This is a genomic window from Deltaproteobacteria bacterium (assembly GCA_016235345.1).
Taxonomy (GTDB): domain Bacteria; phylum Desulfobacterota; class Desulfobacteria; order Desulfobacterales; family Desulfatibacillaceae; genus JACRLG01.
The window spans coordinates 1-57671 of sequence record JACRLG010000036.1 but is presented as its reverse complement, the minus strand read 5'-3'; the positions used below and the strand labels follow the sequence as shown (position 1 = coordinate 57671).

48 protein-coding genes (1 of these 48 running past the window's edge) are annotated in these 57671 nt (G+C 57.6%); 23 read left to right on the top strand and 25 right to left on the bottom strand.

Annotated features, from left to right (window positions below; translation table 11 throughout):
* Positions 1-1143, top strand: the 3' portion of a protein-coding gene (locus HZB23_16865) for an NADH-quinone oxidoreductase subunit M (protein MBI5846330.1). The gene continues 447 nt to the left of window position 1, outside the view; only the last 1143 of its 1590 coding nucleotides appear in the window; the start codon falls outside the window, past its left edge; its stop codon occupies positions 1141-1143.
* Between the two features lies 1 nt (position 1144).
* Positions 1145-2629 (top strand): NADH-quinone oxidoreductase subunit N, encoded by a 1485-nt coding sequence (locus HZB23_16860; GenBank protein MBI5846329.1) that lies wholly within the window; start codon positions 1145-1147, stop codon positions 2627-2629.
* A 78-nt stretch (positions 2630-2707) separates the two neighbouring features.
* Here HZB23_16860 and msrA read toward each other — a convergent pair whose 3' ends face one another.
* The 10 genes from msrA to HZB23_16810 all read right to left on the bottom strand — a co-directional run bounded on the left by msrA (position 2708) and on the right by HZB23_16810 (position 12450).
* A complete protein-coding gene (gene msrA, locus HZB23_16855; protein ID MBI5846328.1) occupies positions 2708-3628 on the bottom strand; it encodes a peptide-methionine (S)-S-oxide reductase MsrA in 921 nt (306 codons plus the stop codon).
* Complete coding sequence (locus tag HZB23_16850; protein MBI5846327.1) at positions 3615-6029, bottom strand: PAS domain S-box protein; 2415 nt, start codon at positions 6027-6029, stop codon at positions 3615-3617. Before HZB23_16850 ends, msrA begins: the two co-directional genes overlap by 14 nt.
* A gap of 864 nt (positions 6030-6893) precedes the next feature.
* Positions 6894-7904, bottom strand: a complete 1011-nt coding sequence (gene ruvB / locus HZB23_16845; protein ID MBI5846326.1) for a Holliday junction branch migration DNA helicase RuvB — start codon at positions 7902-7904, stop codon at positions 6894-6896.
* Between the two features lie 16 nt (positions 7905-7920).
* Positions 7921-8145, bottom strand: a complete 225-nt coding sequence (locus HZB23_16840) for a type II toxin-antitoxin system HicB family antitoxin (GenBank protein MBI5846325.1) — start codon at positions 8143-8145, stop codon at positions 7921-7923.
* Complete coding sequence (locus tag HZB23_16835) at positions 8145-8396, bottom strand: type II toxin-antitoxin system HicA family toxin (protein ID MBI5846324.1); 252 nt, start codon at positions 8394-8396, stop codon at positions 8145-8147. The genes HZB23_16840 and HZB23_16835 overlap by 1 nt, the downstream gene beginning before the upstream one ends.
* A 14-nt stretch (positions 8397-8410) precedes the next feature.
* Positions 8411-9493, bottom strand: a complete 1083-nt coding sequence (locus HZB23_16830; protein MBI5846323.1) for a 4Fe-4S binding protein — start codon at positions 9491-9493, stop codon at positions 8411-8413.
* A gap of 41 nt (positions 9494-9534) precedes the next feature.
* The gene (locus HZB23_16825) at positions 9535-10215 is read right to left on the bottom strand and encodes a tetratricopeptide repeat protein (GenBank protein ID MBI5846322.1); all 681 of its coding nucleotides are present in this window, start codon (positions 10213-10215) and stop codon (positions 9535-9537) included.
* Between the two features lie 81 nt (positions 10216-10296).
* The gene (locus HZB23_16820) at positions 10297-11307 is read right to left on the bottom strand and encodes an adenosine kinase (protein MBI5846321.1); all 1011 of its coding nucleotides are present in this window, start codon (positions 11305-11307) and stop codon (positions 10297-10299) included.
* Between the two features lie 55 nt (positions 11308-11362).
* Positions 11363-11818: an SH3 domain-containing protein gene (locus HZB23_16815; protein ID MBI5846320.1), complete on the bottom strand. Its 456-nt coding sequence runs from the start codon at positions 11816-11818 to the stop codon at positions 11363-11365.
* Positions 11818-12450: an MBL fold metallo-hydrolase gene (locus tag HZB23_16810; GenBank protein ID MBI5846319.1), complete on the bottom strand. Its 633-nt coding sequence runs from the start codon at positions 12448-12450 to the stop codon at positions 11818-11820. Before HZB23_16810 ends, HZB23_16815 begins: the two co-directional genes overlap by 1 nt.
* A 233-nt stretch (positions 12451-12683) precedes the next feature.
* Between HZB23_16810 and HZB23_16805 the strand changes: the two genes are divergently transcribed.
* From HZB23_16805 to HZB23_16740, 14 genes are all read left to right on the top strand, one after another.
* Positions 12684-13838 carry an MFS transporter gene (locus HZB23_16805; protein ID MBI5846318.1) on the top strand — a complete coding sequence of 385 codons (1155 nt, stop codon included), beginning with the start codon at positions 12684-12686 and terminating at the stop codon, positions 13836-13838.
* Positions 13835-14434 (top strand): dephospho-CoA kinase, encoded by a 600-nt coding sequence (locus HZB23_16800; GenBank protein MBI5846317.1) that lies wholly within the window; start codon positions 13835-13837, stop codon positions 14432-14434. The genes HZB23_16805 and HZB23_16800 overlap by 4 nt, the downstream gene beginning before the upstream one ends.
* Positions 14435-14596: 162 nt before the next feature.
* Positions 14597-16105 (top strand): transglutaminase domain-containing protein, encoded by a 1509-nt coding sequence (locus HZB23_16795; protein MBI5846316.1) that lies wholly within the window; start codon positions 14597-14599, stop codon positions 16103-16105.
* A gap of 323 nt (positions 16106-16428) precedes the next feature.
* The gene (locus HZB23_16790) at positions 16429-17172 is read left to right on the top strand and encodes an ABC transporter ATP-binding protein (protein ID MBI5846315.1); all 744 of its coding nucleotides are present in this window, start codon (positions 16429-16431) and stop codon (positions 17170-17172) included.
* A complete protein-coding gene (locus HZB23_16785) occupies positions 17169-18872 on the top strand; it encodes a hypothetical protein (protein MBI5846314.1) in 1704 nt (567 codons plus the stop codon). The genes HZB23_16790 and HZB23_16785 overlap by 4 nt, the downstream gene beginning before the upstream one ends.
* Positions 18873-19179: 307 nt before the next feature.
* Complete coding sequence (locus HZB23_16780; GenBank protein MBI5846313.1) at positions 19180-19449, top strand: HU family DNA-binding protein; 270 nt, start codon at positions 19180-19182, stop codon at positions 19447-19449.
* A gap of 188 nt (positions 19450-19637) precedes the next feature.
* Positions 19638-20057 (top strand): hypothetical protein, encoded by a 420-nt coding sequence (locus tag HZB23_16775; protein MBI5846312.1) that lies wholly within the window; start codon positions 19638-19640, stop codon positions 20055-20057.
* Between the two features lie 63 nt (positions 20058-20120).
* On the top strand, positions 20121-21128 hold the full coding sequence (locus HZB23_16770) for a ribonuclease Z (GenBank protein MBI5846311.1): 1008 nt from the start codon (positions 20121-20123) through the stop codon (positions 21126-21128).
* 266 nt (positions 21129-21394) lie between these two features.
* On the top strand, positions 21395-22705 hold the full coding sequence (locus HZB23_16765; GenBank protein MBI5846310.1) for a porin: 1311 nt from the start codon (positions 21395-21397) through the stop codon (positions 22703-22705).
* A 547-nt stretch (positions 22706-23252) separates the two neighbouring features.
* Entirely contained in the window at positions 23253-24590 is a 1338-nt protein-coding gene (locus HZB23_16760) for a hypothetical protein (GenBank protein MBI5846309.1), read from the top strand.
* A 262-nt stretch (positions 24591-24852) separates the two neighbouring features.
* The gene (ispG, locus tag HZB23_16755) at positions 24853-25938 is read left to right on the top strand and encodes a flavodoxin-dependent (E)-4-hydroxy-3-methylbut-2-enyl-diphosphate synthase (protein MBI5846308.1); all 1086 of its coding nucleotides are present in this window, start codon (positions 24853-24855) and stop codon (positions 25936-25938) included.
* Positions 25938-27455: a proline--tRNA ligase gene (locus HZB23_16750; GenBank protein MBI5846307.1), complete on the top strand. Its 1518-nt coding sequence runs from the start codon at positions 25938-25940 to the stop codon at positions 27453-27455. Before ispG ends, HZB23_16750 begins: the two co-directional genes overlap by 1 nt.
* 4 nt (positions 27456-27459) lie before the next feature.
* Positions 27460-29613, top strand: coding sequence for a bifunctional (p)ppGpp synthetase/guanosine-3',5'-bis(diphosphate) 3'-pyrophosphohydrolase (locus tag HZB23_16745; protein ID MBI5846306.1), 2154 nt, complete (start codon positions 27460-27462; stop codon positions 29611-29613).
* A gap of 299 nt (positions 29614-29912) precedes the next feature.
* Entirely contained in the window at positions 29913-30908 is a 996-nt protein-coding gene (locus tag HZB23_16740; GenBank protein ID MBI5846305.1) for an SDR family oxidoreductase, read from the top strand.
* Between the two features lie 207 nt (positions 30909-31115).
* Here the strand turns inward: HZB23_16740 and HZB23_16735 are convergent, their stop codons facing one another.
* Genes HZB23_16735 through HZB23_16725 form a run of 3 tightly spaced genes read right to left on the bottom strand, consistent with a single transcriptional unit; the run spans position 31116 to position 38112 of the window.
* On the bottom strand, positions 31116-33668 hold the full coding sequence (locus HZB23_16735) for a tetratricopeptide repeat protein (GenBank protein MBI5846304.1): 2553 nt from the start codon (positions 33666-33668) through the stop codon (positions 31116-31118).
* Complete coding sequence (locus HZB23_16730; protein MBI5846303.1) at positions 33665-36007, bottom strand: tetratricopeptide repeat protein; 2343 nt, start codon at positions 36005-36007, stop codon at positions 33665-33667. The genes HZB23_16735 and HZB23_16730 overlap by 4 nt, the downstream gene beginning before the upstream one ends.
* 14 nt (positions 36008-36021) lie before the next feature.
* Entirely contained in the window at positions 36022-38112 is a 2091-nt protein-coding gene (locus HZB23_16725; protein MBI5846302.1) for a tetratricopeptide repeat protein, read from the bottom strand.
* A 521-nt stretch (positions 38113-38633) separates the two neighbouring features.
* Here HZB23_16725 and HZB23_16720 point away from each other — a divergent pair.
* Entirely contained in the window at positions 38634-38852 is a 219-nt protein-coding gene (locus HZB23_16720) for a 50S ribosomal protein L28 (protein ID MBI5846301.1), read from the top strand.
* Positions 38853-39097: 245 nt separating this feature from the next.
* Here the strand turns inward: HZB23_16720 and HZB23_16715 are convergent, their stop codons facing one another.
* From HZB23_16715 to HZB23_16705, 3 genes are all read right to left on the bottom strand, one after another.
* On the bottom strand, positions 39098-41305 hold the full coding sequence (locus tag HZB23_16715; GenBank protein MBI5846300.1) for a zinc-ribbon domain-containing protein: 2208 nt from the start codon (positions 41303-41305) through the stop codon (positions 39098-39100).
* Positions 41306-41320: 15 nt separating this feature from the next.
* On the bottom strand, positions 41321-41839 hold the full coding sequence (hpt, locus tag HZB23_16710) for a hypoxanthine phosphoribosyltransferase (protein ID MBI5846299.1): 519 nt from the start codon (positions 41837-41839) through the stop codon (positions 41321-41323).
* Positions 41840-42090: 251 nt separating this feature from the next.
* Positions 42091-43311 carry a 4Fe-4S binding protein gene (locus tag HZB23_16705; GenBank protein MBI5846298.1) on the bottom strand — a complete coding sequence of 407 codons (1221 nt, stop codon included), beginning with the start codon at positions 43309-43311 and terminating at the stop codon, positions 42091-42093.
* A 182-nt stretch (positions 43312-43493) separates the two neighbouring features.
* On the opposite strand from HZB23_16705, the gene HZB23_16700 reads away from it, so the two are divergent.
* Both HZB23_16700 and HZB23_16695 read left to right on the top strand, forming a co-directional pair.
* The gene (locus HZB23_16700) at positions 43494-44114 is read left to right on the top strand and encodes a metallophosphoesterase family protein (GenBank protein MBI5846297.1); all 621 of its coding nucleotides are present in this window, start codon (positions 43494-43496) and stop codon (positions 44112-44114) included.
* 3 nt (positions 44115-44117) lie between these two features.
* Entirely contained in the window at positions 44118-44894 is a 777-nt protein-coding gene (locus HZB23_16695; GenBank protein MBI5846296.1) for a glycosyltransferase, read from the top strand.
* A 178-nt stretch (positions 44895-45072) separates the two neighbouring features.
* Here the strand turns inward: HZB23_16695 and HZB23_16690 are convergent, their stop codons facing one another.
* On the bottom strand, positions 45073-46176 hold the full coding sequence (locus HZB23_16690) for a glycosyltransferase family 4 protein (GenBank protein ID MBI5846295.1): 1104 nt from the start codon (positions 46174-46176) through the stop codon (positions 45073-45075).
* A 34-nt stretch (positions 46177-46210) separates the two neighbouring features.
* Entirely contained in the window at positions 46211-47869 is a 1659-nt protein-coding gene (locus HZB23_16685; GenBank protein ID MBI5846294.1) for a fumarate hydratase, read from the bottom strand.
* Between the two features lie 260 nt (positions 47870-48129).
* Between HZB23_16685 and HZB23_16680 the strand changes: the two genes are divergently transcribed.
* The 4 genes from HZB23_16680 to HZB23_16665 all read left to right on the top strand — a co-directional run bounded on the left by HZB23_16680 (position 48130) and on the right by HZB23_16665 (position 51054).
* Complete coding sequence (locus tag HZB23_16680) at positions 48130-49506, top strand: TrpB-like pyridoxal phosphate-dependent enzyme (GenBank protein MBI5846293.1); 1377 nt, start codon at positions 48130-48132, stop codon at positions 49504-49506.
* Between the two features lie 276 nt (positions 49507-49782).
* Entirely contained in the window at positions 49783-50055 is a 273-nt protein-coding gene (locus tag HZB23_16675) for a hypothetical protein (GenBank protein MBI5846292.1), read from the top strand.
* 11 nt (positions 50056-50066) lie between these two features.
* A complete protein-coding gene (locus HZB23_16670) occupies positions 50067-50687 on the top strand; it encodes an MBL fold metallo-hydrolase (protein ID MBI5846291.1) in 621 nt (206 codons plus the stop codon).
* Positions 50688-50715: 28 nt separating this feature from the next.
* Positions 50716-51054, top strand: coding sequence for a hypothetical protein (locus tag HZB23_16665; GenBank protein ID MBI5846290.1), 339 nt, complete (start codon positions 50716-50718; stop codon positions 51052-51054).
* Between the two features lie 271 nt (positions 51055-51325).
* Here the strand turns inward: HZB23_16665 and HZB23_16660 are convergent, their stop codons facing one another.
* From HZB23_16660 to rpsU, 7 genes are all read right to left on the bottom strand, one after another.
* Positions 51326-52042, bottom strand: a complete 717-nt coding sequence (locus HZB23_16660; protein MBI5846289.1) for a class I SAM-dependent methyltransferase — start codon at positions 52040-52042, stop codon at positions 51326-51328.
* Positions 52023-53279, bottom strand: a complete 1257-nt coding sequence (locus tag HZB23_16655; GenBank protein MBI5846288.1) for a glycosyltransferase family 4 protein — start codon at positions 53277-53279, stop codon at positions 52023-52025. The genes HZB23_16660 and HZB23_16655 overlap by 20 nt, the downstream gene beginning before the upstream one ends.
* 41 nt (positions 53280-53320) lie before the next feature.
* The gene (hemB, locus tag HZB23_16650) at positions 53321-54295 is read right to left on the bottom strand and encodes a porphobilinogen synthase (GenBank protein ID MBI5846287.1); all 975 of its coding nucleotides are present in this window, start codon (positions 54293-54295) and stop codon (positions 53321-53323) included.
* Positions 54296-54459: 164 nt separating this feature from the next.
* Positions 54460-55212, bottom strand: a complete 753-nt coding sequence (locus HZB23_16645) for a hypothetical protein (GenBank protein ID MBI5846286.1) — start codon at positions 55210-55212, stop codon at positions 54460-54462.
* Positions 55213-55311: 99 nt separating this feature from the next.
* The gene (locus HZB23_16640; GenBank protein ID MBI5846285.1) at positions 55312-55701 is read right to left on the bottom strand and encodes a hypothetical protein; all 390 of its coding nucleotides are present in this window, start codon (positions 55699-55701) and stop codon (positions 55312-55314) included.
* 24 nt (positions 55702-55725) lie between these two features.
* Entirely contained in the window at positions 55726-57039 is a 1314-nt protein-coding gene (locus tag HZB23_16635) for a bifunctional folylpolyglutamate synthase/dihydrofolate synthase (GenBank protein MBI5846284.1), read from the bottom strand.
* Positions 57040-57187: 148 nt separating this feature from the next.
* The gene (gene rpsU, locus HZB23_16630; protein MBI5846283.1) at positions 57188-57340 is read right to left on the bottom strand and encodes a 30S ribosomal protein S21; all 153 of its coding nucleotides are present in this window, start codon (positions 57338-57340) and stop codon (positions 57188-57190) included.
* Positions 57341-57671: the final 331 nt, after the last annotated feature.

The window sequence follows — 57671 nt, the reverse complement described above, 5'->3', positions numbered from 1 at the left end:
ATCCCCATGTTCCTTATAATAGGAGTCTGGGGCGGCGAAAGAAGGATTTACGCCACCATAAAGTTCTTCATATACACGATGGTGGGCTCGGTCCTGATGCTTGCGGCCATCCTGTACCTGGTATGGTTCTGCTACCGCGCCACGGGCGGAGAGGTTCTCACCTTCGACCTTCTGACCCTGTACAATTCGTCTCCCGGTCTGGCCCTTACGGTTCAGATGTGGCTCTTTGCGGCCTTCGCCTTTTCGTTCGCCATCAAGGTGCCCATGTTCCCGCTCCATACATGGCTGCCCGACGCCCACGTGGAAGCGCCCACAGCCGGTTCCGTCATACTTGCCGGCGTTCTGCTGAAGATGGGGACATACGGCTTCGTCCGGTTCGCCATGCCGCTCTTTCCTGAGGCTGCGGTGGCCGCGACCCCATTCATGAGCACCCTGGCCGTCATCGGAATCATCTACGGCGCGCTTGTCGCAATGGTTCAGCCGGACATAAAGAAACTCGTGGCCTACTCTTCGGTCAGCCACCTTGGCTACGTGATGCTTGGGCTTTTCGCCCTCACAGCCCAGGGTGTTTCGGGCGGCATCTACCAGATGCTCAACCACGGCCTTTCCACGGGCGCACTCTTCCTTTTGGTAGGCATCATCTACGAGCGCCGTCACACGAGGCTGATATCCGAATTCGGCGGGCTCACCAAGATAATGCCGGTTTACGCGGTCGTTTTCATGATCGTGACGCTTTCGTCAGTGGGCCTGCCCCTTACCAACGGTTTTGTGGGCGAGTTTTTGATCCTGATCGGAACCTTCCTGGGCCAGAACCCCTACGCCAAGCTCTTCGCGCTTTTGGGCTCCCTTGGCGTGGTTCTTGGGGCAGTTTACATGCTGTGGATGTTCCAGCGCGTGATGTTCGGCCCTGTCACCAACGAGAAAAACCGGTCCATGCCTGATCTCAACCGCAGGGAACTGGCCTATCTGATGCCCCTGGTCGTCTTCATCATGATTATGGGAATCTATCCCAAACCCTTCCTTTCACGCATGGAAACAAGTGTGCAACATTTTCTCAAGCGGTTTGAATCGGTCCAGCAGGCAAGGTACGACAATGTCTCCCTTGTCGCAAAAACCGATCTGGCGGTAAAGGAGGTGCGGTAACATGGATATCCTCCTCAAACCCATTGCGCCGCACATGATAGTGATCCTTGCCGGGTGCCTCGTGCTTCTGATCAGGGCTTACGGTAAAAAAGCCCCGATAATGCTTTCCGGGGCCTTGACCCTCGTGGGCCTTGTGGCCGCCCTTGTGGCCGCCGTGGTGCTCAGGCCCGAATCAGCAACCCCCGCATTTTCGGGCATGGTGGTGCAGGACTCGTTTTCCCTGCTGGTAATCCTTCTGGTGCTCTTATCCGCAATACTTTGCGTGATGCTGTCCTTTGATTACACGCAAAGAATCGGGATAGCCCAGGGTGAATTTTACGCGCTGTTCCTTTTCGCAGTATCGGGCATGATGTTTCTGGGCTCAGCCACCGATCTCGTCACCGTGTTTCTGGGTGTCGAGATAATGTCCATTTCCGTTTACGTTCTCGTGGGTTTCAACCGCCATCGCATGGAATCCACCGAGGCCGCCATAAAGTATCTGATTCTCGGCGCTTTTGCATCAGGCTTTCTGCTCTACGGAATTTCCATGATATACGGGGCAACCGGAACCACCGGCATCAGCCAGATCGCGGAGTTCTACAAGTCGCACGGCCCCAGCCAGTCCGGCCCCTTTTTCATGATCGGACTTGGGCTTCTCATAATCGGTTTCGGATTCAAAATTGGTGCAGCGCCTTTTCACATGTGGGTTCCCGACGTCTACCACGGCGCGCCCACCTCCATCACGGCCTTCATGGCCACCGGCGTTAAGGCCGCAGGCGTTGCGGTTTTCCTGCGGGTTCTCATGTTCGCCTTTCCGGACAGCGCCGAAAACTGGGTACCCCTCATCCAGATCATCGCAATGGCCACCATGACCGTTGGAAACTTCGCGGCCCTGGTCCAGACCAACATGAAGCGGATGCTGGCGTATTCGTCCATCGCCCACGCTGGTTACATTCTGGTGGGCATCGTGGCCACCTACGGCATAGGCTTTGAAGGCAAGGCCGTGACCTCGGTTTTCTTCTATCTTCTGGCCTATACCGTGATGAATATCGGCGCCTTCGGCGTGATGATTCTTCTTGGAAAGGGCAACGAGGAGTACGAGAGCATTGAAGATTACAAGGGGCTTGCCCAAAGAAGGCCCTGGGCCGCATTTCTTCTGGCTTTGTTCCTGCTCTCCCTTGCCGGAATTCCGCCCACCGCTGGTTTTGCCGGAAAATTCTACATCTTCACATCCGCCATGCGCGGGGGCTTCATCGCCCTGGTCGTGATCGGCGTTCTAAACTCGGCGCTTTCGGCTTACTATTACCTGCGGCCCCTGATCATAATGTACATGAGCGACCCGGCTGAACAGATCGAGGAAGCCACGGCGCGCCGTCCCGCGCTTGCCGTCGCCCTGGGCCTGACCGCGATCCTCACCCTTGAGCTGGGCATGGGCCTTTTGGCCTATCTCGTTGGAGGCGGGTCGTATTTTGAGATGATTTCGAGAGCCATTGCCAAGGTCATGTAAACTTCGCTTTAAGCGACAAAAAGGCCGCCCCGAACGGGGCGGCCTTTTTTTTACCTTTACGTCTATTTTTATACACCGCTAAAATCCGTGGCGGTTTTTTCGCTTTAGAAGATATCTCTGGTGGTATTCCTCCGCCCTGAAAAACGGGCCCGCAGGTAAAATCTCCGTCACCACCGGTCGGGAATTCAGGCCGGAATGTCCGATCTCCTCGCGGCTTTTCCTGGCCCGGTCCAACTGCGCCTGCCCGGTAGCGAAAATCGCGCTCCTGTACTGGGTTCCTGCGTCAGGTCCCTGGCGGTTCAAGCTGGTGGGGTCGTGAATGGCCCAGAATTTTTTTAACAGAGCCTCCTCGCCGACAGCTTCAGTATCGAAATCAACCCTTACTGCCTCGGCGTGGCCGGTTTTTCCGGTACAGACATCCTCGTAGGTTGGATTCACAACGTGTCCGCCGATGTAGCCACTGGCAACCCCCACCACCCCGGCCATTTTTGCGAAGGCCTCCTCAACCGCCCAGAAACAGCCAGCTGCAAATACGATGCTCGGACTTCCCCCGAAAAGCCAGGCGTAATGGCCGTAATTCCCGGCTTCGAGAGCGTCTTTGGAAATAAAACGGAACGCGGCTGAGTTCATGCAATAGCGTTGTCCCAAAGGCTTGGGGCCGTCGTTGAATACATGGCCCAGATGGATATCGCTCAGTGCGGCCCTCACCTCGGTCCTCATCATTCCGTGGGTGAAGTCGGTTTTGAGCACAAGGGCCTCCTTGAAAACCGGCTTCGTGAAACTCGGCCAGCCTGTGCCGGAATCGAACTTGTCGGAAGACGAAAACAAAACCTGGCCCGACACCACATCAACGTAGATGCCTTCTTCGTGATTGTTCCAAAAGGCGTTGTCAAAAGGCGGCTCGGTGCCGTCTTTCCTCAAAATCCCGAATTGTTCGGCGCTGAGGATTTTTAGAAGGTATTCATCGGAATATATCTGAATTCGTTCAGGTTTTTTCATGGTCCGCCTCTATGGCCCGACGAATCATTTGGGAAAGGGAGTCTCTTGAAAAGGGCTTTTGCAGAAAGTGCATATTCTCATCCAAAACACCGTGCTGGGCAATTACATTTGCGGTATAGCCGGACATGAAAAGGCATTTGAGCCCTGGCCGTCTTTTCAAAAGCGCATGGTAAAGGTCCTTGCCGTTCATTTCAGGCATTATGACGTCGGTGACAAGAAGCCCTATGACGCCCTCGTGTTCATCGGACAATTTAAGGGCGCGCGTAGGCCCGTCTGCGGCAAGCACCGTGTAGCCAAGTTTCTGGATTGTCATTTTGGCAATTTTGAGCAGGGGGGGCTCGTCTTCAACCAGAAGAATGGTTTCAGCCCCGGTCCTGGCGGCCTGAGTCGAGAAAGATTCGGGCATGGAAGCGCCGACACGGGAAAATTTCGGGAAAAAAATCTGGAAGGTCGAGCCCCAGCCCTTCTCGGAATAAACATATATGAAGCCGTTGTTCTGCTTCACTATTCCGTAAACCGTGGAAAGCCCCAGTCCGGTGCCGGCTCCCATTTCCTTTGTGGTGAAAAAGGGCTCGAACAGGCGCTCCACTGTTTCCCTGTCCATGCCGCAGCCATCGTCGCCAACGGTCAGGCACACGAAATCGCCGGGTATGGCCCCTGCGTGGTCTTTGCAGAAATTTTCATCGAGGCTTACGTTGGCGGTTTCGATGGAAAGGCGGCCCTCGCCGTCAACGGCGTCCTTGGCGTTCACTGCAAGATTCACAAGAATCTGGTCGATCTGGGCCGGGTCCATTTTGACAGCCCAGAGATCAGGAGCAGGATTCCATATCAGGCGCATGTCCTCACCGATTATCCTTGAGAGCATCTTAAGAAGGCCTTCGATGGTTTCGTTCAGGTCAAGAACGCTGGGAGCGATAACCTGCTTTCTGGCAAAGGCCAGCAACTGCCGGGTGAGATCGGCGGAACGCGTGGCTGCCTGACGGATTTCTTCCAGGTCGTCATAAAGGGGGTTTGAAGGCAAGATGCCTTCCAGGGCCATCTCGGCATGGCCCATTATAACGGAAAGCATGTTGTTGAAATCGTGAGCAACCCCACCGGCAAGCCTGCCCACGGCTTCCATCTTCGCCGCCTGCCTCAGTTGGGCGGTGAGCTTCTCCTGGGCCTCCTGGGCCGCAATCCTTTCGGTGATGTCCCGGCCCACCCCCACGAATCCCATGGGGCTTCCGTTTAAGTCCCTTACCATTGTCATGGTGACTTCAGCGGGTATTATGGAGCCGTCTTTCCGAAAAAAGTCGAGGGTCATTGTGCGCGAAATTACAAGGTCTTTTTGCGCAAGCCTTTCCGGCGTCAGTTCTTCGGCCAAAACCTGAAAAAAAGCCTCGGCGGACGATTGAGGGAAATGGCTCTCAATGGGCATGGTCTGGAATTCCTCCAGGGTGAACCCCCGGGTTTTTACCGCTGCCGGGTTTATGTAGATAACCCTGAAATCCATGTCCATCAGCCATACGATGTCATTCATATTGTTGGTGATGATGCGGTAGCGCTCCTCGCTCTCGGCAAGAGCCTGTTCCGTTTTTTTTCGTTCGGTGATGTCGGCGATGCTGGAAAGCACGCAGATTTCATTGTTGATGCGAAGCATTTGGGCCGAAAAAAGGCCGGTCATGAGTTCCCCGTTCTTTCTCTTGAACGGGAATTCGACGCTGGTGACCTTTTTACCGGCTGCAAGGTCTGCCACCACCTTGAGCCGGTCATCAATCTTAACCCAAAGGTTCAGTTCGTTTGTGCTGCGGCCTATACATTCGGGCATGGTGTAGCCGGTAACGTCGCAAAACGCCTCGTTCACGTCGATGATCTTGCCGTCGGACGCGCGGGTTATGGTTATTGCGTAGGGCGATGTGTGAAAGGCCGATGCGAATTTTTGCTCGCTTTCGGCAAGCACGGCCTGGGAATTTTTCTGATCGGTGATGTCCTGGATGGTTCCCTGCAAAACCTGTAGAAAGCCGCCCTGAAAATGGCACTGTCCGATGTCCGAGACCCAGCGGATTTCCCCGGAGGGATGATATATCCTGTATTCCATTCCGTATGGCCGGTCAGGGTTGGCCAGGGCTGTTTCGTACCGGCCTGTTACCATTGACAGGTCATCGGCATGAATGAAGCCGATCCAGGATGCCTGGCCGTTTGAAAACTCCTGGGCGGGCAGGCCCGTGAGGCCCTCGGCCCGGCCTTCGAACATCAGGGCATGATAGGAGTGAGGCATGAACTGGTAGGCGATGCCCTGAAAATTGGAAAGAAAGGCGTGCTGGCGGCTTTCGTGGGACTCGATGTCGGAATAAAGCCTGCGGGAAACCATCATGAAAAACGCTATTGTGAAGGCTATTACGATCATCTGATAGAGCAGCATATGTGAAACATCAAGGTTGGAAGATCTGAAGAAGTCATTATTTGCTGGTCCCGGCAAATTGACAGTCGTAAAAATTCTGAAGCAGGAATGAATCAATAAAATAATATACATGATCGACACAGGCTTGGTGGAATATGATATTTTATTGAATTTGCTGGACAATATATATATGGCCTCTAAAGAGAAGATTAATATAGTTATCGTAATTAAAATATTTCTGTATTTTAAATTTGGATATGATATTGCGAAATATGACATGCCGATTGTAAAAATAATAATAATAATAAAATTATGAACATGTTTTCTTTGTAAGCCAATATATTTCTCCAAACCTACAATTATAAGAAAAAAGCCAGTTATTGCAAAATCGTTGCTGATAACAATCGATATGAAATCTGGTATTATTCCGCGTGAAACGAGCAGCATGGACGATATAACCTGGAATACGTAGTCTATCGCCAGGAAAGAAAGTCCGTCGTATCGCTTTCTGTTCTCGCGCCAAAGATAGACCATGAATACCATTGTCAGAAAATTGGTTGCAACGATGCAGGCGATGACGGTTTTCATGTCAAGCATGGTGCGCCTCAGGCGTTTTTTGCTGGTAATGGATGGGTATACGGAAAAAATTTCAGGGGCTTGAAAACTGAACAAGGCTAACGGACAATCAAGATACGGTAGGCTGATTCCCGATTGAGTGAAAAAGATGCCCGGTTCACGGGGGGGCGAAGCGGATGACGCATGTAAACTTGTGGCGTCATCGATAATCAATATTATCTGAAGAGACGTCTTATTGCAATATATATCACATTTTGTGTCGCGGGTGATGAGGGCCGGGATTTTGCCGGACGGGTGAAGGCTTGCCCGTCAAAGCCCGAAGTGGCGGAAGGCGGAAAGGGAGGCCCGGCGGCCAGCCGAGGTGCGCATTAGAAAACCGATCTTCAGAAGAAAGGGCTCCACCACGTCCACCAGGGTGTCGCTTTCCTCCTGGAGGGTTGCGGCTATGGCCTCGATGCCCACCGGGCCGCCGCTGTAGTAGTCCATTATGGTGCGAAGATACTTGCGGTCGAGGCTTGTCAGGCCCGCCTCGTCCACGCCTTCCAGGGCCAGGGACTCCTCCACGGCGGTTTTGGTGAGCTGCCCGTCGCAGCGCACCTGGGCGTAGTCCCGCACGCGCTTTAAAAGGCGGTTGGCTATCCTTGGGGTTCCCCGCGAGCGCCTTGCAAGCACCAGGGCCGCGTCCGGGCCTATCGGGCAGGAGAGAATGCCGGCGCTCCGGGTGATTATGGAGACGAGCTGTTCCTCGGTGTAGAAATCGAGGCTTCGGAAAATGCCGAACCGGTCGCGCATGGGCGATGATAGAAGGCCGACGCGGGTGGTGGCCCCCACCAGAACGAATTTCTTGAGCCTGAACCTGTGGCTTCGGGCGTGGATGCCCTTGTCGAAGATGAAATCCACGGAATAGTCCTCCATGGCCGGATAAAGAAGCTCCTCCACGGCCTTGGGGGTGCGGTGGATTTCGTCCACGAAGAATACGTCGCGGTCTTCCAGGTGGGTGAGGATGCCCAGAAGGTCGCCTCCCTTTTCAAGGGCCGGGCCGGAGGTGACCGTGAGCCGCGCGCCCATTTCGTTTGCGATTATGTGGGCGAGCGTCGTCTTGCCTAAGCCTGGGGGGCCGTGAAGAAGGATGTGGTCCAGGGGCTCGTTCCGGGCAAGGGCGGCCTGGATGGCTATTTTGAGCGTATCCACCGCCTCCTGCTGGCCCACGTATTCCGAAAGGCTGGAAGGCCGCAGAGACAGAAACGCGGTCTCCTCGTCTTCGGGACGGGCTTCGGGGCAGGTGACGGGCTCGTCTGTAACTGTCCAGTCCGGGGTCATTGGGGTTCCGTGTGTTTCAAGCGTTTACCGTCTCGTAAATCACCGGGCGGAACCGGGCGGCAGGAATGACTCTGCCTTCAGCCTTGGCGGTGTCGAGCCACAGCGCCCTCGCTTTTTCGAGTTCCTGCAAGGCATCCATGGCGGTTTTCCCGAAAGCGGAACAGGCTTCGAGATCAGGAATGTCCGCTATATAGCCCCCGTCCTCTTCGGAATAAAAAATGTTGATGTGATAGTCCCGCATCATTCATCCTCCAGTCTGAGACTGTGCCGTTCCACAAGCTTGAGGAATTGGCGTACTTGGTAAGGCTTGGCTTCACCATTGACGTTTTGAATGTTGACCAGTTCCGGAAGATCGTTGCGGCTGAAAATATGGTGACTTCCATCAGTGCGTGCAATAGTGAATCCAAATCCAGTAACCAGGTTGACCATGTCATCGAAACGGATATTCTTTGAACCGCCCAGAATTTTTTTTAGAATTTTGCGCCGGTTCATTGTTTATCCCTTGCTCACTTCCCCTGCATTTTAAGGGGCATGACCGAGGTGCCGCGCTCGGCGGCGATCTGCATCATAAGGTCGCGCACACCCGCAGGGGGCGTGCGGAGGGCTTCCTGATCGACCGGTTTGAGGGTGATTGCCCCGGTGGGGCAGGTGGTGACGCACAGGCCGCAGCCTATGCAGCGGTCGCGGTTCACAAGCGCCACGTCGTCTTTCATGGTGATGGCCGCGATCTGGCAGCGGGAAAGGCAGGTTTCGCAGCCGGTGCAGGTTTCCGGGTCAACTTCCGCATAGTGGTTGGTGAGCACCATCTCGGCGGGCTTGGGAAGCCTGTTCAAGGTGCGCAGCACGCCGCAGCAGCAGCCGCAGCAGTTGCACATGCCGCCCGGATTGATGACGTTGAAGGGCTGGTTGACAAGGCCCCCCTTTTCGGCGGTGTCGAGGATTTTTAGGCCCTCTTCAAGGTCGATGAAGCGGGCCAGGCCGTTTTCCACGAAGTAGTCGGCGTGGCTGCCGAAGACCATGCACACCTCGCGGGGCTTGTCGCAGGTGTGGCCCACAAGGTCCTGCTGCTTGCGGCAGATGCACTGGGCCACCGCGAGCTTTTTCTGGCTTTTGAGGATTTCCCGTGCGTCGTCGTGGGAGGCCACCGGAAAGCTGACATCCAGCGACTGGTTCACCGGTATGGTGCGCATGGGGATGGTGACGGTGTCGGTGAGGGAAAAGCCCTCGTCGAAATAGCGCTCCACCAGGGCCGCGAATTTTTCGTCCATGGTCTTCAACTGGAACTCGTAAATGCCAACAACGAAGGCGGAGGCCGCGTAGAAGACCTTGTCGTTCTTGCGGAGCCTGAAAATGAGGCCCTTTGCGGCCATGTCGGCCAGCATCTCCGCCGTTTGGGCTGGGTCCCTGCCCGTGCGGGAGGCCACCGAGGACGCCTCCTCCGGAAGAAGCGAGAGGTCCAGGAACATTTCCGCCTGGGAGGGGGAAAAAAGGTGCTTCAATATTTCGATCTCGACTCCGCTTTTGGTGGCGGGAAAGCCCACCGAATACTGGTCGAGCTGCTTTTGAAGTTCGCGGAAAACGTCGGACATGTCTGCCTCCGGGGCGGGGGGATTCCGCCTTTAAATCAGGGTCATCTCAGCTTCGCTTCACGCGCTTCCTGGGCATAGGGTGAGGTTGGGAACTTTTTCAGGAAGTCCTCGTAGGCCTTGCGGCTGTTTTTGGCGTCCTTCATTGCTGCGTATATCCGGCCAAGGGAAAGGGCCGCGTCCTCCTGGACCGGGCTTTGGTCGTCCTTGGCAAGCGTCGAAAAGATGTCGAGAGCTTTCTGGTATTCCTTGTGACCCTCGTGGGCGTAGGCAAGGCCGCTTTGTATGATGCTACTGGTCATGGGGTCCTGCCCCACCCGGCCCGACGCCTTCTGAAAAGCCTCTATGGCCTTGTCGTACTTGCCCTCGCGTAGGTAGAGCCTGCCCAGAAGCCCGGCGGCAAGGTCGGCTGCTGAACTGCGCGGGTACTTGGTCATCACCTCGCTAACTGCGGTCTGGGCCGCCGTTACGCCCTTGCCCGTTTCCAGCGCCGAGGTGTAGCTTTCCCTGGCGTTGGCCAGCATGATGAAAGCCTGGTTTTCCTGGCGCTTCATGTAGAACCTGACACCGGCCAGCACCACCACCAGGGTGATAACCGTAATGAGCGCGGCCCAGAGCTGTTTTTCGTGGGTGCGCACGAATTCCACTGTGCGGGCGGTGAAGGTGATGAACTCGTCAGGCTTTTTCAGGAGGTCTTTTCTGCTTACCTTTTGTTTTACTGCCACTGTCCGGTCCTTTCAGATCAACGTGGAATAGTCATCCAAGGGATGTGCGTACAATAAATCGTGCCTCAATCAGACAGGCGCTTATATGACATGGGTTTCGGTGTCGTAAAGTTCGGGCAAAAGGCTTCTTATGCGCTTCCAGCCCTCGTCGGGGATGTGTGCGCCCACAACCTGGCAGACCTCGTGCCCGCAGGCTGAGCCAAGCTCGCCGCACTTGGCCAGATCGAGCCCCAAGGCCATGCCGTAAAGGAAGCCTGCGGCCCAAAGGTCGCCGGCTCCGGTGGTGTCCAGGGCCGTGCCGTCCCCACGGGCCTTCACAACCACCACCCGGCCTTCGGCCTTTATCATGGATCCGCGCGGCCCCATCTTCAGAGCCGCCACTGCGGCCTTCTCCGCCAGTTTTTCCAGTGCTTCCGCCTCGTCCCTAAGGCCCGTGTAGGCTTCCGCCTCGTCCTCGTTGGCGATAAGAATGTCAACGAAATCGGACACCAGGCCCGTCACGTAATCGCGGTTTTCCATAACCACGTTGTGGCTGGCAAGGTCTAAGGAAATCTTCGCCCCGGCGTCCTTGGCCGCAACCAGGGTGCGCTCCAAAAGCTTTCTGTTGAATACGAGGTAGCCCTCAACGTGGACGATGGACGCCCCGTTGAAAACGCCGCTTTCAACCTCCTCTGGAGCCGTTTCCGCCGATGCCCCAAGGTAGGTGAGCATGGACCGCTGGGCGTCCGGGGTTATTATGGACAGGACCCTCCCGGTGGGCTTTTCGGATGAAAAAAGCGCGGGCTCCACGGCGTGGCTGGAAAGGGAGCGCCGGAAAAGCTCGCCGAAATCGTCGTCGCCGCATTTTCCCACGAAACGCGCGCTGCCGCCCAACCTGCCAACCCCCAGCACGGTGTTGCAGGCGCTGCCGCCCGGAACCACCTTGTGGCCGCCCGAAAGCTGGGAAAAGAGCGACTCGATCCTTTCATGCTCCACAAGCTGCATCCCGCCCCGGACCGCCCCTGACCGCGTTATGAAATGGTCGTCCTCCTGGGCCAGGATGTCCACAAGGGCCGAGCCTATGCCCACTATGAGATTTTTTTTGTTTTTCATTTAGCCGGAATCGTTGGTTGATGGGTTATTGAAAATAAAAGAACCGGATTTTCCCTTACCACAAGAGGGATTGGTGTATCCAGCCGGTTTCGCCCTCGCCGTGGCGCACCTTGACCCACTCGCCCTTTCGCAGAAGCTCCTTGAAGGCCGTCCCCTTTTCGCTTTTGAAGAGGACCCGGCTTCCGGCTTCGGGCAAAAGCCTTGCCAGCACGTTGTCTTTGGCCACCGCCACGGTCTTGTTGACCGTGAGAAGCGTCCGGGATATCCAGCCCTGGTCGCCCTCGAAATCCTTCACCCGGCACCATGCGCCCTGGCGCTCCAGAACCACGAAGGGGTGATAAAGCTCCACCTGCCAGGCGATATCGAACGAATCCCCGGGGCCGGTGCGCACGTTGGCCGCCCTCACCCCCACGGACATGCGCTCCGAAAGGTCGGCTGCAAGAGCCCCCGGAAGGATGAAAAGGGCCGTCGCCAAAAGGGCTGCGGCGAAGATTCTTTTTCGGAGTTTCATCAAAAAGAGCCCGCGAGAAATTCCACCCGGATTTCGCCCTTCAGGGCCGCCGCGAACTTTTCGGCGTCGTCCTTCGTGCCCACTATGGCCCCGTAGTGCATGGGAACGGCCACTGCGGGCTTTATTCGCCGTGCGGCCTCTGCAGCTTCCTCAAAGGTCATGACATAGGTGCCAGACACCGGCAGAAGGGCGATGTCGCATCGCACGTCTGCCATTTCGGGGATGAGGTCCGTGTCGCCCGCGTGATAGACCGTGACGCCGTCAACCGTGACCAGAAAGCCCAGCCACTGGTTGCTCTTGGGGTGGAAGGGTTTTCCGATGTTGTAGGCCGCTGTGGCCGTGACCGTTATCCCGTGGACCTGTATGGTGTCGCCGGGCTTCATGGTCCTGACGCCGCCCGTAAGTTTTGCCGCCGCCATCGGCTCGGTGATGATAACCGTATCCGGGCCCGCGAACTTTGCGACATCCTCCGGCGAGCAGTGATCGAAATGCTCGTGGCTGATGAGGATGATATCGGCCTTTTCCGGGTTGGCCGCTCCGTAAGGGTCGAAGACTATGGTCTTTCCGGCTGCTTTGAGGAGAAAACCGTCGTGGCCCAGCCAGCGAAGGTTTTTGAGCACGGTTTCCAGCATGGCGTGTCCCCCTTTTAGGTAATGGCTGCTTTTATGGAAGGCAGGGCATGACCGCGAGTTTGAATCATATCCCGCCCCCGGTTTCCCGTCAAGACCTGTGGGTTCCTGTCGGCAACGTTGCATTTTGGGGCGTTAAGGGTTAACTTGAAAAAGGCCGCCGGTAAACCGGGCATCGCCTGAAAAATTTCATCCCGGCGCGACCTGCTCCCCGTCCCCTTTCATAAGAGCGTCCCATGATCCTTTCCCCAAGGCGGGTATTAAGCATCCATTACCTGCTGTATTTTGCGGGGATGGCCATCATCCTGCCTTATTTGAACCTCTATTTCGACGAAATCGGGCTTTCCGGGGACCAGATAGGCGTCATTTCGGCGGTGCGCTCGCTGACCGCAGGGCTGATCCCCCTCATCTGGGGGGCGCTTGCGGACAGGCTGCGCAACCGCCGCACGCTTTTCGTGGCCGCCGCCTGCGGCAACGCGTTTTTTTTCGTTTTCTATCTTGGGCTCACCTCCTTTATACCCCTCCTTGCAGTAACCTTCGTGAACTGCATTTTCTACACCCCCATAATCGCCTTTCTGGAAGCCTTTTCAATGGAGGTCCTCGGAAGCCGGAACAGGGAGTACGGGAGGCTTCGGGCCTGGGGATCGGCCAGTTTCATCGCGGTGGCCCTTTTGATGGGCCGGGTTCTGGAAGGAAGGGACATGGCCCTGGTCCTGCCCGTGCTTCTGGCGATTGGGGTTCTGACCGCGCTTTTTTCGCCCCTTGTTCCAAAGGGCGGGTCATCGGAAAGGCCCTTGTCCCTCAGGGACGGGCTTGGATATTTTCTCCGCACAAGGGTCATGGTGTTCCAGTTCTGCGCCTTTCTGATGCTGATGAGCCACGGGGCCTACTATGCCTTTTTTTCCATCCACCTGGAAAAACTCGGCTTTTCCAGGGACTTTATTGGGCTTGCCTGGGCCTTGGCATCCCTTGCGGAAATAGTGGTGATGGTTTTTTCCGCCCGGATTTTCGGACGCATCAGCCCAAGACGCCTGCTCCCCCTGGCCCTTGCCGCTGCGGCCTTGAGGTGGGGAATCCTGGCCCATGCCGTCTCGGCCTGGGAAATTCTGGGCTCCCAGCTTCTTCACGCAATAACCTACGCGGCCTTTCACGTGGGGTGCATACTTTACACAGAGGAGCTCATTCCGGCCCGGGCCCGCACCCTGGCCCAGTCGGTGAACAACTCCGTGAGCTACGGACTTGGCATGACCGCAGGTTTTTTGATGTCCGGCTTCCTTTTCAACCGCGTGGGCGGCGCGGGGGCTTTCTGGGCGTCATCGGCGGCGGCTGTGATCGGTTCCCTTGTTTTTTTTGTGTACAACGCATTTGAAACCGGGAGAAAATTCTCATGATAGTGGGCGTCACAGGCTCCATAGGCACGGGAAAAAGCACGGTGTCGGCCATGTTCGCGGAACTGGGCGCGCATCTTATAGATTACGACCGGCTTGCAAGGGACGTGGTGGAGCCCGGAAGGCCGGCGTACCAGGCCATAGCGGAGGCCTTCGGCCCAACGGTGGTGACGCCCGACAGGAGCCTCGACCGCACGAAAATCGGCGACATGGTCTTTGCGAGCGAGGCGCTCCGGCAAAAGCTGAACGCCATAGTTCATCCTGCGGTCTTTGAAGAGGACCTCCGCCTTACGAAAGAGATTTTACAAACCGACCCCGGCGCAATTATAATCAAGGAAATTCCCCTTCTCACCCAGATAGGGATAGACCCCAAGGCCCTGGTGGACAAGGTGGTGGTGGTGAGCGCAAGCCCCGAAGTCCAGGTCTTGCGGGTGATGGGAAGGGGCTTTTCCGAGGATCAGGCAAGGGCCAGGGTGGCGGCCCAGGTTCCTGTTTCCGAAACCGAGAAATGCGGAGATTTCATTATCCGCAACAACGGGGCCTTGGAAGAGACCAGAAAGCAGGTGGAGGAGGTTTTCAGAAGTCTCATCGCGTCTTAACAGCCTGTCTAAAAACGAGAATTACTGTGTCGTGCATCAAAGCCAATTCCGTCACGTACATTAAGTACGCTTACTCATTGGCTTTTCGAACTCCTTGCACTTCTCGTTTTTATCCAGGCTTCGTGTCGAGCATTTTTCAACGGACTGTTAAAGGGGTGTTTCATGCGGGCAGGCGGCTCACTTTCCGGACAACCGGTTTTTCGTGTACTTTTTTTGCTGTCGCTTCTGGCGACCGCCCTGCTTTTTTCGGTCAAGATGGGCTGGATAATGAAGCCGCCCGAAGTCCCCAGGGACGAGGCCGTGGCTCAGGCGGAAAAAATGGCCGGAACCATGACCTGGATGAACATCTTCCAGAAGGGCAAAAAGATCGGCTACGCAAGGCGACAGTTCGCCAAGAGGCCCGAAGGCGGCTACACGGCGGGCGAGCTGGTTTTCATGAAACTTTCGTCCATGGGCCTTGTCCAGGAAATTACCGTCTCCACCACCGGCGTTTTGAACCCTGACCTTACCCTTAAAAAATTCACCTTCAACCTTCAGTCTCCAGGGCTCGCCTTTTCGGCCAGGGGCGAAATGAAGGGCAACACCCTTTTTCTCACCACCGGCAAGGAACCCGACTTACGCACCATGACCATACCCCTTAAAGAGCGGCCCTACCTGGGCGCGGGCCTCATGCAGGCCGCCTCTCTGGCCTATCTCGCCCCCGGCCAGACAAGGACCTTCCCGGTCTTCGACCCGGCCACCATGAGCGAGCAGTCGGCAAGGGTTACGGTCAGAAAGATCGAAAACATCACCATACTTGGCGAAAAGGTGAGGGCTCGCAAGGTAAAGGTGGAATTCGGCGGAAACGCTCAGACCGCCTGGGTGGGCAAGGACGGCGAGGTCCTTGTGGAAGAGGGGCTTTTGGGCATCCGCATGGAAAAGGCCACAGTGGAGCAGGTTTTCGCCGGAGGCTTCGACGAGGGCTCAAGCTCCGACCTTGTGGAGATATCTTCCATCAACCCCGGCGGAATCATCAAAGACCCGGAAAAGGCGGTGTCCCTGAAACTCGAAGTGACCGCCCCGGCCCAGGCACTTTCCAACATCGAAACCGAAAACCAGGAGCTTTCAGGAGTTGTCCTCACCATCACCCGGCAGTCCCTGCCCGCAGACTATACCAGGGCCGACTCGCCCCGTGCGACCTTTGAAAACGGGGCCACCTACCTGGAATCGGATTCGTTCATTAGCGCAGGCGACCGCAGAATACGCGGGCAGGCCGAAAAAATCGCCTCCAGGGACGAACCCGCCCTTGTAAGGGCGCAGAAGGTGATCGCCTGGGTTCACGAAAACCTGGAAAAACGCCCGGTGTTCTCCATCCCCAGCGCTGTGGAGATTCTGGAAACCAGGGCCGGGGACTGCAACGAGCACTCGGTTCTGACCGCCGCCCTGGCCCGCGCCCTCAAAGTTCCCACCCGGGTGGAGGTGGGGGTGGTCTACCAGAGAGGGCGCTTCTATTACCACGCATGGAACAGCTTTTACATCCGGGGCCGCTGGATTTCCGCCGATGCGGTTTTCGGGCAGTTTCCGGTGGACGTGACCCATGTCTCATTCTCGCGGGGCCAGGCGGCCCGGCAGGGGGACATGATAGGGCTTCTGGGCCAGCTCGGCCTTAAGCTGGTGGAACAACGATACTAGCGGCCGTCCACAGGCGCGATCCGCTGTGTTGCGCTTCGAGGCGCGGTCCGCCACGTACCTTCAGTACGCTTGCTCCCGCGCCCCTCGCGCGCCTTGCGGCTCATCGCCTGTGACCGGCCTTTGCGCGGCGGGGAGAAAAGAGAAAAGCCGATTGGGCGGATATCTTAGGCGGCGGGGAGAAAAGAGAAAAGCATAAGTTTATCAGGAAATTGCATAACCTCCAGAAAAGGCAATTTTGGCGTAGGTTGGGTGGTTCTGCCCGCAGGGCAGGTTCACCCGGCACTTCTGAAATGAGCCGCCATTAACGAAAGCCGGATTTTGTCATGATCGAGCTATCACGACTAACCAAGAGGTACGGGAACATAGTCGCCGTCAACGATCTTTCCTTAAAGGTCAACCAGGGCGAAATCTTCGGTTTCATAGGCCCCAACGGCGCGGGCAAGACAACCACCATCAAGATGATGGGCGGGCTCATCGCCCCCACTTCGGGGACAGTGAAGGTGGCCGGGGCCGACATGGCCCGCGACCCGGAAAAAGCCAAGCGCATCATAGGCTTCATACCGGACCGGCCCTTTCTATATGAGAAGCTCACCGGCATGGAGTTTCTCCGTTTCACCGCAGACCTTTACGGCGCGGGCGACAACGGCTTCGTGGACCGGGCCGTGAGGCTCCTTTCGGTCTTTTCCCTCACCGAATGGGGAAACGAACTCATCGAATCCTACTCCCACGGAATGAAGCAAAGGCTCATCATGTGCGCGGCCCTGGTCCACGAACCCAGGGTATTGGTTGTGGACGAGCCTATGGTGGGGCTGGACCCGCGCGGGATAAGGCTCGTGAAGGACCTTTTGAAGGGGCTCTCGGAAAGGGGCGTCACCATCTTCCTTTCCACACACACCCTGGAGGTTGCCCAGAACCTGTGCCACAGGATAGGGGTGATCCACAGGGGCCGGATGATAGCCATGGGAACCACCACCGATCTCAAGCGGGAAGCCGGGGTCGGGGAACAGGACCTTGAAGCGGTCTTCCTTCGCCTTACCGAGGAACACGCGGAAGGAGCGGCCACGTGAGAAACAAGGTGGCCTACCTTTTGCGGCCAAGGTGGATTTCCTTGAAGCGGGCCGCCTTTTCCAAGGCCGACCCTGCCCAGAGGAACAAGGTGATCCTCTTCGGCCTTCTGGGGCTCGGTTTCTGGCTGGGCATCTTCGCCCTGGTGTTCAAGGTGCTCACCTATTTCAACTCCGTGGGCGAGGAGGATTTCGGGCGGCTTCTGGCCACCAAGCTCCTGGCCATGGTTTTTCCCACCTTTTTCGCGTTGGTGATGTTTTCCGGCGTGGTGACCACCCTTTCCAAGCTCTACCTTTCCCGCGACCTTTATCTGGTTCACTCCTTTCCTGCGTCCCACGACAAGATTTTCCTGGCCCGCTGGATAGAGTCGGTGGCCGATTCGTCCTGGATGATCCTGGTCTACGCCCTGCCGGTTTTCGCGGCCTACGGCGTGGTTTACCACATGGGGCCTCTCTATTACCTCAACATCGCCTTTGTGATGACGCCCTTTTGCGTCACGGCCTGCGCGGTTTCGGCCCTGGTGGTGCTCCTGGCCGCAGTGGTGCTTCCGGCCAACAGGTTCCGGGGGATACTGGTCTTTTTCGGGATAGGGATATTTCTCCTCATTTATCTGGGCCTTCGGCTGGTACGGCCCGAAAGGCTCGTGGACCCCGAAATTTCGGCATCCCTGGTCACATACATGGCCGCCATGAAGACCCCTTCCAGCGCCTGGCTTCCCCCTTCATGGGCTTATGAATCCATGAGGGCTGCGCTCGAAGGAAGGCTTTCCTCGGTGGTGTTTCACAACGCCCTGGCCTTTTCGTTCGCAGCCCTATGCACCTTCATAGTGGTGGCGGTGGCCTCCGCCGTCTATTTTCCGGGCATGAGCCGGGCCCAGCACAGCCGGGTGCGCAATCCCGGCCCCTTAAACCCGGAGCGCTGGCGGAAAAGGCGTCTGGCGTTTTTTTCGGGAATATCCAGGGCCTTTTTCGTCAAGGAATGGAAGACCTTTTTCCGGGACACCACCCAGTGGCCGCAGCTTTTTCTCATGGCGGCCCTGATAGGCATTTATCTTTACAATTTCAAGGTCCTGCCCCTGGAAAAGGCCCCCATCAAGACCGTCTACCTTCAGAACATCCTGGCCTTTCTCAACATGGGGCTCGCCACCTTCGTCCTCACCGCCCTTGCCGCCCGGTTCGTGTATCCGGCGGTGAGCATGGAGCGGGAGGCCTTCTGGATAGTGAAGGCCGCGCCCGTGAAAATGGGCAGGGTGCTCTGGATCAAGTTTTTCATCTACTATCCGCCCATGCTCATCCTTTCCGAGGTCCTGGTGGTGTCCACAAATATGCTCTTAAAGGTCACCCCTTTCATGATGATTGTTTCAACGGCCACCGTCTTTTTCATGGTGCCGGGAATAATAGCCTTGGGGATAGGGCTTGGGGCCGCCTACCCCGACTTCACTGCGGAAAACCCGGTCCAGTCGGTGACCGGTTTCGGCGGGCTATTGTTCATGATTCTTTCGGCGGCCTTCATTGGGGCCGTCATCGTGATCGAGGCCGGGCCGGTCTATCTGGTGGCCAGGGCCGGTTTCAAGGGGATGGCCGTGACGTCGGCTGAATGGCTCTGGCTCTGGGGTTCGTTCATTGCCGCCGCTGTTTTATGCGTTATCGTCACTGTGTGGCCCATGCGTTTCGGGGCGCGCCGCCTTTCGCCCCTGCCGTGACAGACTGTGTTTTCCGTTTGCTCCACGTGAAACCGTGCCCAACCTGTTGTATTGCGCCCGTTTTTGGGCCTTGCGGGCTTTTTTTGTTTCCCTTGGGGAGGCGTCCGGGGTTTTTTCAAAGGGTTTTGAGGGCCGATTGAAGACCATGTGAAGTTTATCACCAATCTTTAAAATTTATGGTTTTTCAGTTGCATTGATTCAACCGGAGTGGTATTGAAATAAAAACTCAAGCAAGGTTGCAAAGGGCGGGCGTTCGAAGTTCCAGGCTTTTATGGCGCAAACTTTCATCATAAGGAAAGGGGAGGACATGAACAAGGCTGATCTCGTAAATGAAGTGGCCAAGGTCGTTGAGAAGAAAAAGGACGCCCAGGCGGCTGTGGATTGCATGGTTGCCGCCATCACCGAGGCGCTCAAGAAGAACGACACGGTGACCCTGGTCGGATTCGGAACCTTCAAGGTTGACAAGCGCGCCGCCCGCAAAGGCCGCAATCCCCAGACCGGCGCCCCCCTCGAAATCGCCGCGAAGAACATTCCCAAGTTCACTCCGGGCAAGGCCCTCAAGGATGCCGTGAACTGATCTTCGCGCAAGATAATCCGATACGATACACGGCCCTTCCGCAACTGGGAAGGGCCGTGGCTGTCTTTTAAGGCCGCTTCGGGGATGCAAACGGGCGGACCGCAGATTTTTTTCGCGCTGTTGCGCAATTTTGATTGCAATTGGCCCCAGGCCGCAATATAAAAGAATTTTTCAAAGGAGGCGGTGTCATGGGGAAGGTATTTCGACAGTCCAGCCGGGAGAGCAAGATTTTATCCCGAATCGAGTCAAACAGGGAGTACCAGCGCCGTCAGGCCCAGCAGCAGATACCGCAGTGCCTTGACCCGCTGGCCAACGCCCTTGCGCAGAAGCTTGTGGAAAGCCACCTTGTTGAGACAGTGAGCAAGAACAGCCTTGAGGAGGAATTCAGATCCATTCTGGACACCCTTGCCAGGGCCGATGATTTCGACATAGATTACCAGATAGCCCCCATGCGGCGGCTTGTTTCCAACCCCAACGTAATAAGCCTCTATCTCACGGCCTGGGTGGTGGAAAAGCTTTTGAAGCACAAGGACGTGGTGGACATCTACGGTGACGATCTGGACATCTACACCTGCATTCAGCAGCAGGTGGCCCGTTTTCTGCCGTAAGAGCCCGTCCTCGCCGACCCGCATCCAAAGACAATCGAAAAATTCAACTGGTCCCGGCCTTTCATGCGACCTTCCTTTGCACCGAGGCTGGTTTCCGAAAGCCCCTTCGGCGATCCCGCCCTTTTCGCGCCCTTTGCCCTGGAACACCGGGCCCTGTTGTTCGACGCAGGCGACACCGGCCCGCTTTCCCCACGGGATGTCCTCAAAATCAGCCACGTTTTCGTGTCCCACGCCCACATGGACCATTTCATGGGCTTCGACCGGCTGCTTTTGCTGGGCCTTGGCCGGGAAAAGGACCTTTGCGTGTTCGGCCCCGCCGGTTTCCTGAAAAACGTGGAGGGCAAGCTCTCAGGCTATCTCTGGAACCTCGCGCACCGCTTCACCAACTCCTTTTCCATCACGGCCTCCGAAGTCACTGAAGATTCTATCAAAACCCGCACATTTCGCCTTGCGGACGCCTTCGCGCCGGGTCCGGCGGTCATCCGGCCCTTTGACGGCGTGCTTGTCTCGGAGCCGTCCCTTACGGTCAGAGCAGCCGTGCTGGATCACGGCACCCCCTGCCTCGGTTTCGCGCTTCGGGAGCGCTTTCACGTAAACATTCTGAGCACGGGGCTTGACAGGCTCGGCCTCGCGCCGGGCCCCTGGCTTTCCGGGTTCAAGGAGGCCCTTTTTTCCGAAGCCGACCCGGAAACTCCTGTTGCGGCCACGTCAGCAGGGGGCGGGGAGAAGGTACTGCCCCTGGGTTTTCTCACCGAAAATATTGTCCGAAAAAGTCCGGGCCAGTCCCTGGGCTACATAACCGATGTCGTCGGGCACGAGGAAAACGAAAAAAAAATTCTTTCCCTGGTCAAAGGAGTTGACCACCTTTTTGTCGAGGCGGCCTTTCTTGATGAAGATTCAGAAAGCGCTGCTGAAAAATTTCACCTGACTGCTGGCCAGGCAGGGCGCATTGCGAGAAAGGCCGGTGTCAAGCGTCTTGACGTGTTCCATTTTTCGCCGAGGTACTCGGATGATCCGGGAAAACTCAAAAATGAGGCCATGAGGGCCTTTGAGGGCGGGGGTGAAAGTTGACATCGCCAATTAAATGTATAAGATGGCTGGCATGAAATAAAAAATTGCTTGACTTTAACCGTCGGGCAGTAATATAGAAGTACTAATAGGATTATGGCGGTCTATTTTTTTGGGGTGAGGTCTGCCCCTGAAAATAACGCCGAAAAGGTGTTTGGGGCATGCGCCCCGAGCAAAAGCGCCCTTGAGGAGGGGCGCTTTTGGAAGTTTCCTTGAGGAGGGAAACTTCCGGGAGACAAGAGGACAACAAGAACTAGGAGGATTTACAGATGAAGAAACTTATGTTGTTGGCAGTGGTTGCGGCCCTGGTGGTCGCGATAGCTGCCCCTGCCTTCGCCGTTACGACGGAGTTCAAGGGCGCCTATCGGATTCGCGGTTTCTATGATTCCTCACGCCTGCTGGATGATGCACAGGCAAATTCCCACGCTTGGATGAACATGCGGCTTAGGCTCATGACCACCTTCGTGATCAACGAGAACATGCAGATTGTCACCCGCTTCGACGCCCTTGACAACAAGCGTTGGTCCGCAGGCGAAGACAACTCCGGCGACATCGATTTCGAGCGCGCCTACATGAAGATCAAGACCCAGTACGGCCTTTTCGAAGCCGGACGCATGCAGGCCCGCATGTTCGGAACCTCCTTCCAGGATTCCGAAATCGATGCTGACCGCATCAAGTACACCATGAAGTACAGCGATTTCATCCTTGGCGCGGTTTTCGAGAAGATCGCGGAAGCTGACAGCCTCACCTTCCCGTTCCCCGATTACAGCGATACCGACGCAGCCACCTACTACCTGTTCGGCGTTTACAAGACCGAGCCCCTCACTGCAGGTCTTCTGGTCGGCTACACCAACTCCAAGGCTGCTTCCGACTATGTAGGCGTTGGCAGCACGCCCTATGATTCCAACTTCTGGACCATCGATCCTTATTTCACCTACAAGTTCGACGCCTTCTCCGTGCAGGGCGAAGCCATGTTCCGCACCGGAAACGCCATGGAATATGACCGCAAGCAGTATGCAGCCCTCAATGCCGGCCTCAAAGACATTGATTGGGATGCGTGGTCCTACAACCTGGAAGGCACCTATGCATACGGCCCCATGAGCTTCCAGCTTGGTTACGCATGGATGCAGGGCCAGGGCTCTAACGCCAACGACACCAAGGTGAAGACTCTTGGCACCCTGGGCACTGATTGGGACAAGCTGTGGATTCTCACCGCTGGCGCCACCAAAAATAACGGCGACCTGGCCACCGGCCTGGGCGGCGCGGGCAACATCAACGCGGGCGTAGGCGCAAACGGCGCAAAGATTTTCTACGTGGGCGTCGGCTACAAGCCCTTTGACAATCTTGCACTCAACTTCGTGTACGGCAACGCCAAGGCCGAAGCTCCCGTTGACAGCACCTGGAGCAAGGATTACGGTTCCGAGTATGACTTCAACCTGGTCTACTCCATCAACCCCAACCTCCAGTACACCTTCATCGCTGCTTACCTGGATTCCGGCGATTTCTGGCAGTTCGGCGATTCCAAGATGAAGCTTGAGAACAACTACTCCCTGTTCAACGAAATCGAGATGTCCTTCTAGACAACCGGTTTGTTTGCACAGGTTGTAGTAATTGGCTGATCAAGGCCCCCGGAGAAAAATCCGGGGGCCTTTTTTATATACGATATTAATAGGGAGCGTCGGCCCTGCAGAAAGAAACCAGGTAGCCGCATATTTTTAATTTTGGCCTTGTATGGAAAAGCGGGCGCGGCGTGTTAAAAAATATACAAAAATGTCATTTATAGGGTTAAAATCTACAAAAACATGCATAAGCAGGAAAGATTTTGTATCAAGAGTGGCAGTAACATGCTGTGTTAAAAAGCTATCCTTATTTTGGTATGCATCTTGCTAAATAATATCGCAGATTGTGGTTCGAAATTATCGGGGAAAGCGCCGACTGGCGCGTTGGGGCCGCAGTGGTCAGGGTTAAGGTGTGAGCTTGCTTCTCATTGGCCTTGTCTGCGGCATGGGGTGCCTGGGGGTGAAGCCCCGGATTGGAAGCGCTCTTGAGGAGGAGCGCCATGGAGGTTTCCTTGAGGCTGGCAGCTTGGGGAGACATGAAGTCAACAGGAACGAGGAGAACCAGCAGATGAAGAAGTTGATTTTTTTGGCAGTGGCGGCGGCCCTGGTGGTCGCAATGGCAGCTCCGGCCTTCGCCGTTACGGCGGAGTTCCAGGGCGCTTACCGTATACGGGGTTTCTATGATTCCTCGCGCCTTCTGGACGACGCGCAGGCAAACTCCCACGCTTGGATGGACATGCGCTTGAGGCTCCAGACCACCTTCGTGGTCAACGAGAACATGCAGCTTGTCACCCGTTTCGACGCCCTCGACAACAAGCGCTGGTCCGCAGGCGAGGACAACTCCGGCGACATCGATTTCGAGCGCGCCTACATGGTGGTGAAGACCGGCTACGGCACCTTCGAGGCTGGGCGCATGGGGGGCCGCATGTTCGGCACCCTTTTTCAGGACGGTGAAATTGACGCCGACTGCATTAAATACAGCAAAAGCTATAAGGATTTCACCTTCTTGGCGATTTTCGAAAAGGTCGGCGAGGTTGACAGCACTACCTTCCCCGTTCCCGACTACAGCGATTCCGATGCCGCCATTTACTACCTTGGCGGCATTTACAACACCGAAGCGTTAAACGGCGGACTGCTCTTGAGCTACACCAACTCCAAGACGGCGTCCGACGCCACCCTGGACCCCAACCCTTATGATTCCTCTTTCTGGGATATCAACCCCTATGTGACCGGCAAATGGAACGCCTTCACCTTTACGGGTGAAGCTGTATTCCGCACCGGAAACGCCATGGAATATGACCGCAAGCAGTATGCGGCACAGAACGCCGGTCTGAATGATGTTGATTGGGATGCCTGGGCCTACAACCTGGAAGGCGGCTATGTTTACGGCCCCTTGAGCTTCCAGCTCGGCTACGCATGGATGCAGGGCCAGGGCTCCAACGCCAATGACACCAAGGTGAAATCCCTGGCCACCCTTGGCGGAGATTGGGACAAGCTGTGGATTCTGACCTCCACCGAAAACGACGGTATTGCTGGTGGCCTGGCCGGCGTCGGTAACCTCAACTGCACTGAACGCAAAATCAAGGGAGCAAATGGCGCGCCCTGTGTAGTTGGCCACAATGGAGCGAAGATTTTCTACGCGGGCGTCGGCTACAAGCCTTTTGACAATCTTGCCTTGAACTTCGTGTACGGCAACGCCAAGGCCGAAGCTCCTGTTGACAGCACCTGGAGCAAGGATTACGGCTCCGAGTATGATTTCACGGTAAACTACGCAATAAACCCCAACCTGAACTATATGTTCATCGCAGCTTATCTCGCTTCCGGCGATTTCTGGCAGTTCGGCGATTCCAAGATGAAGCTCGAGAACAACTACTCCCTGTTCAACGAAATCAAGATGTCCTTCTAAATCAAGGAGTTCGGTAGGTCTCGTAACAGGCTGTAATTGAGCGTTGTTAAGGCCTCCGGGGGAAACCCCGGAGGCCTTTTTTTATTCAGAGGCTCCCGATTATTCAAATAGCGCAAGAATAATCATAAAAGCGCGTTTATGCCTGTACGGAGCTTGCGGACTTTCAGGGACTTTGGTACATTTTAAAAGTTTGTATAGCTATCCGGCTGGCGCGAACTTCCGGGAAGGACGGCGGGCGCTCTAAACATGGGGGCTTGAGGCAATGCCAGGCATCGATCGCAGAAAAACCCGCACCGTGTTCATGGGAAAGACGCCCATCGGCGGGGATTCGCCCATAGCGGTGCAGTCCATGACCAACACGGACACCCGCGACGCTTTCGCCACCCTGGATCAGGTGCGCCAGCTTGCATCCGCCGGTTGCGAGATAGTGCGGGTGGCCGTGCCGGATGAAGATGCGGTCGCGGCCCTGAGGGAAATTTCTGCTCATTCGCCGGTACCCATAGTGGCCGATATCCACTTCGATCACCGCCTGGCAATCGCGGCTGCTGAAACAGGCGTGGCCGGGCTTCGCATCAATCCGGGAAACATCGGGGGCCAGGCCAAGGTGGCCGAGGTCATCGCCGCAGCCAAAGCCAACGGACTGTGCGTCCGCATCGGGGTCAACGCTGGGAGCCTTGAAAAAAAACTGGTGGACCGCCACGGCGGCCCCACGCCTCTGGCCATGGCCGAAAGCGCCTTGATACACGCGGACTTCGTGGGGGCCATGGGTTTCGACAATTTCAAGGTATCCTTGAAGGCATCGGATATTCTAAAGACCATCGAGGCCCACCGGATTTTCGCCCGAAAATCCGACGCCCCCCTTCACGTGGGCATAACCGAGGCAGGAACCATGTTTTCGGGCGCGGTGAAAAGCGCGGTGGGCCTGGGAATCCTCTTTTTCGAGGGGCTTGGCGACACCGTGCGGGTGTCCCTGGCTGGCGACCCTCTGCCGGAAGTCCGCACCGCCTACACCATCTTAAAGGCTCTGGGCCTGCGGAGGCGCGGCCCGGACATCATCGCCTGCCCCACCTGCGGGCGCACGGAAATGGACGCATCGGGCCTTGCCGAGCGAGTGGAGCAGGCGGTTTCGGGTTTCCGCGCCCCCTTGTCCATCGCAGTGATGGGCTGCGTGGTTAACGGCCCCGGAGAGGCCAGGGAGGCCGACGTGGGCGTCGCTGGCGGCAGGGGAACCGGGATTTTGTTCAGAAAAGGCAAGGTGCTGAAAAAGTTCGCGGAATCCGAATTGTTCGATCGACTCATGGCCGAGATAAGGGCCATGGAAGAAGATTACCTGGAAAGGAATGCATGATGGCCAAGGCGGCGAAAACAGCCATAACCCCAACGCGCAGCGAAGATTACGCCCTCTGGTATCAGGAGGTGGTGAAGGCCGCTGACCTCGCGGAAACGAGCCCTGTTCGAGGGTGCATGATAATAAAGCCCTGGGGCTACACCCTTTGGGAAAACATGGTGGCGGTTCTGGACGCCAGGTTCAAGGCCACCGGCGTGAAAAACGCCTATTTTCCGCTCTTCATCCCCCTGCGTTTTCTGGAGCAGGAGGCCGAGCACGTTGAGGGCTTTGCAAAGGAATGCGCGGTTGTCACCCATCACCGCCTGGAAAAAGGCCCGGACGGCGGCCTTGTGCCGGCCGGCCCCCTTACCGAGCCCCTGGTGGTGCGCCCCACCTCCGAGACCATAATCGGCGAGGCTTTCTCACGCTGGGTGGGCTCCTACCGAGACCTGCCGGTCCTTATCAACCAGTGGGCCAACGTGGTGCGCTGGGAAATGCGTACGCGGATTTTTCTGCGCACCAGCGAATTTTTATGGCAGGAGGGCCACACCGCCCACGCATCCGAAGATGAGGCGCGGGAGCGCACCCTGATGATGCTTGGCGTTTATTCCGATTTTGTCGAAAACTGGCTCGCCGTGCCGGTGATCCGGGGCGAAAAGACGCCCGCCGAGCGCTTTCCGGGGGCGGTGGCCACTTGCTGCATAGAGGCCATGATGCAGGACCGGAAGGCCCTTCAAGCCGGGACGTCCCACTATCTTGGCGAGAATTTCGCCAGGGCCTCAGGCATCCGCTTCCAGAACCGGGAAGGCCAGGAAGAATTCGCCCGCACCACGTCATGGGGCGTCTCAACAAGGCTCATCGGCGGGCTCATAATGACCCATTCCGACGACGACGGCCTGATTCTGCCCCCCAAGGTGGCCTCTGCCCACGTGGTCATAATGCCCATTGTCAAAGACCCGGAAAAGGCAGCAGCGGTGCGCGAATACGCCGAAAAGCTCTCGCGGGAGATTTCCGCAATGGACTACCACGGGCGAAAGATAGTGGTGGAGATGGATGACCGGGAAACCGGCGCAAGGGGCTGGGACTGGATAAAGAAGGGAATACCGGTCAGGGTGGAGATCGGCCCCCGCGACATGGCCGAAAACGCGGTTTTCGTTGGGAGGCGCGACACGCCGGGCCATAAGAAGGAATCCGTGGCCAGGGACGCCTTCGTCGGGCAACTTACCGAAATCCTCGATTCCATACAGGCCAACATCTATAAAAAAGCCCTTGATTTCCGCGCGGAGCACACAACGGAAATCGACGATCGCGTGGACTTCTACGAGTTTTTCACCCCCCGTGACGCCGAAAAACCGGAAATCCACGGCGGCTTCGCCCGCTCCCACTGGTGCGGAAACCCGGATTGCGAGGCGAAAATCAAGGAAGACCTAACCGTCACCATACGGGTGATACCGGAAGACGGGCGGGATGAAGCGGGCCGTTGCGTTTTTTGCGGGGAAAAAAGCCACCGCCGGGTCATATTTGCGAAGGCTTATTGATGACATGACAAAAAAAGCCGATTTTTTTTCAAGGATGGGCGAACAGCATCCGGAGCTGGACACGGAGTTTTTGAAAAGGGTTCACGACTGGGCCGTTTCCAAAAAAAAGGCTGCTTTGGGGTCGGGTGAAGCCGAAGGCCATCCCGACCGCTCCCTGGAAGTGGCGTCAATCCTGGCCGACATGAAGCTCGACACCGTGAGCGTCGCCGCCGGGCTTCTTCGGGACGCCGCTGGCGAAAACGGGGCGGCGCGCGAGGAAATCGAGACCCTTTTCGGGGCCGACCTGGCGGGGCTGGTGCATTCGGTTTCCCGGATATCGGGCCTTTCATTCAATTCTGGCCGCGAACGCCAGGCGGAGATCATCCGCAAGATGATCCTGGCCATGTCCACGGACCTTCGGGTGATCCTCATCCATCTTGCCGACCTCCTTTACCGGATGCGGAACATAGAAGGCCTTGCGGGTGAAAGACAATCTGACCTTGCGGGTGAGACCCTGGAGATCTACGCCCCCATCGCCAGCCGCCTGGGCATCTACTGGATAAAAAAGGAGCTGGAGGACCGGGCCCTGAAGGTTCTCCATCCCACGGAGTATTCCGCCATAGAAAGCCGCCTCATAACCGAGCGCGGCGAGCGGGACATCTTCATAGCCAAGGTCAAGGCCGAAATAACCCAAAGGCTGGCCAGGGACGGCATAACCGCCGAGGTGAAGGGCCGCTACAAGCACATCTACTCCATCTTCACCAAGATGCGCCGACAGAACCTGCCCTTTGAGGAGATTTACGACATTATAGCCTTCCGGGTGATAGTGGAAAGCGTGCCCCAGTGTTACCAGGGCTTGGGAAGCATCCACAGCCTGTGGAAGCCGGTGGAAAACAAGTTCAAGGATTACATCAGCCGCCCCAAGAGCAACATGTATCAGTCTTTGCACACCACGGTGATCGGGCCGGGCGGGCGGCGTATGGAGGTCCAGATCAGGACCGGCGAGATGGACGCCATCGCCGAATCCGGCGTGGCCGCCCACTGGAGCTACAAGGAGGGCAGGCGGCCCGATCCCAAGACCCTGGCCGCCATCGCCTGGGTTCAGAACATAGTGGACCAGCAGCAGTCCATAACCGATCCGTCCGAGTTTCTGGACAACGTGCGCATCGAGCTTTTTCCGGACGAAATCTACCTTTTCACGCCAAAGGGGGACGTGCTGGCCCTTCCCAAGGGCGCGACCCCGGTGGATTTCGCCTTTGCGGTGCATACCCAGGTGGGGCACACCTGCGTCGGCGCAAAAATCAACGGTCGCATGGTCCCTTTGAAAACCCGCCTGGAAACGGGAGATTCGGTTGAAATCATCACGGCCAAAAACCAGCACCCCAGGAAGGACTGGCTCACCTTCGTAAAAACCGTGAAGGCCCGCGCCCGTATCCGGCAGTGGATAAAGACCGAGGAGCGGGAACGCAGCCTTTCCATGGGCCGGGAGCTTTGCGAAAAGCTCTTCAGAAGGAACAAGCTGTCCTTAAACAGCCTGATAAAGTCCGACAAGTGGCCGGACGTTCTGTGCGCTTTCGGGGTGAAGGCAACCGAGGACCTTCTGGTGGAGGTGGGTTACGGCAAGGTGACGCCTCTCCAGATACTCAACCGCCTTCTTCCCAAGGAGGGCGACGAGGAGAAGAAATGCGAACTCCCCGCCTCCGAGGCCAGGGAAGCGCCAAGAAAGAAGGTGGGGGGCGGAATCACCGTGAGGGGGGCGGACGGCATCCTTTTGAGGTTCGCCAAATGCTGCAACCCGGTTCCGGGCGACGCCATCACGGGCTACATAACCCGTGGTTTCGGCGTTACGGTGCATAGGGCGAGCTGCCCCAACGCCCGCGCTGCCTGCGACCTGGAGCGGGTGATAGAGGTTGCCTGGGAGGGCGAGCCCGAAGCGGCCTACCCGGTGCGCCTGAGAATCATTTCACGCGACAGGGTGGGGCTTCTGGCCGACATCACCGCCGCCATAACCAAGATGAAGGCCAACATCCTTTCGGTGAATTCCACCAGCGACGTGGCCAGGGGCATGGCCGACGGCATTTTTATCGTGGCGGTGCCGGGCAGGAAGCAGCTTGACCTGGTTGTGAAGGAAATCAGGAAGATACAGGGAGTTCAGGATGTAAAGCGGCTGGGCGGATAACAGCCTGTCTAAAACGCGAACTGCTGTGTCAGGCATCAAAGCCAATTTCGGTCACGTACGAACATCCTGATTTAGCCCAAGAACTCTGCGATTTCTTGGGCGGGTACGCTCCCTCATTGGCTTTTCGCCTTCCTTGCACTTCATCGCCAATATTCAGACTGGTATCCAGGCTGCGCATTCAGCCTTTTTCAACGGGCGGATGACGATTTTAGGGCAATGCGTTCAGACCGAAAACATTTTTCGTTGAAATTCGACATGTTAAGGCAAATCCGTTACCTGATGGAACGAGGAGTCCAAAAATGAAAAACGTTCTGGTTACAGGCGCTGCCGGGTTTATCGGCTCACACGTGGTGCGCGACCTTCTTGAAAGCACCGGTGCGCGGGTGCGGGCGGTGATCAGGCCCGGCGAAAAGGCCTCCAGCCTGGAAGGGCTTGATGTCGAGAGGATGGAGGGGGACATCCTGGACCGGGGCTTTGTGGACCGGGCCATGAAAGGGGTCGACACGCTCTTCCATCTGGCGGCGGTCTATTCGGTCTGGATGCCGGACTGGAAACCTTTATGGGAGATAAACCTTCAGGGCACGCGGAACGTCCTGTGGTCGGCTATAAAACAACAGGTGCAAAAGGTGGTCTATACTTCGAGCGTTTCGGCCATAGGCGTGCTGCCGGGCAAAACGCCGAGCGACGAAACCACTCCGTTCAACCAATACGGTCTTCTACACCACTACGTGCTTTCCAAATACCTTTCACAGCAGGAGGCCTTGGGCTTCGCCGCAGCCGGGCTCGACCTCACCGTGGTCAACCCCGCGTTTCCTTTCGGCGAAGATGATAAAGCCCCCACGCCCACTGGCCAGGCCATGATCAATATGGTGAAGGGACTCAGCAGGTTCGACTTTCCGGGGGGGATCAATCTGGTGGACGTGAAAGACGTGGCTCGCGGCCATGTCCTGGCCGCAGAGAAAGGCCGGTCCGGGGAGCTTTACATCCTTTCAAACCTGAACGTGACCATAAAGGAGTTCTATCTTTTGGTCTGTCAGGCCGCAGGAATCGAGCCCAAATGGACCCCCAAGGTCCCCACCTTTCTGATGCGCGGGTTGTCCGGCCTGCTTACCGAATGGTCCGACAGGGTCAGCCAAAGGCCGCCGCTTTCAACCCCTGCGGATATTCGCTATGCCTCCAATTATCTTTTTTTCGATAACGGAAAGGCGGTAAGGGAACTCGGCCTCAGCTTCGCGCCGGTTGGGCCATCTTTGGAGCGCTCGGTGGCCTGGTTTCGAAAAAACGGATACGTTTGAACGGACATGGAACGTGAAGATTCCCCCGGACACGCGCTTAGGGGCTGTTTCCAAAAAAATTTTTGCATTCGGTCGCGCCTTCATCCCCGCCGACTGCGTTGTGCTCCTTGCGGAATAGCGAGCTATTCCTCAGTCACGCGCCTTGTCGGCGGGGCGAATTCGCAACCTCGGTGCCACAAACTTTTTCCGGAAACAGCCCCTAAGTCATCAAGCGCCCTGATCCATTTCCAAAGCCTGGCCCGTTTCCTGCCCTCCGTGCACAAGTCCGCGATAATAATCGGTTTCCCGCAGATTTTCCAGGTCCGTGTCGTGAGAGACAAGGGCGTAGTCAGAAAAGCCTTCGGCCAGAAGCCTTTTAAGCCACTTTACGGCGCTGTCCCTGTCGTTGGTGCGGGAGTAAAGGCACATGAGGTTGTAAATGGCCGCCATGTTTTTTTCGTTCAGGGCAAGGGCTGCGGAAAAGTATTCCCTGGCCCTGGGATAATTTTCCTCTTTCATGGCGATGAGCCCCAGGTTGTTCTTTATTTCACCCACCTTGGGGGCGAGCCTTTCCGCCGCCAGATATGCGTTTATGGCCCCCTTGTAATCGCCCATCCTTTCCAGGTTGACTCCCAGTTCCAAGAGGGCGGCAGGGTTGGCTGGATTTGTTTTCAGCGAGGCCGCAAGTTTTTCCGCTGAAGCCCGTGCGGCCCCGTACCTTGCCTCAAGCCTCAAGCCTCGTTTTTCGGCGGTCTTGCACAAGGGGTTCAAGGGATCGACCGCAGAAGCCCGCTTGTAGACGGAAATGGCGCTAAGAGGCCTGCCGGTCAGGTTTTCCATCACCGCGAGTGTCAAGAGCGCGTCCACGTTCTCCGGGTCCAATGAAACGGCCTTTGCGTAGAGGGCCTTGGCTTCGCGGTATCGGCCAAGGCGATACAGGCTGTGGCCCCAGTTGCTGAGGGCCGAGGCGTTTTCCGGGTCAAGCTGCGCCGCCTTTTCAAAATTTTCGCCTGCCTTCCGGTAAAGATACAGCTGGGCCAGGGCGGTTCCCATGCTCTCGTAAACCAGGGCCATGTCGGGGGCCTGGGCCTGGGCCAAACGAAGGTGGTTCAAGGCCTTTTCGGGCTTTTTTTCGTGGAGGAGGATTCTGCCCGCAGTAAGCTGGACCAGGGGATCGCCGGGCGAGGCCTTGAGGGCCGGGGCGAGGGTTGCGCGGGCCTTGTCAAAGTTCCCCAGCTTGGCCAGCGCAAAGGAGCAGTTGATGAGGGGCATGTAGTCGCGGGGGCCGAGCCTTACGGCCTCGCGGTAGGCTGCAACTGCCTCTGTTAGCTTGTCGATGTCCGGGTGTTCGAGTATCCGCCCAAGGTTGAACCAGGCATCGGGGTCCAAGGGGTCCAGCTTCACCGCCTTCCGGGCCTCGCCCTCAGCCTCGGCGAGCCTGCCTTCCCTGTAGAGGGCGACGGCCAGGCTGTAACGTGGCCGGGCCTTTTGGGGCGACTTTTTCACGGCGTCCTGCCACATGGAAATGGACCCCGCCCACGCCTCGTTTCTTACGCGGGTTCCGAGTCCCGAAGCCAGGACCAGGATGATGCACAGGACGACCGCCCGGCGGCTGTTTTTGAAGACGCTGAAAATCGCCATCACCACGGCGAGGAAAAAGAACAGGGACGGCAGGTAGAGCCTGTGCTCGAAAACCATCTCAAGGCCGATCACCGAGGATTCCATCACGAGGTTTCCGAAAAACCACAGGATGGAAAAGGAGAGAAGCCTGTGCCGCCTGGCCAGAAATAGCGGTGAAAGGGCTGCGGAAAAAATGAAGAGGGCGGAAAAAAACGTTGTGACCGGCGAAAAAAGACCGGTGGAGAGGGGAAAATCGTGGTCGAAATTGAGCCTTTCCGGCAGGGGCGCGACAAGTATGGAAAGATAGTGGACCACCACCCTGGCCTGGGTAAGAAGCCGCTCGGCCATGGTGAAGTTGCGCACCTGATAAGGCCCGGCAAGGCTTTGCACCGGATGAAGGCCCATGGCGACAAGTCCCACGGCCAACAGAAAGACCATCGAGAGCAGAAAATACGCCGCGCCCCGGCGCTTGAGCCATCCCGTGTCCAGGTCCTGAAAGAAAAACCACTCGTACAGAAGAAGGAAAAACGGCAGCATGGCCGCGTTTTCCTTGGAGCCCGCAGCAAGGAGGGCGCAAAGGCCGCAAAGGGTGAACCAGGCGGCGCGAAAACCGGCGCGGGCGCTTGATCGGGCCTTTATATAGGCCACGAAGGCCGAAAGATAGAAAAAGGCGGCCAGGATGTTCATGCGCTGGACGATGTAGCTCACGCTCTGGGTCTGGACCGGGGAGAGCATCCACAAAAGGGCCGCGCAAAAGGCTATTGTCCGCCGGTTTTTATGCAGGCGCTCGGCGGTTCCGGGGGCTCCCAGAACCAGGAACAGCAGAAGACAGGCCATGAAGGCAGTGGCCGCGTGCAGGGCGACGTTGACCGCGCGGAAGTTTCTTGTGGAAAGCCCGGCCCGGTAATAATCCAGGGCAAAGGTCAGCTTGGGGACCGGGCGGTTGGGGGAGGGCCCCAGAAAGGCCGCATCGCAGAGGGCGTTCGGAGAAAGGCTCGTCACCCGGATATACCGGTTGTCGCCCAAATGGTCGCCGTCGTCCAGGAAAAACGGGCCGTCAAGGGCGTTTTGATAACATGCGAAGGCGGCAAGAATAAGGATCAGAAGCGCCGCCGGGCCGAATAATCTGTCGTGTCGCAGGGCCACGTGTTCTTCTTTCATGCGTCGGGTGATTTCGCCTTGCCGTGTTTTTCCAGTGTCTGCCGGTATTGGGGGGTTTTTACGAAGTTTGCCAGATCGCGGTCTGCGGCAAGGGCCCGGAAGTCGGAAAAACCCAGGCCCAAAAGCCTGTCGAGCCACAGGGCGGCCTTCCTGAAGTCGCTTTTCACCGAATAAAGGCAGACCATGTTGTAAAGCGCCGCCATGTTTTTGGGGTCTTGGGCCAGGGCCTCTTCAAAGGCCTTCTGGGCCGCCGGGTAGTGCCTGCGCTCCAGTTGGGCGAGGCCTAAGTTGTTCAAGAGCACCGGGGAGCCCGGCGCAAGGGCCAGGGCCTTTTCCAGAAAGGCCACCGCCTCGTCGGCCCGGCCTTTTTCCCGGTAGAGCACCCCAAGCCGGTTGTAGATGGCGGGGTTTTCCGGGGACTGTTCCAGCTTTTTGGTCAACCCGGCGATTTCAGGGTCGGTGGCCGAAAGGGGCAGCGCCAGTGAAGGCTTTTCCGCCTTTTCCCCGACGGCCGCCAGCCTTTCCCATATCCCCTGGGCGTGCGGGTCCAGCCGGGCCGTTTTCCGATACAGGTCCGCAGCCTCTGCGATATTACCCGAATTGAGCCTTGCGTCACCCAGTAAAATCAGGGCGGTGGTATCATCCGGCTTGTCGCGCAGTATTGTCTCGAAATGCGTGGCCGCCCTGTCGGGTTCCTTTCGGGCCAGAAGAATGCTCCCCGCGTTAAGGTTGGCGAGATAATGGCCGGGGGCCATTTTGAGGAGCCTCGCCCACAGGGCCAGGGCCTCTTCGGAACGGCCCGTCGCGGCCAAGGCCCCGGCAAGGCCGTTCAAGTTGCTGAAATGCCTGCTCCTGATGGAAAGGGCCTTGTGAAAAAAGGCCATCCCCTCTTCCTTGCGCCCCAGGGCCGCCAGGGCCTTCCCTTTTTCCAGCCGTTCGCGGATGAATTCCTCATCCATTGCAATGGCCGATGTGTAAGGGTTGATGGCCTCGGAGAACCGCCGTTTTTCCATCAGGGCAAAGGCCAGCCCGGACCAGGCCCTGGCCGAATCGGGGTTTTTTTTCGCGGCGTCCGCAAAAAAAACCGGGCCGTCGCCCCAAAGCCGGTTCCGGGCAAAGGAGGCGGATGAAAAAAGAAGGCCGGCCACGCATATCGCGGCAGTGGCGGTCCTCCTCTTTTCAAAAACCGCGAAAAGGCCGAGCGCCATCAGGGGGGTCAGCGCAACCGAAGGCAGGTACATCCTGTGCTCGAACACCATTTCCAGGCCCACAGCCGTTGACTCTATGGCAAGCGTAGCGAAAAAGAACAGCACGAAGAATGAGAAAAGCCTCAGGCGCCTTGCCAAAACCACTGCGGCCACAGCCAGTATCAGGATGAAAAAAATGGAACATGCCGTGGATATGGGGGAAAAAAGCCCCGAAGACACCGGAAAATCATGAAACAGATTCTGGCGGCCCGGAAGGGGCAGGAGGAAAAGCGAAAGGTAGAACACGATCACCCTGGCCTGGGTGAAAAGCCTCTCCTCCAGTGTGAAGTCCCGGATCGCGTAAGCCCCTGCCATTGTTCCCGAAAAATCGAACCCGGAATAGGCCCATGCAAGAAGGAGAAACACCATTGCGGCGAGTATGATCCAGTGGAGCCTGTATAGGAGGAACCGGGGCGAAAGGTCCCGAAAGAAGAACCATTCATAGAGGATGAGCAAAAAGGGAAGAACCGCCGCGTTTTCCTTGGATCCGAAAGCCAGGACCATTGAAATTGCCGAACCTGCGAAGAGCCGCGCCGCATGCGAGGTGTCTTCGCAGGTTCTTGCCTTGGCGTAGAAAAAGAGGCTCGAAAGGGAAAAGAGCGCGGCCAGGATGGCCATTCGCTGGACGATATATGAAACCGCCTGGGTCTGAAGGGGATGGCACATCCACAGGATGGCCGAGAAAAAGGCCGCCGGAAAGGCCAGGGCGGCTGAACCGGGCCGCAGCGAAAAGGTGGTTTCCAGAAAGAGGAAGAGCAAAAAGGCCGTAAGCGCGTGGAGGATTATGTTGGTGACGCGGAAACCGGACGGGTTGACGCCATAGGCCAGGTGGTCCATGGCAAAGCTCAGCATGGCCAAGGGTCGGTTATGGGAAGGCCCGGACCACGCCGCCTTCCAGAGCGCGGAGGGCGAAGGCTTGGTGATCAGAACCCCCGGGTTTTTCTGCAGATGATCGGCGTCGTCCAGGTAAAACGGCCCCTTTATGGCCGGGGCGTAGAGGCAAAGGGACAGAATGATGAAAAGTGCTAAAACCGAAAGGCCGCGCCATACCGGCCTTGGGTTTTCATTGCCGAATATTTCCGTTGTCTTCATGGGCTTTGAGCGTTTCAGGAAGTGGGTGCGGAAAGCCGGAGAAGGGCCTGCTGGGCGGCCTGGGCCGCTTCCATCTGCTCCGGGGCCTTGGGCGGGGTCTGGACCGTCTGTCGGTAATATTTTCGCGCCAGGTCCTTATTGCCCATTTTTTCCAGTATCAGGCCGAGGTTGAACATGGTCACCGAGTCTTCCGGGAACAGGGCGAGGGAGGCCTCAAGATGTCTGGCCGCCCGTTTAAGGTCGCCCATGTCCGAATAGGCGATGCCGATGTTGTTGTGGGCCTTGGCGAAGCCGGGGTCCAGGGCCAGGGCCTTTTCAAAGTAGGGCAGGGATGCCTTGGGGTTTCCCATCATATAGAGGCTCCGCCCGGCGTTGAGCCATATGGAAGGATTGCCCGGCTCGATTTCCACCGCGCTTTGCACCAGGGTGAGGGCCTGGTCGAAATTGGCCAGGGCCGTTTTCCTGTCGTTGTCCTTGAAGGCCGCCCGGCCCTTTCTCACCATTATATATGCCATGTTGGCAAGGGCCAGGGAATGGTTGGGATTGATTTCGAGGGTTTTCCGATAGCTGGCCAGGGCCTCGTCGTAGCGCTTTATGCGCGGATTTTCCAGGGCCAGGCCAAGGTTGAAGTAGCCCAGGGGCGAGTTGGGATCGAGGCTTATTCCCCGCTGGCAGTAGCCGATGGCCTCATCGGGCCTTCCGTGGGAGGTGAGGGTGGCGCAAAGGTTGAAATGGGGACGGGCCTTGTTGGGGGATTTTTTCACCACGTCCTGCCACAGGGCAAGATCGTCCGCCCAGACCTTGTTTCGGGCGATGGTCCCGATGGAAAGCAGTACGCAGATCAAGGCCACCAGGGTTGCGGCAAGGCTTATGGGCTTCACCCGGCCAAGGATGAAGTGCGCCGCACCAAGGAAAAACAGCATGGAAGGCAGGTAGGTCCTGTGCTCGAAAACCATTTCAAGGGGCAGGAAACTGGATTCTATCAAAAGGTTGCCGAAAAACCAGAAAATGCAGAACGAGTAAAGCCTGTGTTTTTTTGCGGCGGCAAAGGCCCATACAAGCACCCCGAACAGCAGAATGATTGCGATGAAGGTGGACGGCGGCGAAAAAAAGCCCAGGGACTTCCCGAAGTCCCAGTCCAGATTCATGCGGGAAGGCAGGGGCAGAACCAGCAGGCTGGCGTAGAGTACCACCACCCGGAACTGGGTGAGAAGCCTCTGGGACAGGGTGAAATCCCGGAACTCGTAAGGCAGGGTGAGAATCCGCCCCGGGTCGAAATTGGTGTAATAGAGTCCGGCCACCACCAGAAGCGCCAGGGCCAGGCCGATGAGCGGCAGTTTTTTCATTAACCAGCTTCTGCTCAAATCCCTGAAAAAGAACCACTCGTAAAGGGCCACCAAGACGGGAAGGGTCGCTGCGTTTTGCTTTGAGGCTATGGAGCAGCCGAAAAAAAGGAGGCTCAAGGCGAAAAAGGCAAGGCTCTTCCGGCGGTTTTCGTCCAGGCGGGCCGCAATGTAACAGGTGAACGACATGATGTAAAACATGGCCGCCATGGAGGCCATGCGCTGAACTATGTAGGATGCCACGTTGGTGGCGAGCGGGTGGACGAGAAAAATCAGGGCGGTGGCCAGGGGAACCCACCGGGCGGCCTTGCCGGTGTCCGAAAGAGCCGGAGTGCGAAGGGTAAGCCTTGCGAAAACGAAAAGCACCAGGGACGTTATCACGTGGATCATGACGTTGACCAGGTGAAAGCCCCTTACGTCAAGGCCGCTTGCGTAATGATTTAGGGCAAAGGAGATGTTGGGCAGAAAACGGGTGGAGGAGGGCTCGGAGGTGGCGGCTTCCTTGAGAGCCCCAAGGCTTAACTCGTAGATGCGCACCTTGACGTTGGCCACAATGTTGCTGGCGTCGTCGAAAATGAACGGGGCGTCCAGGGTCTTGGAATAAAGCAGAAAACCTATGACCGGAAACAGGACCAGCGCCCATGTGAGAGGGTCGGCGAGCCAGGGGTATTTTTCCGTCGCAACTTCCTTTGAAGCGGGCTTGGGATCGATTGCGGCGCGGGGCTTGCCGCCCGGCTCGCCCTGGGGCTTTTTTCGGGCCATTAAGGCCATCCTTTCAAGCGTTACTGGTCGTCAATCGGGAAAGGTCCGCCGGTTTAGGCCCGGATTCATTTCAAGGGTACGAACCGGGCTTTTCTGTTAGCAGCCTGTTGAAAATGACTGGAAGTAAGGCCCGCCAAAAAACGATGAGTTGCAAGGCTAAACTGCAAGCCAATGAGTAAGCGTACCCGCCCAAGAAGTCGCAGAGTTATTGGGCTAAATCTGGTTGTTCGTACGTGACGGAATTGGCTTTGAAGTGCGAACACTGCCAAATCGCGTTTTTCGACGGGCCTTTAGAGAATGTTCATCATACGCAGTAATGTTGCCCATTTCAAGGCATTCCTGCCCTGTCGGGTGAAAAAAATGCGAAAAAAGCGCTTTACAAATTTTTCACCATCGGATAAAGAGCGGTGTTTGCAACATGCGCGGGGCGGCTGAAAAAATCGCGCACGAAAAGGTTTTACATCTCGCCGAGTCCGTTAACTATCAGGGATTCCGCGCAATTATCTTCTAAGGAGAGAGTCATGTCCAGAATGTGCGAACTTTGCGGAAAAAAGCCCGAAGTGGGCAACAATGTCAGCCATGCCCACAACGTGAGCAAGCGCCGCTTCAACCCGAATCTCCAGAAGGTGCGCACCGTGAAAAACGGCCAGTCGGTGCGGATCGTGGTCTGCACCAAGTGCATCAAGGCCGGGTTCGTTGTAAAGCCCCTTGAGAAGAAAAAGGCTCCTGCAAAGCCCTGATTTTTCATAGGCTGTCGCAAAAGGCCAGCCCGATGGATTTTTTGGTCTTTTGTTCCGGCGTGGCAGCTTTTGGCTGAAATTTTTACGGCACACACCGGCATATCCGGGTGTGCCGTAGTTTTTTTGAGGACCCGGCAACCGCCTTGACGGAAGCTCCGTCAAAGGGGATGATGCGGGCAAAAAAACGCCCCGAAAGGCACGGACGCTGTCCGGTCTTTCGGGGCGTTTCTGTTGACGGAAAGATTTTAACTTTTGATGGGCGCAGGCAAGCTCTTCAAGGGCTCCACGGATACTTCCGCCACGTTTTTTGGCGGCTCGAAGAACACTATGGTGAAGCCGATCTTGCCGCCCGGAGGTATGACGGCGTTTGTGTTGTCGTCGCCTGCGGCCTTTTGAAGGCGGACCGAAATCTCCTCCTCGGTAAGGGTGCGCATGTCCTTCACCGTGGGGGTGTTGCCGCAATAAACGCTTTCAGTCGCCCCTTCAACCACCTTGCCGGTGTCGTCGAAAAGCTCGGCGGTCACCTGGAGGTTGCTGCGGGCCTCCTTGTAGTTGTTGGTGAGCTGCCCCACAACCACGATGATGTCGCCGCCGGCCTTGAGGTTGGTTTCCTTCCTGGCCTCCACCTCGTTTGCCGCGATGGAAAGATGAAGGGTTCCGTAGGTGTCCTCAACCGCCACAGGGGGCGGCGGCGCGGGCCGGTACAGGATTTTGGCGGCAAGTATGGCGATGCCTGCCAGCACTGCTACAGCCAGGATGAGGGCCAGCACGATTTTCCAGGGAAAGGGCTTCCGTGGGCGACGGGCGGGCTTGGCCGCGCGTTCTTCCGGGGCTTCCTCTGCTGCTTCGTCGGTGAAGGTCTCCTCGATTTCCTCCATGGCGGGCTGATAAGGCCTGTCCTCGGAAACGAAAGACTCCTCGAAGGCCATGGTGGCCTGGGCGTCGAAGGAGGGGTGCGGAACTTCCATTGTTGGAGGCGGGGGAGGCGCGGGCTTGGCACCCGGCTTTCCGGGCTCCATGTCCATGGTTTCCTCGGAATCGAATTCGAGGTCCATGGATGAGGGCTTGGCAGCGGGCTTGGGCGCGGCCTCTTCTGCGGCGTCCATGGAAAGTTCGAAGCCGTCCAGGTCAATGGCCAGATCGTCGCTGCTGCTTGCGGTTGTCGCGGCTGCTGCGGCAGGCTCTTCGGCCTCCAGGTCGCCCAAGTCCCCAAAGTCGCCAAGGTCGAGATCGTCAATCCCCCCCTCCAGAGCGTCCGGCTTGCCCGAAGGTTTGCCGGGCGAAAGCGGGGGCTCATCGTCAAGGCTTAAGGACAGTTCATCGCCGGAAACATCGGACGGCCCGGATTCAAGGTCGCCCAAGTCCCCAAGGTCATCCAGGCTGAGTTCCAGATCGCCAGCCGGGGCCGCTCCCTTCGCCGGGGCCTCTTCTTCGAAGTCGCCCAGATCGCCCAGGTCTCCCAGGTCGTCCAGGCCAAGGTCCATGTCGTCGCCTTTTGGCGGCGGGGCCGACGCTTCCTCCTCCGGTTCCAGGTCGGGCAGGGACAGTTCCATGGTTGCGTCAAGGGGAGGCGCGCCGGGCAGATCGAGGGAAAGCTCGTCGCCCATGTCTGAGCCTTCAATGGCGGCCAGGGCCTTTCTGACGTCGTCCTCGTCTTCAACGTCGTCCCTTTTGCGCGACGGGGCCTCTTCCTCCATTCCAAGGCCGGGCATATCAAGATCGAGATCGAGGTCCAGGGAAAGCTCTTCGGTTCCGCCCCTGTCCTCCGGCGCTTCGGCTTCCAGGCCGGGAAGGTCGAGGTCGAGGTCGTCGGCCTTGCCCGACGGGCCCTCATCCTCACCAAAAAGCGCGCCAAGCTCCCCGAGATCATCTTCCTTGGACGTGGTCGGCGGGCCGCCAAGGGCGTCCTCTATTTCGCCCGCCAGGTCGGGAAGCTCGCCCAGGTCATCATCCGCCGCCATTGCGGAGGGCTTTGAGGGCTTTTCGGGAGGCGCGGTTGCAAGGTCGTCGTCTTCGAGATCGCCAAGCTCACCCAGGCTGTCGTCCTCCAGGGGCGGAGGCGCGGCTTTTTTGGGCGGCGCTGGAGCCTTTGGCCTTGGGGGGGGCGGCGGTTCGGGAGCCTTGGGCGTCATGGCGGCAAGATCGTCGTCCAGGCCCGATTCCAGGTCTGAAAGGTCGGGAAGGTCCAGGCGCAGGTCGGGCTCGGCTGCGGGAGCCTTGCCGCCGCTGGACGCCAGGGCTTCATCCAGGCCTTCTTCCAGGTCGGGCAGATCCGGAAGCTCCAGATTGAGGTCCAGATCGTCCGCAACTTTTCTGGATGCAGAGCGGGAAGCGACAGGGCCCACCGGAAAGACGTGCCGGCAATTGGCACAGCGAACCTTGACCTGCTTGCCCTTGATGAGGCTGTCGTCAAGGCTTAATCCGGTGGAGCAGTTCGGGCAGGTGACGATCATGACAGTATCCCGATCTTAGGGTTTTATTTCGTATATCGCAGGCAGGCTGCGGTATTGTTCGGCCATGTCCAGGCCGTAACCCACCAGAAACCCCCGGTTCACGCGGAAACACCGGTAATCCACGTCCACGGCCTTTTCCCGGCGCTCATCCTTGTCAATGGCCGCGCACACCTTAAGCGAGCGGGGCGAAAGCAGGGCGAGGCGCTTTTTGAGAAAATCAATGGAAAGGCCGGTATCAATGATGTCCTCCACCAAAAGGACATCCTTTCCCTTTATATTGAGCTCCAGGTCCTTGGTAAGGCTGATGCTTCCCGCCGATTGGGTGGAGCCGCCGTAGCTTCTGGCCCTTACGAAATCGATCTTGTGCGGCGTGGTTATCTGTCTGGCAAGATCGGCCAGGAAGATGAACGCGCCGTTTAAGACTCCCACAAGAACCAGGTCGGCACCAGCGTAGTCTTCCGAAATGCGCCGGGCAAGGTCCCGGACGCCGCGCGCTATTTCGCTTTCGCTGAATACGGGATAAAGGTCCGGCATGGAGCCCATGCAAACGCCGCCGCCCGGAAAAAGCACCCGATGGCAGGCCGTAAGTGTATTTTTTGAATTCAATCCCCTTATCTATTTGACATATAAAAAAAAAGAGTTCCTGTCAATGGTGTTCGCCGTAATTGTGAATTAATACTCTTATCGGGCCGATTGTCATCACAATCCGGGCATTGGCTGCGAAACGGGCGTCGCCGCCCGGATGGCCGGAAAGCCTGCATCTTCCGGGCGTCTCCCGCCTTCGGTCATGCCTTTGTTTTGTATTTCGGCCCGGTTACGCTGATTGGCGCGATGTTGTAGAGAGCGCTTCCGGTTGCGAGCCCGATGCCTTTCAGAAAGGGATGGTCCCTGCCCATAAGCTCGCGGGTTCTTTCGGAATAGTAGTCCACCGGGTTCCTTGAGGGCGGCTTGTGCCCGGCCCTTTCCCTTAGGGTCATTGCACAGGTCTTGTCGCACTTTGTTACGCACAGGCCGCAGCCGATGCACTTGGCGTAATTGATCTGCGCCTTTTTGGCCTTGCCCTTGCCGATCATGGATATGGCTTCCATGGGGCAGATTTTCGCGCAAAGGGAGCAGCCGTTGCAAAGGTCCGGGTCTGTAACGGCCTCGAAGTGGCTCCCGACGATCACCGTCGGGATGTTGTAATCCTTGAGCATCCGCAAGGCCCCGCAGCAGCAGGTGCAGCAGGAGCACACCTGCATGGGGTCGGTGAGGTTGTCCACCATGTGAACGAGGCCAAGGGAGGTCGCGCGGGCCTTGGCTTCCATGAACTCCTCTTTCGAGACCCTCCGGGCAAGGCCTTTGTCTATGGCCAGGTCCGCAAGATAGCCCATGCCGGAGCACACGTCCATGCCACGTCCGCAGCCCTTGCCAATGAGTTCCTTTTCACGGCGGCAGGCGCAGACGTTCACCAGGCAGAAGCTCTTGTTCCTGTCAACTATCTCGGAGTACCTGTCCGTGGCAAGTGGCATCACCCCGGAAGACCGGGTGATGGACTGCTCCACCGCCACCACGCGCCCGAACCGGAGGTCCTTTCCAAGGGTCTTGGGTTTGATCCAGGTCATGTATTCTTCGTAAAGGTCCTCGAAAATTTCCGCAAAGCGCTTAAAGTGCGTGAGGTCCTCTCCCGCGTTTTTGCTTCGTATCATCTGGAACTCGTAAACCCCGGGCACCAGCATGGCGAACATGTAAAGGGTTACGCCGGCGGCCTTTACGCTGATCATCAGCAGACGCTCGGCCATGGAATCCAGTATGGGTTTCACCTCGGCAAGGGGCCTTTTGAGCTTCTTGGCGATCATTTCCGCAGGCTTTGGCGTGAAGGAGAGCGCACAGGCCACGTCCGCCTCTTCTTCGGTGTACATGTGGGCCACCAGCGCTAAAAGGGCGTCTCCCACCATGGCGTCGGGAAAGGTTTTCTTGAACATGAACTTTTCGGCAAGGCGTCTGTGGGCCTGGGTGACGGGCATGGCAAGTTTTCCCCCGGTTTGGTTAAGCGGTTTGTTTCAAGCCTGACGGATGAGAGCGGGATATTGACGGGCCGTATGCTTTTGATTGCCTTACAGTTTACCCGCTTTGGCCGACCCGTGTCAAATTTCTTGGGGTCTTGCAGGTTTTTGACAACACATCATTTCTGGCGTAAGTTTTTAGAATGAACAGGCTCGTGGGCATAATGGCGGACAGCCACGGCGATGCTTCGGCCATCGAAGGGGCCATTGGGGCTCTTTCGAGCCTTGGCTGCCAAAGCCTGGTGCATCTGGGCGACGTGTGCGACTCCTCCCGCCCGGAAAGCGCCGACCGGTGCGTTTCTATTCTGCGGGAAAACGGGGTTTCCACGGTGAAGGGCAACAACGACCACATGGTGGTTGCCAACCGGGACGGTCTCGACCTTGGGGACGTTTCGCCCGAAACCGTGGCCTGGCTCAAAGCCCTTCCCCTCAAAATCAGGATTGACGGCGCGGCCTTCGTGCATTCCCTGCCATTCGTGCGGGAGCTTGGGCTTTCCGCCATGGTGCGGGGCATGGGAAAAAAGGAGATGGCCTTTTATCTGGGCTTTCCGCACCGCGAGCGGCTTCTTTTCCGGGGCCACAACCATGACCCCTGCGTGGTCTGCATGGAGGACGGGCGGCTCTCGGACCGGGTCCCCGCCCCCGGCCAGAAGATCGAACTGCGCCCCGGCCTGGCCTTCATAGTCACCTGCGGGGCGCTCATCAACGGCTTGTGCATGGTCTGGGATCAGGACCGGCACGCCGTCACATCTCTAAGCCTCTGACCCATGCCCAAGGTGTCCGTAATAATACCCGTTTACAACCGCGCATGGTGCGTGGCCGAGGCCATCGGCTCGGTGTTGGATCAGGATTTTTCCGATTTTGAGCTGATAGTTGTGGACGACGGCTCCACCGACTCCACCCCTGAAATCCTGGCCGCCTTTCCGCAGATCAAGATGATCCGCACGGAAAACAGGGGCGTTTCAGCCGCCCGCAACACCGGCGTCGCCCGTGCGCGGGGCCGGTTGATCGCATTTCTGGATTCCGACGATCTGTGGCTTCCGGAAAAGCTCCGCATCCAGTTTGATTTCATGGAAAATTCGCCCGGATGCCGCATCTGCCAGACCGAGGAGACCTGGATAAGAAACGGAGTCCGGGTCAACCCCAAAAAGCGCCACAAAAAGCCGGACGGCGAAATTTTTTTCCGGTCCCTGGACCTCTGCCTTGTAAGCCCCTCCGCCGTGATGATGGAAAAAAGCCTTTTCGACGAAATCGGCGGCTTTGACGAGGGCCTTACCGCCTGCGAGGATTACGACCTGTGGCTCAGAATCGGGCGGGCCCTTCCCGTGCCGCTGATTCCGAAGGCCCTTACCATAAAGCGCGGAGGCCACGTTGACCAGCTCTCGCGCCAGCCCGGCCTGGACCTTTTTCGCGTTTGCAGCCTGAATAAACTGCTTGCGGGCGGGCTTCTGACGGATGAGCAGGCGGAGGCGGCAGGAAGGGTGCGGGACGAAAAGGCGGCGATATTCGAGGCCGGAAGGCAAAAGCGCGGGATTGCGGAATAGCCGGTCAGTCTGGATTATGGCTTTGAACGGTTTTCAGTTTTTTAATAAAAAGAGCAGGGAGCTTTTACCCTGGGAGCGCGGGCGTCTCGCCCGCATTGTACTGCATAAGCGGGCGGGACGCCCGCGCTCCCAGGAAAAGCACTTTGCTGAAAATAGTTCACAGTAATAATCTTGGTTATCAGCGGCGAAACGAGCCCGAAGCGGCCTCGTTGAAGGATTTTTCCGCCTCCTCGATGTAGCGGCGGGCCACGGTCTCGATTTTATACGGGCCGCAGGAGATTTTTTCGCGGGCGTTTGCCGAAAGCCGGGCAAGAAGCGCCCGGTCGCAGTGAAGGATGGACAGCCGGTCCGCGAAATCGGAGATTTTGCCCACCGGCGCGCGGTATCCGGTGACGCCGTTTTCCACAAGCTCCGGTATTCCGCTTCTTAGGTCGGTCACAACAGGCGTGCAGCCTTCCGCCATTGCCTCCAGTAATGATACCGGGGTTCCCTCGAATTCCGAAACAAGCAGGAATACGTGGCTCTGGCGGAAAAGCCCCCGCACGGCCTCGTTTTCGAGGGTTCCCAAAAACCGCACTTCCGCCCGATCCGTCAGCCCCTTGAACTTTTTTTCAAGCCCGCGCCGGTCCGGGCCGTCGCCCGCGATGGAGAGGGAAAACCTCATCCCACGGCCATCAAGGTTATGGGCGATCTTGGACAGATCGTAAATCCGCTTCTGATAACGTGAAAGCCGCCCGGCGTATGCGATTTTCAGGGGGCCGCAGTCAGAATCGCGGCAGGGCGGGCATTCGGGGACAGTCACGCCCGACGGAATGGCTACGACCCTTTCCGCAAGAACCGGAAAGCGCCTTTTCACCTCATCCGCCAGAAAGCCGCTCACCGCGATCACCCGGTTCCAGGAGCATCCCAGCCGTTTCACGTGATCGTAATGAACAGGCTCGTCCGAGTGCACCACACCCATCACCACGATTCTGTCCGACAAGCCCTTTGAAACCCCCGAAAGGGCGAAGTCGTAGCCCGGAACGTAGACGCAGGGGGCGTTTTGTTCCAGGAATTCCGCCAGCATCCGCCGCCGTTTAAAGGCCGGGGTGAAGCGCGATGACGGCAGGCTTTCCACTTTAAGCCCTGGGGAGACGGGAAGCGGGGACCGGTCGATTGCGCCGGGGTGGGTTATCAGAATCCGCGCGTCATGGCCCATTTCGCACAAGGCAAGGGCGATGTTGGCCGTGGCGGTGTTCACGCCCGAAAGGCTGAACGTGGGGGATGTGAAGAAGAATTTCATCGCGGAGCCAGTAGAACCTTATCAGGGGCGGCTTTCACAATGTCTCCAAAAAGCGAGTTGATTTCAGCACCTGCCAGCGTCCCGCAAGCTGGGTGAAGAAGTCGTTGCCCTTGTCGTCCACTATTATGAAGGCCGGGAAGTCCTTGACGGTGATCTTGACCACGGCCTCCATGCCCAGTTCCGGGAATTCCAGGGTCTCGAAGCTGGTTATGCATTCCTTGCCGAGGCGTGCGGCGGGGCCGCCGATGCTTCCAAGATAGAAGCCGCCGTGGCGCTGGCAGGATTCCGTCACCTGGGCCGTGCGGTTTCCCTTGCCCAGCATGACCAGAGACGCGCCCTGTTTCTGGAAGTGTGGCACGTAGGGGTCCATGCGGCCCGACGTGGTGGGTCCGCAGGAGCCGCAGGCGAAGCCTTTCGGGGTTTTGGCCGGGCCCGCGTAATAGACGATGTGGTCCTTGAAATAGTCGGGCAGGCCCTTGCCGGAGTCCAGGCGTTCCTTCAGTTTTGCGTGGGCTATGTCCCGTGCCACGATGATGGGGCCGTTTAAGATAACGCGGGTGGCAACAGGGTATTTTGTGAGGATGGCCCTTATTTCGTCCATGGGGCGGTTTAGGTCGATCTCCACCGGGGCCTGGCTGAAGATGTTGATGTCGGCGGGAAGGAAGCGACCGGGGTCCTCCTCAAGCTGCTCTATGAAAATTCCTTCCGCGTTTATGCGGGCTTTGACGTTGCGGTCGGCGGAACAGCTTACGGCAAGGCTTATGGGGCAGGACGCGCCGTGCCGGGGAAGCCTTATGACGCGGGTGTCCAGGCAGAAATATTTTCCGCCGAACTGGGCCCCTATGCCAAGCTCGTAGGAGGCGGCAAGGAGCTTGTGTTCAAGTTCAAGGTCGCGGAAAGCGTGGCCGCCAGCGTCCCCGCTTGTGGGCAGGTTGTCCAGGTATCCGGCGGTCGCCATTTTAACGGTTTTGAGGTTGGTTTCGGCGGAGCTTCCCCCCACCACGAAGGCAAGGTGATAGGGAGGGCAGGCCGCCGTTCCAAGGGACACCATCTTTTCCACCATGAAATTCAAAAGGGCCTGGGGGTTCAGGATGGCCTTGGTTTCCTGGTACAGGTAGGTCTTGTTGGCCGAGCCGCCGCCCTTTGCGATGAAGAGGAAATTGTAGGAATCCCCGCTGGTTGAATAAAGGTCTATCTGGGCCGGGAGGTTGTTGCCCGTGTTTTTTTCCTCGAACATGGTGACGGGCGCGTTCTGGCTATATCGCAGGTTGTTTGTGGTGTACGCAAGCCTTACGCCCTCGGAAAGGGCCGCCTCGTCGTGGCCGGGGGTAAGGACGTTGCCGCCCTTTTTGCCCATGATGACGGCTGTTCCGGTGTCCTGGCAAAGGGGAAAGACCATCTGGGCGGCAATCTGGGCGTTTCTGAGCATTTCGAGGGCCACGTAGCGGTCGTTGTCGCTTGCCTTGGGGTCCTTCAGGATTTTGGCGAAAAGGGCCAGGTGGCTTGTGCGCATCCTGTGGCTTACTTCGGTGAAGGCGGTTTTGGCGAGATACGCCAGCCCTTCGTGGTCAACCGATAAAAAGCGGTCGCTTCCGCAATCCCTTACGGAAACATAGTCGCTTGTCAGTTTGCGATAGACGGTGGTGTCAGGCCCCAAGGGATACAAGGGGTTATATGAATATTCGCCGCTCATTTTTCTGCCTCCTTGACCGCGTGGTCATGTTCAGTCAAGAAATTTCTATAGGCCAAGGGGATGCCAAACACAAGGATAATGGTAGCAGCAGCATATTTTCGCTTGATTGCTACAAATTTGTGATATCCGAAATGCCTGCGCCTGCAAATTTTCTTTTCATCCCCTCTTGTCCCTTCTTGCCTACCGATAAAAAATAGGTTACAGGCTTTTCAAACCATTTTTCGCCGCATCCACCCGCAAACCCATGAAAGGAACGTGAAATGGCCTTGAGAAAGATTGTCCTCTCCGAAGACGAGATGCCCCGGCAGTGGTACAATATTCTGGCGGACATCAAGATGAACCCGCCTTTGGGGCCGGATGGAAACCCCGTCTCCCCCGACGCCCTGGCCCCCGTCTTTCCCATGAATCTCATCGAGCAGGAAGTCTCAAGCGAGCGGTGGATCACCATTCCCGAGCCGGTCATGGAAGTTTACCGGATATGGCGGCCAAGCCCGCTGGTTCGCGCCATCAATCTTGAAAAGGCCCTGGACACACCGGCCCGCATCTATTTCAAGAACGAGGGCGTAAGCCCCCCCGGAAGCCACAAGCCCAACACCGCCGTTCCCCAGGCCTATTACAACAAGGTCTTCGGCATAAAGCGCATCACCACCGAAACCGGAGCCGGCCAGTGGGGCTCGGCCCTATCGTTTGCGTGCAGCCAGTTCGGCCTTGAGTGCAAGGTTTTCATGGTACGCATCTCCTTTGACCAGAAACCCTACAGAAAAACCATGATGGGAGTTTGGGGCGGAAAGTGCATTCCAAGCCCAAGCATGGAAACCAAGGCGGGCCGTGACGTTTTGGCCCAATATCCCGACACCCCCGGAAGCCTCGGCATCGCCATTTCCGAAGCCGTCGAGGCCGCCGTTTCCGACACCACCGGCCAGACCCGCTACAGCCTTGGAAGCGTTCTGAACCACGTGATGCTGCACCAGACCGTCATAGGCCTCGAGGCCAAGAACCAGCTTGCCAAGGTGGGCGAATACCCGGACATCATCATCGGCTGCGCGGGCGGCGGCTCCAACTTCGCCGGAACTGCCTTCCCCTTTGTGCTGGACAAGATCAACGGCAAGAACATCGAAATCTTCCCGGTGGAGCCCGCAGCCTGCCCCACCCTCACCCAGGGCCCGTTCGTGTACGATCACGGCGACAACGCCGGATACACCCCCCTTCTGCCCATGCACAGCCTTGGACACAACTTCGTGCCCGCTCCCTTCCACGCGGGCGGCCTGCGCTACCACGGCATGGCCCCCACCGTAAGCCAGCTCGTGAACGAGGGACTCCTGGAAGCCAAGGCAGTGAGCCAGCTGGAAGCCTACGAGGCGGGCCTCATCTTCGCCCGTTCAGAGGGACACATCCCGGCCCCCGAAACCACCCACGCCATCGCCCAGGTGGTGAAGGAAGCCAGGCGCGCCAAGGAAGAGGGCAAGGAAAAGGTCATCCTCTTCAACTGGAGCGGCCACGGCTGCCTCGACCTCGGCGCTTACGAAAAATTCCTGGCAGGGGAGCTCACCAACCCGATCTTCACGGAAGAGGAGAAGGTCAAGGCGGCGGAGGCGTTCAAGAATTACCCCAGGCCCGCGAATCTTAAATCGAGGTAAGCTGAGCAGCGGCCGTCCACAAGCGCGAATTGCTGTGTCAGACTTCGCCGGACGCGGTGCGCACGTATCTCGATACGCTTACGCCCGCGCCCGGCTCGTCAACCTTAGCACTTCATCGCTTGTGATCGGCCTTGAGCCGCTCCGTTGAAAAAAATGTAGGTTGGGTGGTTCCGAGCGCAAGCGAGGGTTCACCCAACCTACGGCTGAATCCGAATTATCCGTTATGGGGCGGGCTGAAGGGCTCGCCCCTTTTTACCTGATTGGAAAATCTTTCCGATGGAATCCGTTGACCCAAGCATACGCTGCCCAAGGCTGGGAAGCGACGTACCATTCTACTATTGCCGGAAATGTGGCGAAAACGGGCTTCCCTGCTTCAAGGTATTCGACTGCTGGTGGGAAATCTTCGACGTGGTGGCCTATCTTCGGGACGAGTTGTCGCCGGTTGACTTCGAGAGACTCAAAGGGACGAAGCCCAAGGAAAAGGTGCTTTCGCTTCTTGAGATAATCGAAAAGGCGAAGAAAAACGCCTCGGAGCCGCCCGCGCAATAAGGAGAAATGACTTGATACTCGATGTTCTGATGGTGGGTCCCATCGGCACCAACTGCTACATTTTCGGATGCGAGGAGACCGGCGAGGCCGCAGTTATCGATCCCGGCGACGAGGCGGACCGCATCCTAACGGCCTGCGCGAAGCGGAGCCTTAAGGTGGTGAAAATACTCAACACCCACGGCCACGTTGACCACGTGGGGGCCAACAAGCGCATGAAGGAAGTGACCGGGGCCGAGCTTTCCATCCACGAGGCCGACCTTCCCATGCTGGCGCATCTGTCGGAGATCGGCCGCATGTGGGGCATGAGGGTGGACAACTCCCCGGCTCCCGACCGCTTTTTAAAAGACGGCGACGTGCTCACGGTCGGCAAGCTGACTCTTACGGTTCTGGGCACCCCCGGCCACAGCAAGGGGGGCGTGTCGCTTCTGGCCGAAAAAGTGGTTTTCGTGGGAGACACCCTGTTCGCGGGCTCCATAGGCCGCACGGACCTGCCGGGCGGGGACTACAACGAGCTTATTGCAAGTGTGCGCAAAAAGCTCTTCACCCTTCCCGACAACACGACGGCCTATCCCGGCCACGGCCCGGAAACCACCATTGGCCAGGAAAAGAAATACAACCCTTTTTTTCATTGATCCATCAATACCCCTGCCGGAGGCTTTAATGCATTACATAGTACGCTGTCCCGTACCCGATGATGTTGCGCGAAAACAGATCGATCTCGCCCTGGCCATAAGGGCCAACCCTCAAAAGGGCGTCCACGTGGACAGGATGCTGGATGCGACCCTGGTCATGGCGGACGAGCTTCTGAATTTTTTCTTCATGCGGCCCCTGGAAACCGCCCGGGTGGGCTCCATGACCAAGGGCGCGGTCTCCATGGGCATAAGAACCGGAATGGGCATCATATCGAAGCTCGCCAAGCGGGCCTTTGCCGGAATGGAGCGCGACCAGCTCCTGCTTTTCGCGGACTACCTGGATTCCCTCATTTCAAGCGAGGCGTGACAGGAGAACTGAAACCGCGACCTAAAGTGTCAGACTTCACCGGGTAGCCTCGTTGCCGGGCAACCTAGTAGGTCGGGCTGAGGAACGAAGCCCAACGGACTGATTTATTACCATATTTTTTTGGACATTGTGTTGCAAAGGCGGGCGGGACGCCCGCGCTCCCAGAAAAGCGCTTTGCTGAAAACAGTCCGCAGACATGAAACATAAAAAGGCGGAAAGGCCCGGATATCCGGCTTTTCCGCCTTTTGTATTGGACGTTCCACTACTGGAATCAGCAGGCTGGCTTCTCGAAGTACATCACGAGGCTTTTTCCGATCACCGGATTCAAAAGCCGGTCAAGAACCCTGGTGAGCCTTGGCTTTTGAACGATGTCCCAGACCAGCATTTTGTGATAGAGCGCCACCGGCAGTGCCTTGTCGTCCCGCACCCCCACCAGGCATTTGAGCCACCAGTAGGGCGCGTGCAGGGCGTGGGCGTAGTGGTGTCCCTTATAGACGAGGCCGGTGGACTCCATCAGGCGTTTCAGATCATTTTTGCGGTAGATTCTTATGTGGCCGCCCTCGTTTGAGTGGTACTCGTCGGAAAGCGCCCAGCACACGCGCTCCGGGAACCAGCGGGGAACGCTCACCGCCGCGACTCCTCCGGGGGCCGTCACCCGGAAGATTTCCTCCGCCGCCTTTTTGTTATCCAGCACGTGTTCCATAACCTCGGAGCAGACCACGGCTTTAAAATGTCCGTCCGGGAAGGGCAGATTTTCCGCGTCGGCCACGATGGCCTGCCAGCCCGCGCCCTTCCCCATATCGGCGGCGTCCATGCCCTTCAGAAAATCGGCGGTCTTTTCCACGTTTTTAGGATCAAGGTCCACCGCAACGGCGTAAACCCCGTCCATAAGGTAGGCGTTGGATACGTGGCGGCCCTCGCCGCAGCCAAGGTCAAGGAATTTCGAATCGGGGCAAAGGCCCAGCCTTTCAAACCGGACGGTGAGCACGCATGGCCTCCCTGTAAACGTCCGTCACCTTCTCCGCAGCGCGTTTCCAGGTGAACATGGAGTGAACCCGGTCAAAGCCGGCCTGCCCTAAAGCTGCGGCCTTTTCGGGGTGATCGAGGATGTCTATGATGGCTGCCTCCAGGGCCGCAGGATCGGCGGGCGGAACCAGGACCCCGGCGTCGCCCACAACCTCCGGCAAGGCCCCCCCGGTTGTGGAGATCACCGGAACCCCGCAGCTCATGGCCTCTCCGGCGGGCAGGCCGAAGCCCTCGTAAACGGAGGGAACCACCGCCACGGCTGCTTCTGCGTAGCGGGCAACGAAGTTTTCGTCCGAGAGCCTGCCCGTGAAATGCACGGTGTCCCTCAAGCCAAGCTCGCGGATGAGCTTCACCACGCCCCCGCCCTTCTTGGGGGTGCCCACAACCTCAAGCTCCACCGGGCGCTTTTTGCGCACCCCGTCTATCGCCTGCAAAAGGTAGTAGAGGCCCTTTAGGGGCGTGTCGGCGCTGTTGGTCACCAAAACCCGGTTGGGATTGCGTTCGATCTTGGGAAGGGGGCGGAAAAGGCCGGTGTTGATGCCGTTGGGGACCACCCTCATGCGGCCCCTGTGCACCGGGAATTCCTTTAAAATGTCGGTCTTGGAGCACTCGGAAACCGTGATGAGCCGGAGCATCTTGCGGCTCACCCGTTTTTGCATCCCGATGAACGAGTACCAGCGCCAGATTTTGGCCTTTTTCACCCAGGAGCGCACGGACTCCACCGCAACGTCGCGGTCCACCGTTATGGGATGGTGGATGGTGGCCACCGTGGGCAGGAAGCGCGAAATGGCCCACAGCCCGTAGCCCAGGCACTGGTTGTCGTGGACGACGTCGTATCTGCCGCTGTTTTCCGAAAGGTACTTGAGCGCCCGGAGGCTGAAGGTTAGGGGTTCGGGAAAGCCCATTGCGCAGACGTTCAGCCATTCGAAGAGGTTGACGGGGTCCGAAAGCTCGCCAAGGCCCGGAATGCGGAAAAGGTCGGCGGGGTTGTAGAGATCGAGGCTCGGCAGTTTCACGAGCCCCACCCCGTCGTCAAGTTCCGGCCAGGGCGGCCCCGAAATCACGTCCACAAGATGCCCCAGTCGAACGAGTGCGGTGGAGAGATTTTTTATGTAAACGCCCTGGCCGCCGCAGTGGGGGTTGGAGCGATAACTTAAAAGGGCCACCCGCAAGGGGCGGAAATCGGTTTCGTTGACCATTACTTCTGTTCCTGCCGACTTATTTATATGAAAGGCCGGTTCTATCCGGCCAGAATTTTCGCCGCGTCCGGGGCGAAGTAGGTGAGGATCATGTCAGCGCCGGCCCGGCGGATGGATAAAAGCATCTCCATCATGGCCTTTTCGCCGTCCAGCCAGCCAAGCTGGGCCGCAGCCTTCACCATGGAGTATTCGCCGGAAACGTTGTAGGCCGCAACCGGCAGGTCGCACTCCTGGCGCACCCAGGCGATTACGTCGAGATAAGGCATGGCAGGCTTCACCATGATGATGTCCGCGCCCTCCTCCACGTCCATGGAGACCTCCCGCAAAGCCTCGCGCGCGTTGGCCGGGTCCATCTGGTAGGTGCGCCTGTCCCCGAACTTGGGGGCCGAATCCGCCGCCTGGCGGAAAGGCCCGTAAAAGGCCGAGCAGTACTTGGCCGCGTAGCTCATGATGGGGATGTCCGAGTGGCCGCTTTCGTCCAGGGCCTCCCGGATTTCGGCAACCCTGCCGTCCATCATGTCGGAGGGGGCAACCATGTCGGCCCCTGCCGCCGCGTGGGAAACCGCAGTGCGGGCCAGAAGGTCCAGGGTGGAGTCGTTGTCGATCCGCCCCTTTTCCACCATGCCGCAGTGACCGTGATCGGTGTACTGGCAAAGGCAGACGTCGGTTATCACCATGAGGTCCGGGACCTTGGACTTGATGGCCGTCACGGCCCTCTGGACTATGCCACCCTTGGCGTAAGCGCCGGTTCCAAGGGGGTCTTTCTTGTCGGGAACGCCGAAGACCATTATGGCCGGGATTCCGAGCCTGTGGGCCTTTTCTGCCTCCTTCACCAGGTTTTCCACTGAGAAGCGGAACTGGCCGGGCATGGCGGCAATGGGTTCCGTTACGTTTTTGCCTCCAACGGCGAAAACCGGATAGATGAGGTTATCCACGGAAAGCCGGGTTTCGCGCACCATGCGCCGCAAATTTTCATGCGCCCGCATTCTGCGGGGGCGGTAATCGGGAAAGATCATGTTTCACCTTACAGGCTGCCGAAAACCGCGATCCGCTGTGTTACGCTTCGCCTCCCGGCTCGGTCACGTACAAAGGCGTACGCTCCCTCGCCGCTCGCTCGCGTGCCTTGCGGCTCATCGTTTTTCATCAGCCTGTCAAATTCGAGGTTTTTCGACAGCCTGCCCTATTTATCTTCTTCGATCACCGGCACCGGTTCAAGAGGCTTTGAAGCCTGAGGGGCGTCCTCGACCACCTTCACCGGTTCGGAGGAGACAAGGCCCATCTCCTTTTCGAACTTCAAAAGAAGATCGTCGGCCATAGCCTTTTCCATAGCCTTTTCGGCCTTGATTTCAACAAGTCCCTCGCCGGAAAGGTCTGCGGCAACCCGCACGGCTCCGCGATTCAAGTCAATCTTGTCATGTATCACCTGCTCGATCTCGCCGAAATCGGTGGTGAGATCGAATTTGAAGGTCTGGGAAAGTTTCGCAAGCTCCGCCTCGGCCTGGCTCATTTTAAGCTCGGCCTCGTACTTTTTTATTTTTTCACGCACCTTGTTCAGGTTTTTGGAGGCGTGTTTTATCTTTTCGACGTTGTTGCCGTAGGCCTCCTCGTGCATGGCAAGCTGCTGCCGGTTTTCGGTGAGGTCCTTTTTGATGTCCTCAAGCTCCATGGCAAGCTGGCCCGCCGTGTTGCGGTCACCCCCCTTGAGATAGGCCTTGATCTTGGCCGTAAGGGTCTGTTCACGGCCTTCCAGGGCGGATACCTGACGGCTTACCCGCTCCACCAGAGCGCGGTACTGCTCAAGGCCGGTGCGGCCCTCCTTCAACTGGGCCACCGAGCGGTCATATTCAAGCTGCATCTGGGCTATGGGGTCCATTGACCAGAAAAAATTGGCCAGCTTGTTGAACTGGGCGAGAAGGGCCTTCCAGAATTTCATGGCGATTTCCTCCGTTTTGGGGGGATGGGAAAAGATCTGACGGGGATATCTAATAAAACCTTTTGGCGACAAACGCAAGGCGAAGGCTTGGGGTTTCGGTCAGAACGCCCCAAGCTGGCAGGCCTTGATCCTTATGCCCAAAGCCTCGCAGGCGCAGGAAACGTCCATCTTTGCGACTTCCAGACTTTTGGCGATTTCCCAGGCTGCGGCGCATTCAAGCCTGCCGTCGATCAAGGCTCCCCGGATGGCCGATTCAAGGGCGGGGGCGACTGCGGAGGCGGGGGTCACGATCCGTTTTTCCGGGTAATATCCGAAAAGGCCCAATTGGCAGCGGTTGAGCCTGATCTTGGCCTCGTCCGCAACCTTTCCCACCAGGGCCGGTGCCACCAGCATTCCATCGGCGATTGAAAACGCGGCGGCGCAGGCCAGGCGGCCTTCCTCCGCCTTTTCGGCGACAAGGCGTTCAAGGTCCTTCATCTCATCCGTCATGGCGCTTTCCCCCTGATTTGATTGTCAGTCATCCCACAGCCTGAAAAGTCCGTTCCACATCCCGCGTCTTTCAAGGGCGGAAAGCGCCTCGCCCACCATGTAGAGGCTTCCGGTCACAAGGATCACGTCGCCGTCTTTTGCCTCCCCCATGGCGGAACCAAGGGCCGCGTCAGTGGATTCCGCCAGCTTGAGGCAACTGCCCGGCGGCAGGTTTTTTGCGATTTCTTTCGGGTCAACGGCCCGGTCTATGGAAGGGCGCGTGAGAAAGAGAGCCCGCGAGCGCCTCATCAGGGCTTCCAGCATGTAGGAGTAAGGCTTGTCCTCCAGAAATCCCGCCACCACGATGAGCCTTTCGGGAGGAATCTGCCGGTCCAGGTGGGCGCATAGCTTATCCAGGGCGTCCTTGTTGTGCGCGCCGTCCAGAAGAACCCTTGGGGGGCCGGGTATTTCATCCAGCCGCCCCGGCCAGCGCACGGAAAGGAAGCCCTCTCTGACGGCCTTTTCGGGCAGGCTCACGCCTTTTTCCCTCAAAACCTCGCAGGCCGCCAGAACGCAGGCCGCGTTGGCCACCTGGTGCGCTCCGGCCAGCACCTTTTTCACGCCGGGCATCCGCTGGGAGATACCCTCGTAATCAAAGGAGCCGTCGCGCTTTTTCCGGGTGGAGAAATCCCTGCCGTAAAGAAAAAGCGGGGCGTTTTTTTTCGCCGCGATTTTTTCCAGGGTGGAGACCGCGCTTTTCTGGCTGGCCGCGCTTACGACGGGCGTATCCTTTTTTATGATTCCGCCCTTTTCGGAAGCGATGGCGGCTATGGTGTTACCAAGGTAAAACTGGTGCTCGAGGCTTATGTTGGTGATTACAGAGGCTTCGGGTTTCAGGATGTTGGTGGCGTCCAGCCTTCCGCCCATGCCGGTTTCCACAACCGCCCAGTCAACCCTTCTTTTGGCGAAGATGAAAAAGGCCATTGCGGTGGTGTACTCGAAAAAGGTGGGCGAGCGATCGAGCCCCGGCGTTTTTTTCAGGGCCTGGTAGGCTTCGATTATCTCCCGGTCTGAAACAGGGCGTCCATCAACGCAGAATCTCTCGTTCACGCTCACCAGATGCGGGCTGGTGTAGGTTCCCACCGAAAAGCCCGCCCGGTGAAGGATGCAGGAAAGCGTCGCCGACACCGAGCCCTTGCCGTTGGTGCCCGCAACGTGAACGGCCCGGAAACTTTTCTGGGGGGCTCCCACGGCGGAGAGCATGGCCGATATGGTTTCAAGGCCGAGCTTTATTCCGAAGCGGGAGAGGGAAAAAAGCTCTTCCATGCTGGTTTTGAACAGGTCTTTTTCGTCAGTCATGAGATTATACCATGATAATGAAAGCGGGTTGCGGCCTTCCGAACCTGGGTCGCCGGGTCATTGGGTCTATTCCGGCCCCTCAAAACAAAACCGGCCCGGCTGGAAGGGTATCCGCCGGGCCGGTAAGAACAACAGGAGCGTGAGACTTTTAACGGGTGCGCTTGCGGGCAGCGGCGCGAATGCGGCGAAGCATCTCGCGCTGCTTGCGGCGCTTGACCTCGCTGGGCTTCTCGTAAGCCTTCTTCATCTTCAGCCTGCGAAAGAGCCCGTCGTTCTGGATCTTCTTCTTCAAGACCCGCATTGCCTTTTCAAGGTCGTTGTCGTAGACTTTGACCTCAAGATTGCTGGGTTCAGCCAAGTAGCACACCCCCTTTTCTTATTTATTTTTCGAGAGTATCAAACTCAGGAACAGCTTTCATAACCCATCCGCAAAAAAAAGCAAAGGAAAATTTTGACAGGGCAAACGCATATGGAAAAATTTGATCGGGGTTATTTGGTTAAAGAATGACTTTTATATTCCGATATCCTTTCGCGTGGGCAAAGTGGGGCGCGGAAAATTGTCAGATTAGCGCTTTCACATATTTAACAACTTGAAATATTATTACTTTCTATTGATAGGGCTTTTCTTTGGG

What these genes read in the sequence shown, in the direction of transcription:
- HZB23_16860 (MBI5846329.1), top strand. Translation starts at nt 1,145, where the DNA reads ATGGATATCCTCCTCAAACCCATTGCGCCGCACATGATAGTGATCCTT.
- msrA (MBI5846328.1), bottom strand. Translation starts at nt 3,628, where the DNA reads ATGAAAAAACCTGAACGAATTCAGATATATTCCGATGAATACCTTCTA.
- HZB23_16850 (MBI5846327.1), bottom strand. Translation starts at nt 6,029, where the DNA reads ATGCTGCTCTATCAGATGATCGTAATAGCCTTCACAATAGCGTTTTTC.
- ruvB (MBI5846326.1), bottom strand. Translation starts at nt 7,904, where the DNA reads ATGACCCCGGACTGGACAGTTACAGACGAGCCCGTCACCTGCCCCGAA.
- HZB23_16840 (MBI5846325.1), bottom strand. Translation starts at nt 8,145, where the DNA reads ATGCGGGACTATCACATCAACATTTTTTATTCCGAAGAGGACGGGGGC.
- HZB23_16835 (MBI5846324.1), bottom strand. Translation starts at nt 8,396, where the DNA reads ATGAACCGGCGCAAAATTCTAAAAAAAATTCTGGGCGGTTCAAAGAAT.
- HZB23_16830 (MBI5846323.1), bottom strand. Translation starts at nt 9,493, where the DNA reads ATGTCCGACGTTTTCCGCGAACTTCAAAAGCAGCTCGACCAGTATTCG.
- HZB23_16820 (MBI5846321.1), bottom strand. Translation starts at nt 11,307, where the DNA reads ATGAAAAACAAAAAAAATCTCATAGTGGGCATAGGCTCGGCCCTTGTG.
- HZB23_16815 (MBI5846320.1), bottom strand. Translation starts at nt 11,818, where the DNA reads ATGAAACTCCGAAAAAGAATCTTCGCCGCAGCCCTTTTGGCGACGGCC.
- HZB23_16810 (MBI5846319.1), bottom strand. Translation starts at nt 12,450, where the DNA reads ATGCTGGAAACCGTGCTCAAAAACCTTCGCTGGCTGGGCCACGACGGT.
- HZB23_16805 (MBI5846318.1), top strand. Translation starts at nt 12,684, where the DNA reads ATGATCCTTTCCCCAAGGCGGGTATTAAGCATCCATTACCTGCTGTAT.
- HZB23_16800 (MBI5846317.1), top strand. Translation starts at nt 13,835, where the DNA reads ATGATAGTGGGCGTCACAGGCTCCATAGGCACGGGAAAAAGCACGGTG.
- HZB23_16795 (MBI5846316.1), top strand. Translation starts at nt 14,597, where the DNA reads ATGCGGGCAGGCGGCTCACTTTCCGGACAACCGGTTTTTCGTGTACTT.
- HZB23_16790 (MBI5846315.1), top strand. Translation starts at nt 16,429, where the DNA reads ATGATCGAGCTATCACGACTAACCAAGAGGTACGGGAACATAGTCGCC.
- HZB23_16780 (MBI5846313.1), top strand. Translation starts at nt 19,180, where the DNA reads ATGAACAAGGCTGATCTCGTAAATGAAGTGGCCAAGGTCGTTGAGAAG.
- HZB23_16775 (MBI5846312.1), top strand. Translation starts at nt 19,638, where the DNA reads ATGGGGAAGGTATTTCGACAGTCCAGCCGGGAGAGCAAGATTTTATCC.
- HZB23_16770 (MBI5846311.1), top strand. Translation starts at nt 20,121, where the DNA reads ATGCGACCTTCCTTTGCACCGAGGCTGGTTTCCGAAAGCCCCTTCGGC.
- HZB23_16765 (MBI5846310.1), top strand. Translation starts at nt 21,395, where the DNA reads ATGAAGAAACTTATGTTGTTGGCAGTGGTTGCGGCCCTGGTGGTCGCG.
- HZB23_16760 (MBI5846309.1), top strand. Translation starts at nt 23,253, where the DNA reads ATGAAGAAGTTGATTTTTTTGGCAGTGGCGGCGGCCCTGGTGGTCGCA.
- ispG (MBI5846308.1), top strand. Translation starts at nt 24,853, where the DNA reads ATGCCAGGCATCGATCGCAGAAAAACCCGCACCGTGTTCATGGGAAAG.
- HZB23_16750 (MBI5846307.1), top strand. Translation starts at nt 25,938, where the DNA reads ATGGCCAAGGCGGCGAAAACAGCCATAACCCCAACGCGCAGCGAAGAT.
- HZB23_16745 (MBI5846306.1), top strand. Translation starts at nt 27,460, where the DNA reads ATGACAAAAAAAGCCGATTTTTTTTCAAGGATGGGCGAACAGCATCCG.
- HZB23_16740 (MBI5846305.1), top strand. Translation starts at nt 29,913, where the DNA reads ATGAAAAACGTTCTGGTTACAGGCGCTGCCGGGTTTATCGGCTCACAC.
- HZB23_16735 (MBI5846304.1), bottom strand. Translation starts at nt 33,668, where the DNA reads ATGAAAGAAGAACACGTGGCCCTGCGACACGACAGATTATTCGGCCCG.
- HZB23_16730 (MBI5846303.1), bottom strand. Translation starts at nt 36,007, where the DNA reads ATGAAGACAACGGAAATATTCGGCAATGAAAACCCAAGGCCGGTATGG.
- HZB23_16725 (MBI5846302.1), bottom strand. Translation starts at nt 38,112, where the DNA reads ATGGCCCGAAAAAAGCCCCAGGGCGAGCCGGGCGGCAAGCCCCGCGCC.
- HZB23_16720 (MBI5846301.1), top strand. Translation starts at nt 38,634, where the DNA reads ATGTCCAGAATGTGCGAACTTTGCGGAAAAAAGCCCGAAGTGGGCAAC.
- HZB23_16715 (MBI5846300.1), bottom strand. Translation starts at nt 41,305, where the DNA reads ATGATCGTCACCTGCCCGAACTGCTCCACCGGATTAAGCCTTGACGAC.
- hpt (MBI5846299.1), bottom strand. Translation starts at nt 41,839, where the DNA reads ATGCCGGACCTTTATCCCGTATTCAGCGAAAGCGAAATAGCGCGCGGC.
- HZB23_16705 (MBI5846298.1), bottom strand. Translation starts at nt 43,311, where the DNA reads ATGCCCGTCACCCAGGCCCACAGACGCCTTGCCGAAAAGTTCATGTTC.
- HZB23_16700 (MBI5846297.1), top strand. Translation starts at nt 43,494, where the DNA reads ATGAACAGGCTCGTGGGCATAATGGCGGACAGCCACGGCGATGCTTCG.
- HZB23_16695 (MBI5846296.1), top strand. Translation starts at nt 44,118, where the DNA reads ATGCCCAAGGTGTCCGTAATAATACCCGTTTACAACCGCGCATGGTGC.
- HZB23_16690 (MBI5846295.1), bottom strand. Translation starts at nt 46,176, where the DNA reads ATGAAATTCTTCTTCACATCCCCCACGTTCAGCCTTTCGGGCGTGAAC.
- HZB23_16685 (MBI5846294.1), bottom strand. Translation starts at nt 47,869, where the DNA reads ATGAGCGGCGAATATTCATATAACCCCTTGTATCCCTTGGGGCCTGAC.
- HZB23_16680 (MBI5846293.1), top strand. Translation starts at nt 48,130, where the DNA reads ATGGCCTTGAGAAAGATTGTCCTCTCCGAAGACGAGATGCCCCGGCAG.
- HZB23_16675 (MBI5846292.1), top strand. Translation starts at nt 49,783, where the DNA reads ATGGAATCCGTTGACCCAAGCATACGCTGCCCAAGGCTGGGAAGCGAC.
- HZB23_16665 (MBI5846290.1), top strand. Translation starts at nt 50,716, where the DNA reads ATGCATTACATAGTACGCTGTCCCGTACCCGATGATGTTGCGCGAAAA.
- HZB23_16655 (MBI5846288.1), bottom strand. Translation starts at nt 53,279, where the DNA reads ATGGTCAACGAAACCGATTTCCGCCCCTTGCGGGTGGCCCTTTTAAGT.
- hemB (MBI5846287.1), bottom strand. Translation starts at nt 54,295, where the DNA reads ATGATCTTTCCCGATTACCGCCCCCGCAGAATGCGGGCGCATGAAAAT.
- HZB23_16645 (MBI5846286.1), bottom strand. Translation starts at nt 55,212, where the DNA reads ATGAAATTCTGGAAGGCCCTTCTCGCCCAGTTCAACAAGCTGGCCAAT.
- HZB23_16640 (MBI5846285.1), bottom strand. Translation starts at nt 55,701, where the DNA reads ATGACGGATGAGATGAAGGACCTTGAACGCCTTGTCGCCGAAAAGGCG.
- HZB23_16635 (MBI5846284.1), bottom strand. Translation starts at nt 57,039, where the DNA reads ATGACTGACGAAAAAGACCTGTTCAAAACCAGCATGGAAGAGCTTTTT.
- rpsU (MBI5846283.1), bottom strand. Translation starts at nt 57,340, where the DNA reads ATGCGGGTCTTGAAGAAGAAGATCCAGAACGACGGGCTCTTTCGCAGG.